Origin of the sequence: Porcibacter vitabionis (assembly GCF_046263795.1) — a bacterium.
Lineage (GTDB): Bacteria > Bacillota > Clostridia > Lachnospirales > Lachnospiraceae > Lachnocurva.
The window spans coordinates 1-57,671 of the sequence record NZ_JBJYZD010000004.1 but is presented as its reverse complement, the minus strand read 5'-3'; the positions used below and the strand labels follow the sequence as shown (position 1 = coordinate 57,671).

49 protein-coding genes (1 of these 49 running past the window's edge) are annotated in these 57,671 nt (G+C 46.4%); 31 read left to right on the top strand and 18 right to left on the bottom strand.

Annotation, left to right across the window (positions count from 1 at the left end):
* From pflB to eno, 3 genes are all read left to right on the top strand, one after another.
* Positions 1-1,748, top strand: the 3' portion of a protein-coding gene (gene pflB, locus ACKX2L_RS04555; RefSeq protein ID WP_497552717.1) for a formate C-acetyltransferase. The gene continues 526 nt to the left of window position 1, outside the view; only the last 1,748 of its 2,274 coding nucleotides appear in the window; its start codon lies beyond the left edge, outside the window; its stop codon occupies positions 1,746-1,748.
* Positions 1,749-1,752: 4 nt separating this feature from the next.
* On the top strand, positions 1,753-2,502 hold the full coding sequence (gene pflA / locus ACKX2L_RS04550) for a pyruvate formate-lyase-activating protein (protein ID WP_497552716.1): 750 nt from the start codon (positions 1,753-1,755) through the stop codon (positions 2,500-2,502).
* Between the two features lie 220 nt (positions 2,503-2,722).
* Positions 2,723-4,069 (top strand): phosphopyruvate hydratase, encoded by a 1,347-nt coding sequence (eno, locus tag ACKX2L_RS04545; protein WP_497552715.1) that lies wholly within the window; start codon positions 2,723-2,725, stop codon positions 4,067-4,069.
* Positions 4,070-4,246: 177 nt separating this feature from the next.
* Here eno and ACKX2L_RS04540 read toward each other — a convergent pair whose 3' ends face one another.
* Positions 4,247-5,131, bottom strand: a complete 885-nt coding sequence (locus tag ACKX2L_RS04540) for a YitT family protein (protein ID WP_497552714.1) — start codon at positions 5,129-5,131, stop codon at positions 4,247-4,249.
* A 294-nt stretch (positions 5,132-5,425) separates the two neighbouring features.
* Here ACKX2L_RS04540 and ACKX2L_RS04535 point away from each other — a divergent pair, with 294 nt between their 5' ends.
* Entirely contained in the window at positions 5,426-8,329 is a 2,904-nt protein-coding gene (locus ACKX2L_RS04535) for an FAD-dependent oxidoreductase (protein ID WP_497552713.1), read from the top strand.
* Positions 8,330-8,450: 121 nt separating this feature from the next.
* Here the strand turns inward: ACKX2L_RS04535 and ACKX2L_RS04530 are convergent, their stop codons facing one another.
* Positions 8,451-8,882 (bottom strand): Lrp/AsnC family transcriptional regulator, encoded by a 432-nt coding sequence (locus tag ACKX2L_RS04530; protein WP_497550565.1) that lies wholly within the window; start codon positions 8,880-8,882, stop codon positions 8,451-8,453.
* A 400-nt stretch (positions 8,883-9,282) separates the two neighbouring features.
* On the opposite strand from ACKX2L_RS04530, the gene ACKX2L_RS04525 reads away from it, so the two are divergent.
* Together ACKX2L_RS04525 and ACKX2L_RS04520 are read left to right on the top strand one after the other, a co-directional pair.
* Positions 9,283-10,695, top strand: coding sequence for an aspartate ammonia-lyase (locus ACKX2L_RS04525; RefSeq protein ID WP_497552712.1), 1,413 nt, complete (start codon positions 9,283-9,285; stop codon positions 10,693-10,695).
* Between the two features lie 106 nt (positions 10,696-10,801).
* On the top strand, positions 10,802-11,116 hold the full coding sequence (locus ACKX2L_RS04520; RefSeq protein ID WP_497550429.1) for a glutaredoxin domain-containing protein: 315 nt from the start codon (positions 10,802-10,804) through the stop codon (positions 11,114-11,116).
* A 123-nt stretch (positions 11,117-11,239) separates the two neighbouring features.
* Here the strand turns inward: ACKX2L_RS04520 and ACKX2L_RS04515 are convergent, their stop codons facing one another.
* Positions 11,240-12,193, bottom strand: a complete 954-nt coding sequence (locus ACKX2L_RS04515; RefSeq protein ID WP_497552711.1) for an L-lactate dehydrogenase — start codon at positions 12,191-12,193, stop codon at positions 11,240-11,242.
* A 93-nt stretch (positions 12,194-12,286) separates the two neighbouring features.
* On the opposite strand from ACKX2L_RS04515, the gene ACKX2L_RS04510 reads away from it, so the two are divergent.
* The gene (locus ACKX2L_RS04510) at positions 12,287-12,889 is read left to right on the top strand and encodes a TMEM175 family protein (protein WP_497552710.1); all 603 of its coding nucleotides are present in this window, start codon (positions 12,287-12,289) and stop codon (positions 12,887-12,889) included.
* A gap of 30 nt (positions 12,890-12,919) precedes the next feature.
* Here the strand turns inward: ACKX2L_RS04510 and ACKX2L_RS04505 are convergent, their stop codons facing one another.
* From ACKX2L_RS04505 to ACKX2L_RS04485, 5 genes are all read right to left on the bottom strand, one after another.
* Complete coding sequence (locus ACKX2L_RS04505) at positions 12,920-14,056, bottom strand: NAD(P)/FAD-dependent oxidoreductase (protein WP_497552709.1); 1,137 nt, start codon at positions 14,054-14,056, stop codon at positions 12,920-12,922.
* A complete protein-coding gene (locus ACKX2L_RS04500) occupies positions 14,053-14,385 on the bottom strand; it encodes a (2Fe-2S)-binding protein (protein ID WP_497552708.1) in 333 nt (110 codons plus the stop codon). Before ACKX2L_RS04500 ends, ACKX2L_RS04505 begins: the two co-directional genes overlap by 4 nt.
* Before the next feature lie 17 nt (positions 14,386-14,402).
* On the bottom strand, positions 14,403-15,989 hold the full coding sequence (locus ACKX2L_RS04495) for an FAD-dependent oxidoreductase (RefSeq protein WP_497552707.1): 1,587 nt from the start codon (positions 15,987-15,989) through the stop codon (positions 14,403-14,405).
* Positions 15,990-16,006: 17 nt separating this feature from the next.
* Positions 16,007-16,336 (bottom strand): (2Fe-2S)-binding protein, encoded by a 330-nt coding sequence (locus ACKX2L_RS04490; protein WP_497550423.1) that lies wholly within the window; start codon positions 16,334-16,336, stop codon positions 16,007-16,009.
* A gap of 193 nt (positions 16,337-16,529) precedes the next feature.
* Positions 16,530-17,384: a helix-turn-helix domain-containing protein gene (locus tag ACKX2L_RS04485; RefSeq protein ID WP_497550422.1), complete on the bottom strand. Its 855-nt coding sequence runs from the start codon at positions 17,382-17,384 to the stop codon at positions 16,530-16,532.
* Positions 17,385-17,715: 331 nt separating this feature from the next.
* Between ACKX2L_RS04485 and ACKX2L_RS04480 the strand changes: the two genes are divergently transcribed.
* The 3 genes from ACKX2L_RS04480 to ACKX2L_RS04470 all read left to right on the top strand — a co-directional run bounded on the left by ACKX2L_RS04480 (position 17,716) and on the right by ACKX2L_RS04470 (position 22,269).
* Positions 17,716-18,852, top strand: a complete 1,137-nt coding sequence (locus ACKX2L_RS04480; protein ID WP_497550421.1) for a tyramine oxidase subunit B — start codon at positions 17,716-17,718, stop codon at positions 18,850-18,852.
* A 138-nt stretch (positions 18,853-18,990) separates the two neighbouring features.
* Positions 18,991-19,590 (top strand): cytidylate kinase-like family protein, encoded by a 600-nt coding sequence (locus ACKX2L_RS04475; RefSeq protein WP_497550420.1) that lies wholly within the window; start codon positions 18,991-18,993, stop codon positions 19,588-19,590.
* A 3-nt stretch (positions 19,591-19,593) separates the two neighbouring features.
* Positions 19,594-22,269, top strand: coding sequence for a bifunctional amino acid transporter/iron-containing alcohol dehydrogenase (locus tag ACKX2L_RS04470; protein WP_497552706.1), 2,676 nt, complete (start codon positions 19,594-19,596; stop codon positions 22,267-22,269).
* A gap of 1 nt (position 22,270) precedes the next feature.
* Here ACKX2L_RS04470 and ACKX2L_RS04465 read toward each other — a convergent pair whose 3' ends face one another.
* Together ACKX2L_RS04465 and ACKX2L_RS04460 are read right to left on the bottom strand one after the other, a co-directional pair.
* On the bottom strand, positions 22,271-22,825 hold the full coding sequence (locus tag ACKX2L_RS04465; protein WP_497552705.1) for a hypothetical protein: 555 nt from the start codon (positions 22,823-22,825) through the stop codon (positions 22,271-22,273).
* Between the two features lie 355 nt (positions 22,826-23,180).
* Positions 23,181-24,668, bottom strand: a complete 1,488-nt coding sequence (locus ACKX2L_RS04460) for a C69 family dipeptidase (protein ID WP_497552704.1) — start codon at positions 24,666-24,668, stop codon at positions 23,181-23,183.
* Between the two features lie 313 nt (positions 24,669-24,981).
* Here ACKX2L_RS04460 and ACKX2L_RS04455 point away from each other — a divergent pair, with 313 nt between their 5' ends.
* Both ACKX2L_RS04455 and ACKX2L_RS04450 read left to right on the top strand, forming a co-directional pair.
* Positions 24,982-25,728: a hypothetical protein gene (locus ACKX2L_RS04455; protein ID WP_497552703.1), complete on the top strand. Its 747-nt coding sequence runs from the start codon at positions 24,982-24,984 to the stop codon at positions 25,726-25,728.
* 165 nt (positions 25,729-25,893) lie between these two features.
* The gene (locus ACKX2L_RS04450) at positions 25,894-26,904 is read left to right on the top strand and encodes a sugar kinase (protein ID WP_497550415.1); all 1,011 of its coding nucleotides are present in this window, start codon (positions 25,894-25,896) and stop codon (positions 26,902-26,904) included.
* Positions 26,905-27,015: 111 nt separating this feature from the next.
* Here the strand turns inward: ACKX2L_RS04450 and ACKX2L_RS04445 are convergent, their stop codons facing one another.
* Complete coding sequence (locus ACKX2L_RS04445; protein ID WP_497550414.1) at positions 27,016-27,876, bottom strand: AraC family transcriptional regulator; 861 nt, start codon at positions 27,874-27,876, stop codon at positions 27,016-27,018.
* A 257-nt stretch (positions 27,877-28,133) separates the two neighbouring features.
* On the opposite strand from ACKX2L_RS04445, the gene ACKX2L_RS04440 reads away from it, so the two are divergent.
* The 8 genes from ACKX2L_RS04440 to kduI all read left to right on the top strand — a co-directional run bounded on the left by ACKX2L_RS04440 (position 28,134) and on the right by kduI (position 36,716).
* Positions 28,134-29,474: an ABC transporter substrate-binding protein gene (locus tag ACKX2L_RS04440; protein WP_497550413.1), complete on the top strand. Its 1,341-nt coding sequence runs from the start codon at positions 28,134-28,136 to the stop codon at positions 29,472-29,474.
* A gap of 191 nt (positions 29,475-29,665) precedes the next feature.
* Positions 29,666-30,559, top strand: a complete 894-nt coding sequence (locus ACKX2L_RS04435) for a carbohydrate ABC transporter permease (protein WP_497550412.1) — start codon at positions 29,666-29,668, stop codon at positions 30,557-30,559.
* A gap of 6 nt (positions 30,560-30,565) precedes the next feature.
* Positions 30,566-31,489: a carbohydrate ABC transporter permease gene (locus tag ACKX2L_RS04430; RefSeq protein WP_497550411.1), complete on the top strand. Its 924-nt coding sequence runs from the start codon at positions 30,566-30,568 to the stop codon at positions 31,487-31,489.
* Positions 31,490-31,609: 120 nt separating this feature from the next.
* On the top strand, positions 31,610-32,263 hold the full coding sequence (locus ACKX2L_RS04425; protein ID WP_497550410.1) for a YesL family protein: 654 nt from the start codon (positions 31,610-31,612) through the stop codon (positions 32,261-32,263).
* Positions 32,264-32,268: 5 nt separating this feature from the next.
* Complete coding sequence (locus ACKX2L_RS04420) at positions 32,269-33,105, top strand: sugar phosphate isomerase/epimerase family protein (protein WP_497550409.1); 837 nt, start codon at positions 32,269-32,271, stop codon at positions 33,103-33,105.
* Between the two features lie 5 nt (positions 33,106-33,110).
* Complete coding sequence (locus ACKX2L_RS04415; RefSeq protein ID WP_497550564.1) at positions 33,111-34,256, top strand: glycoside hydrolase family 88/105 protein; 1,146 nt, start codon at positions 33,111-33,113, stop codon at positions 34,254-34,256.
* A 1-nt stretch (position 34,257) separates the two neighbouring features.
* On the top strand, positions 34,258-35,820 hold the full coding sequence (locus tag ACKX2L_RS04410) for a glycoside hydrolase family 28 protein (RefSeq protein ID WP_497552702.1): 1,563 nt from the start codon (positions 34,258-34,260) through the stop codon (positions 35,818-35,820).
* Between the two features lie 29 nt (positions 35,821-35,849).
* Positions 35,850-36,716, top strand: coding sequence for a 5-dehydro-4-deoxy-D-glucuronate isomerase (kduI, locus tag ACKX2L_RS04405; protein ID WP_497550407.1), 867 nt, complete (start codon positions 35,850-35,852; stop codon positions 36,714-36,716).
* Between the two features lie 172 nt (positions 36,717-36,888).
* Here the strand turns inward: kduI and ACKX2L_RS04400 are convergent, their stop codons facing one another.
* Both ACKX2L_RS04400 and ACKX2L_RS04395 read right to left on the bottom strand, forming a co-directional pair.
* On the bottom strand, positions 36,889-37,755 hold the full coding sequence (locus ACKX2L_RS04400; protein ID WP_497550406.1) for a gluconate 5-dehydrogenase: 867 nt from the start codon (positions 37,753-37,755) through the stop codon (positions 36,889-36,891).
* A 150-nt stretch (positions 37,756-37,905) separates the two neighbouring features.
* Positions 37,906-38,559: a bifunctional 4-hydroxy-2-oxoglutarate aldolase/2-dehydro-3-deoxy-phosphogluconate aldolase gene (locus ACKX2L_RS04395; protein WP_497550405.1), complete on the bottom strand. Its 654-nt coding sequence runs from the start codon at positions 38,557-38,559 to the stop codon at positions 37,906-37,908.
* A gap of 464 nt (positions 38,560-39,023) precedes the next feature.
* Here ACKX2L_RS04395 and ACKX2L_RS04390 point away from each other — a divergent pair, with 464 nt between their 5' ends.
* Positions 39,024-40,346 (top strand): MATE family efflux transporter, encoded by a 1,323-nt coding sequence (locus ACKX2L_RS04390; RefSeq protein ID WP_497550563.1) that lies wholly within the window; start codon positions 39,024-39,026, stop codon positions 40,344-40,346.
* Between the two features lie 271 nt (positions 40,347-40,617).
* Here the strand turns inward: ACKX2L_RS04390 and ACKX2L_RS04385 are convergent, their stop codons facing one another.
* The 4 genes from ACKX2L_RS04385 to ACKX2L_RS04370 form a co-directional block, all read right to left on the bottom strand.
* On the bottom strand, positions 40,618-42,114 hold the full coding sequence (locus ACKX2L_RS04385) for a UxaA family hydrolase (RefSeq protein WP_497552701.1): 1,497 nt from the start codon (positions 42,112-42,114) through the stop codon (positions 40,618-40,620).
* 111 nt (positions 42,115-42,225) lie between these two features.
* A complete protein-coding gene (locus ACKX2L_RS04380) occupies positions 42,226-43,728 on the bottom strand; it encodes a tagaturonate reductase (protein ID WP_497552700.1) in 1,503 nt (500 codons plus the stop codon).
* 78 nt (positions 43,729-43,806) lie between these two features.
* Complete coding sequence (uxaC, locus tag ACKX2L_RS04375; RefSeq protein ID WP_497552699.1) at positions 43,807-45,237, bottom strand: glucuronate isomerase; 1,431 nt, start codon at positions 45,235-45,237, stop codon at positions 43,807-43,809.
* Between the two features lie 679 nt (positions 45,238-45,916).
* Positions 45,917-46,924, bottom strand: coding sequence for a LacI family DNA-binding transcriptional regulator (locus ACKX2L_RS04370; protein ID WP_497552698.1), 1,008 nt, complete (start codon positions 46,922-46,924; stop codon positions 45,917-45,919).
* A gap of 126 nt (positions 46,925-47,050) precedes the next feature.
* On the opposite strand from ACKX2L_RS04370, the gene ACKX2L_RS04365 reads away from it, so the two are divergent.
* The 3 genes from ACKX2L_RS04365 to ACKX2L_RS04355 all read left to right on the top strand — a co-directional run bounded on the left by ACKX2L_RS04365 (position 47,051) and on the right by ACKX2L_RS04355 (position 49,854).
* Complete coding sequence (locus ACKX2L_RS04365; protein ID WP_497552697.1) at positions 47,051-47,827, top strand: pectinesterase family protein; 777 nt, start codon at positions 47,051-47,053, stop codon at positions 47,825-47,827.
* Positions 47,828-47,898: 71 nt separating this feature from the next.
* On the top strand, positions 47,899-48,300 hold the full coding sequence (gene tnpA, locus ACKX2L_RS04360; RefSeq protein WP_497552696.1) for an IS200/IS605 family transposase: 402 nt from the start codon (positions 47,899-47,901) through the stop codon (positions 48,298-48,300).
* 3 nt (positions 48,301-48,303) lie between these two features.
* The gene (locus ACKX2L_RS04355) at positions 48,304-49,854 is read left to right on the top strand and encodes a nuclease/transposase family protein (RefSeq protein ID WP_497552695.1); all 1,551 of its coding nucleotides are present in this window, start codon (positions 48,304-48,306) and stop codon (positions 49,852-49,854) included.
* A 139-nt stretch (positions 49,855-49,993) separates the two neighbouring features.
* Here ACKX2L_RS04355 and ACKX2L_RS04350 read toward each other — a convergent pair whose 3' ends face one another.
* Positions 49,994-50,266 carry a hypothetical protein gene (locus ACKX2L_RS04350; RefSeq protein WP_497552694.1) on the bottom strand — a complete coding sequence of 91 codons (273 nt, stop codon included), beginning with the start codon at positions 50,264-50,266 and terminating at the stop codon, positions 49,994-49,996.
* A gap of 144 nt (positions 50,267-50,410) precedes the next feature.
* Here ACKX2L_RS04350 and ACKX2L_RS04345 point away from each other — a divergent pair, with 144 nt between their 5' ends.
* The 7 genes from ACKX2L_RS04345 to ACKX2L_RS04315 all read left to right on the top strand — a co-directional run bounded on the left by ACKX2L_RS04345 (position 50,411) and on the right by ACKX2L_RS04315 (position 57,296).
* Positions 50,411-50,704, top strand: coding sequence for a type II toxin-antitoxin system RelB/DinJ family antitoxin (locus tag ACKX2L_RS04345; RefSeq protein WP_497550395.1), 294 nt, complete (start codon positions 50,411-50,413; stop codon positions 50,702-50,704).
* Positions 50,694-51,008 carry a type II toxin-antitoxin system RelE/ParE family toxin gene (locus ACKX2L_RS04340; RefSeq protein WP_497550394.1) on the top strand — a complete coding sequence of 105 codons (315 nt, stop codon included), beginning with the start codon at positions 50,694-50,696 and terminating at the stop codon, positions 51,006-51,008. The genes ACKX2L_RS04345 and ACKX2L_RS04340 overlap by 11 nt, the downstream gene beginning before the upstream one ends.
* Positions 51,009-51,752: 744 nt before the next feature.
* Positions 51,753-52,433 carry a helix-turn-helix domain-containing protein gene (locus ACKX2L_RS04335; protein ID WP_497552693.1) on the top strand — a complete coding sequence of 227 codons (681 nt, stop codon included), beginning with the start codon at positions 51,753-51,755 and terminating at the stop codon, positions 52,431-52,433.
* A 77-nt stretch (positions 52,434-52,510) separates the two neighbouring features.
* Positions 52,511-52,765 (top strand): HTH domain-containing protein, encoded by a 255-nt coding sequence (locus ACKX2L_RS04330; protein ID WP_497550392.1) that lies wholly within the window; start codon positions 52,511-52,513, stop codon positions 52,763-52,765.
* A gap of 407 nt (positions 52,766-53,172) precedes the next feature.
* Positions 53,173-54,111, top strand: a complete 939-nt coding sequence (locus ACKX2L_RS04325; protein ID WP_497550391.1) for a DUF6788 family protein — start codon at positions 53,173-53,175, stop codon at positions 54,109-54,111.
* 258 nt (positions 54,112-54,369) lie between these two features.
* Entirely contained in the window at positions 54,370-56,214 is a 1,845-nt protein-coding gene (locus ACKX2L_RS04320; RefSeq protein ID WP_497550390.1) for an RNA/DNA-binding domain-containing protein, read from the top strand.
* A 482-nt stretch (positions 56,215-56,696) separates the two neighbouring features.
* Positions 56,697-57,296, top strand: a complete 600-nt coding sequence (locus ACKX2L_RS04315; RefSeq protein WP_497550389.1) for a hypothetical protein — start codon at positions 56,697-56,699, stop codon at positions 57,294-57,296.
* The last annotated feature ends 375 nt before the right edge of the window (positions 57,297-57,671 follow it).

Genomic DNA, 57,671 nt, shown 5'->3' with positions numbered 1-57,671 from the left:
TCGTCGGCGACTACAGAAGAGTAGCTCTCTACGGTATTGATTATCTGATCGAGAAGAAGCAGGCCGACAAGGACGACATCGGACACAACGATATGATGACCGGTAAGGTTGTTCGTTTAAGAGAAGAAGTTGCCGAGCAGATCAAGGCTTTAAAGAAGATGAAGAAGCTGGCTGAGTCCTATGGCTACGATATCTCCAAGCCTGCAAAGACCGCCAGGGAAGCTGTTCAGTGGCTGTATTTCGGATATCTCTCCGCAATCAAGCAGCAGAACGGTGCAGCGATGTCCGTCGGACGTATCTCCACCTTCCTTGATATCTATATCAGCAGAGACTTAAAGAAGGGTCTGATCACAGAGAAGGAAGCTCAGGAGCTGATCGATCATCTTGTTATGAAGTTCCGTATGGTCAAGTTCGCACGTATTCCTTCCTATAACGAGCTCTTCTCCGGCGACCCGGTATGGGCAACCCTGGAAGTTGCAGGTATCGGTATGGACGGACGCAGCATGGTAACCAAGAACGATTACCGTTTCCTTCATACTCTTGAGAACATGGGACCTGCACCTGAGCCCAACCTGACCGTTCTCTTCAGCAGCGATCTTCCTGAGAACTTCAAGAAGTATGCGGCAAAGATCTCTGTAGATACTTCTTCCATCCAGTACGAGAACGATGATGTCATGAAGCCTGTATGGGGCGATGACTACAGCATCTGCTGCTGCGTATCCGCTACCCAGACCGGTAAGGAAATGCAGTTCTTCGGTGCCCGTGCCAACCTGGCAAAGGCTCTTCTCTACTCCCTGAACAGCGGTAAGGATGAGAAGTTCAGAGACAAAGAGGGTCATCATATGCAGGTAGGACCTGAACTCGCACCGATGACCTCCGATGTCCTTGACTATGATGAGGTTGTTCACAAGTATGATCTGACTCTGGACTGGCTGGCTGGATTATATGTCAATATCCTTGACCTGATCCACTATATGCATGACAAGTACTACTATGAGTCTGCAGAGATGTCTCTGATCGATACCGAGGTTCGCCGTACCTTCGCAACCGGTATCGCAGGATTCTCACATGTAGTAGATTCCCTGTCTGCAATCAAGTATGCCAAGGTAACCGCAATTCGTGATGAAGAGGGTGTTACCACAGATTTCAAGATCGAGGGAGATTTCCCCAAGTATGGAAATGACGACCCGCGCGCAGATGAGATCGCAGTGAACCTTCTGAAGACTTTCATGAGAAAGCTCAGAAAGTTCCATACCTACAGAGATTCCGATGCGACCACATCCATTCTTACCATTACCTCGAACGTTGTTTACGGTGAGGCTACCGGTGCTACTCCGGACGGACGTAAGGCATTCACTCCTTTCGCACCTGGTGCAAACCCTGCATACGGCGCTGAGCAGAACGGCCTTCTGGCATCTCTGAACTCCGTAGCAAAGCTTCCTTACGAGTATTCTCTGGATGGTATTTCCAATACGCAGACGATGACTCCGGATTCCCTTGGCCATGACGAGGAAGAGAGAACCGACAAGCTTGTCAACATCCTTGACGGTTACTTCGACCAGGGCGCTCATCATCTGAACGTCAATGTCTTCGGCAGAGAGAAGCTTGAGGACGCTATGGAGCATCCGGAAAAGCCTGAGTACGCAAACTTCACCATCCGTGTATCCGGATATGCAGTCAAGTTCATCGATCTGACGAGAAAGCAGCAGCTCGATGTCCTGAACCGTACCTTCCACAGCCATATGTAATCCGATGGGAGAAGTATTAGCACGCGTTCATTCGCTGGAAAGCTTTGGCTCCGTTGACGGACCAGGAATCCGATTTGTGCTCTTTCTTCAGGGCTGCAATTTCCGTTGCCGCTACTGCCACAATCCGGACACCTGGGATCCTGCCGGTACGAAAAAGACGAAGCCGACCTTGATGAGCGCAGACGAAGTCATAGAGAAAGCTCTCCGCTACAAGCCCTATTGGGGCAAAGACGGTGGTATTACCGTAAGCGGCGGAGAAGCTCTTCTCCAGATCGACTTTTTGATCGAATTATTCCGTAAATGCCACGAGAGGGGAATCAATACCTGCCTGGATACTTCAGCAGGACCCTTCACCAGACAGGAGCCTTTTTTCTCGAAATTCAACCAATTGATGGAAAATACAGACCTTGTCATGCTGGACATCAAACAGATTTTTGAGGAAGAGCACAAGAAACTGACCGGTCACAGCAATGCAAATATTCTGGACTGCGCGAACTATCTGTCTGACATTGGAATTCCCATGTGGATCCGTCATGTCCTGGTTCCGGGTATTACAACGGATGAAAAGGAGCTTAAGGCTCTTCGAAAGTTTATCGACGGCTTGAAAACAGTGGAAAGAGTGGAAGTGCTCCCCTATCATACCCTTGGAATTTTCAAGTATGAAGAGCTCGGGATTCCCTATACACTAAAAGATGTGAATCCGCCGACCGCGGAAGAGCTGAAAAAAGCAAAAGAAATTTTAGGCGCCTTTTAATGGCGAAGGAAAGAGCCTCTGGTAACCCGGGGGCTCTTTTTCCTTTTCAAAGATCAAAAATCTGTAGGAAATCCAACATTTTCCTTGAGAGCCGATATACAATACGGACAAAATGCGCATAGATAATATAACTTCGGTTTGATATACTTATCTTGTCAGGAGAAATGACAGAAAATATGAGTAAGAATTTGACAAAGCAATAGAAAAGGAGATTTTATCTATGAGAAGATACGATGATCCGATTGCAAGAGTATATGCACGCCAGGTCCTGGATTCCAGAGGAAATCCTACCGTAGAGTGTGAAGTTGAGACGGAGTCCGGATCCTATGGCAAAGCCATCGTTCCTTCGGGAGCATCTACCGGTGAGAGAGAGGCTCTGGAGCTTCGCGACGGCGATCAGAAAGTATATCATGGAACCGGCGTTTTAAAGGCAGTTGCCAATGTCAATGAGAAGATTGCTCCGGCAATCATCGGTATGGATGTCTTTAATCAGGCAGGCATTGACAAAGCCATGCTGGATCTGGATGGAACGGAGTTCAAGTCCAACCTCGGTGCCAATGCGACACTGGCAGTATCTCTTGCCGTAGCCCATGCTGCAGCAGATTCCGTCGGACTTCCTCTTTACAAATACCTGGGCGGCCCGAATGGCAAGGTCCTCCCGGTTCCCATGATGAATGTCTTAAATGGCGGAAAGCATGCAGATTCCTCTGCAGACTGCCAGGAATACATGATCATGCCGGTTGGCGCAGCCAATGTGCGAGAAGCCGTCCGCATCGGCTCCGAGGTTTTCCATACCTTAAAAAAGGTCCTTCAGAAGTATGGCTATAATACCGCAGTCGGTGATGAAGGCGGCTATGCTCCGTCCTGTATTCCGGGAGGCAAGGGACCCTTAGAGACGCTTGGAAATGAAGGCCCTCTGGAACTGATGCTCGAAGCCGTAAAAGAAGCAGGCTACGAGCCCGGTAAGGATGTAGCTTTTGCCATGGATGCAGCTTCTTCGGAATTCTATGATGCTGACAAGAACCGTTATATCCTGAAGCGGTCCGGTGAGGGCGAGAAGACTTCTGCCGAAATGATCGAACTCTATGAGAAATGGGTCGATAAGTACCCTCTGATTTCCCTGGAAGACGGTCTTGCTGAGAATGACTGGGACGGCTGGGTAGAACTGACCAAGCGCCTGGGTGACAAGATCCAGCTGGTCGGCGATGATCTCTTCGTTACCAATACCACCTTCATCCGTAAGGGCATAGAGCTTGGTGCTGCCAATGCCGTATTGATCAAGGTAAACCAGATCGGTACTCTGACCGAAACCTTCGATGCAATCGAGATGGCGAAGGAAGCGGGCTATACAGCTATTGTTTCCCACCGTTCCGGCGAGTCTGAGGATACGACCATTGCAGATCTGGTTGTTGCAACCAATGCAGGTCAGATCAAGACCGGTTCTATGAGCCGTACGGATCGTATTGCAAAGTACAATCAGCTGATGCGGATCGAAGAAGATCTGGGAGCAGTTGCACAGTATAAGGGCAAGAAGGCATTCTACAATGTCAAGGCTCTGCAGGGTTGAGCATTTCAGATGGACAAGCAAACTTCTCTTTCGATCTGACTCAGAAGAGAATCAGACTTCATGCAGACTGGAAGGCTAAGAAACACAAAAAGAGACTGGAGCGAGTGCTCCGGTCTCTTTTCAATTGTTTTTTCGGATCAAGAAAGACATTCCTGTCTTCCTTGAAATCACTCCGTATTAATTATCCAATCGTTTCTGATAGCCTCCGGTGACATTGGTACTGCCATGCTCGATGATAAAGGCTTTGGGGTCGATTTCCAGGATATCCCGCTTGACAAAATTAACTTCATTTTTGGCAAGAACAGTCACAAGGACATGGGTGTCCTTGTTGGTATAGGCGCCGACGCCCTTCCATTTGGTGACACCCCGCACATACTTTTTCAGGATAATATCTTCGACTTCCGGATGATGGGTGAAGATGACCAGTTCGATTTCAATATTCTGATAGTGAAAGCGGTCAATTGCCAGGGAGAAGCAGATGATATAGAGGATGGAATACAAGGCTGTCGGCACAGAGAAGAGAATGGCGCAGACCAGATAGAGGACGGCATTGAAGGCTGTCTCAAAAGTACCGACAGAGAACTTTCGGTTACGGGATGCGATAAAGACCCCAAGCAGATCCAGACCGCCGGCGCTTCCGCCATTGGACAGGATCATGCCGCAGCCGATGCCTCCGACCACACCGCTGATCACCAGGCCGGCAAGTTTGTCATCCAGGATTGGAGTCTTTGGTATCGGAACCAGGGACATGAGAATAGTCTGGACAAGAATGGAAAGGAAGGTTCCAATCAGCATCTTTTTCTTCATGGTTTTCCATGCCAGAATGAAGAGGGGAATGTTCAGACACAGATTGATCATACCGGCAAGGGTTTTTGACATGGATGGGAGAAAGAGGGTTCGGAAGAGATTCGACAGACCGACAATGCCTCCGGCATAGAGATCCAGCGGCTGGAGAAAGAGGTTGACAGACAGGGAAAAGAGCGTGGTCCCAAAGAGAATCATGCCGACATTTCGCATGGTTAAGGGTCTGGCTGGTACATATAATTCATCTTGCAGGTTCATGTGACACCTCGAATTCCTGACTTATTTCGCATCTTTTGTCCGAACAAAATCATAAAAAGGATCATTTACCGGAAGCAGTTTTTTATGCATCACCATATTATCATATCTAATGTAAGCTGTTACGGAGTCTGCTTTGTTAAATTCAACGTTTTTCTTGTATGGCTGGCGGATTTTCTTAGTGAAATTTGATAGACATTATGTTAAATTTATAACAGAATCAATTTATATCAATCGGATGAGCAATTTTCTTCAGAAATTGCTCTGATTTTCATCCGATGAAGAAAGGAATGAGCTATGCCAGAACAGTACAAGGCCGTGCGGTCTAAGTATCAGGGGGAAGCCGAGAAGGATCCAGAGATCGCAAAGCTTGCCAGGAAGATCACGGACTGTGTCCCTCATAAGATCAAAGGGATTACAACAGAAGATGCGGAATATTGGGGTCTGAAGGAAGTCATCAGCCATGAGATGGCCCTTGTCGCCAATAAGATGAAACTTCGGAAGTTCTATACCTTCGAAGAATTACAGAAAATGAATCCGGACTATAGTGAAAAAGATCTGAAGGATCTTCTCTACCAGATGAGTTATGTCGGTATTCTCGAATATGATTATTCGGACTGTTATGATCACAATGGCCCGATCGAAGGGAAACCGAGGATTCAGCGTTGGAGGATTCCTTATTTCGTACCCGGCGTGGGAGAACTCTTCAACTCTTCCAAAGACCGTGTCGATAAGAATCCGCCGGTGGCATCGGCTTTTGAACGGATGACCTTCGATCCTCTGGCTGGGATTACTCAGCTGGTGCCTCCAGGAGGGGATGGCATCGGCATGCATGTCATCCCGGTGGAGGAAGCTCTGGACGTATCTCAGGAATCGGTCGATCTCGAGCATATCTCCTATTGGCTGAATAAATATGATGGACATATTTCTGCCGGAATCTGCTCCTGCCGTTATTCCCGTGCGACACTTGGGGAAGGCTGTGCCGATGATTACAATGACTGGTGTATCCAGGTCGGCGATATGGCTGATTATACGGTCGAGACCAAGAGAGGCCACTATATCACCAAGGAAGAAGCCATCGAGATCTGTAAGAAGGCAGAGGAGAACGGTTTCGTTCATCAGATCACCAATATCGACGGGGAGAACCATATTTTTGATATCTGTAACTGTGATGTAAAGATCTGTAATGCCCTTCGGACCAGCATGCTTTTCAATACACCAAATCTTTCAAAGAGTGCTTATACCGCAAAGACCACGCCGGAAAACTGTGTTGCCTGCGGCCTCTGTGTGGAAGCCTGCCCGGCCGGCGCGGTAAAGCTCGGTCAGAAGCTTTGCAAAAAGGATGGAAGTCTGCCGGAATATCCAAAGTCCATTCTTCCCGATGCCATTCATTGGGGAAAATATGCCTGGGATGAGAACTACCGGGATACGGCAAGAATGTATAACAGCTGGCCGACCGGATCCTCTCCCTGTAAGGCAGCCTGCCCGGCGCATGTTCCGGTTCAGGGCTATCTCCAGAAGGCCAAGGAAGGCAAGTATGAAGAAGCGCTTGCATTGATTAAGACCATGAATCCCTTCCCGGCAGTCTGCGGAAGAGTCTGCAATAAGAGATGTGAGACAGCCTGCACCAGAGGAACGATCGATGAGGCGGTCTCCATTGACGCTGTAAAGAAATTCGTGGCAGATTATGATCTGGCTCTGGATACGCCCTACATTCCAAAGAAGGCGGTTGCATCCGTAACAGGAAAGTTCGATCAGAAGATCGCAATCATCGGCGCCGGCCCTGCAGGTCTGTCCTGTGCATATTATCTGGCCCTTATGGGCTATTCTCCGGTGGTCTTCGAGAAACACGAGAAGGCGGGCGGCATGATGACGTATGGAATTCCTTCTTACAAATTGGAGAAGGATGTCATTGCCAAAGAGATCGAGATCATTGAGAAACTGGGCGTGGAGATCCGCTGCGGCGTGGAAGTCGGTAAGGATATTACCCTGCAGGAATTGAAGGAGCAAGGCTTCCAGGCTTTCTATATCGCCATCGGCTGTCAGGGCGGACGTCGTCCCGGTGTTTCGAATGACGATGCTTTGGGTACAGATGTTGCGGTTCATTATCTGCAGAAATCTATGGCAGAGGGACATCCTGCAATCGAAGGCGATGTCGTTGTTGTCGGCGGTGGTAACGTAGCGGTTGACTGTGCCCGAAATGCAATCAAGCGCGGAGCAAGTCATGTCACCATGGTTTCTCTTGAGCAGAGAGATGAAATGCCGGCCAGCAAGGCAGAAATTCAGGAGACATTGGATGATCATATCGAGATCTTAAACGGATGGGGTCCGAAGGAAGTCCTTGTCGATGATAAGAAGCAGGTTTCCGGCATCGTATTCAAGATGTGTACAAGAACCATCGATCCTGAGACCGGTCGCTTCTCACCGCTTTACGATGAGAGCCGGACCAGTGAGATCTCCTGCCGTCATATCGTTTTTGCCATTGGACAGGCCATTGAGTGGGGCGGACTTCTCGATGGACGGACAGTCAGCTTCCATCATGGCAATTATCCGCAGGCGGATGAATTGACTTTCCAGACGACGGATCCGGATATTTTCGTCGGAGGAGACGTTTTGACAGGGCCTAAATTTGTCATCGATGCCATTGCAGAAGGCCATTATGCAGCAGATTCTCTCAACCGTTATGTGCAGTGGAATGCTTCCATGACCATTGGAAGAGACCGGCATCATTATCTGGAACTGGACAAGGAGGATCTCCTGATTGATTCCTATGATACGGCCGGCAGGCAGGAGGCCAAGGATGGCCCTGAGGGATCAGACCCCTTCCGGGATATGCATGGCACACTGACCGAGGAAGAGGTACATACGGAATGCAGCCGCTGTCTCGCCTGTGGTGCATCTGTTGTAGATCCGAATAAGTGCATTGGATGCGGTATCTGTACGACCCGCTGCAAATTCGATGCGATTCATCTCTACAGGGATCATCCGGAAAATACCGATATGCGCTTTGCAGAGGATAAGATCAAGGGTCTGGTGCCTTATGCCATGAAGAGAGCCTTCCGGATCCTGAAGAACTCCGGTTCCGAGGAAGCGAAGATCATGAGAGAGAAACGCCGCGAATTCAATAAGAACAAGGAATTCAACAAGGCACACCCCAACACGGGAAATGCAGTTCCTATGGAAGAAAATTGCAAACAGTAATATGTAAGAAGTAAGAAGTATGAAGAAAAGACCTCATTTGTCAGGCAGGATATGGCTGGCAGATGGGGTCTTTTTTGTGTTTTTTTCGGTTGATAAGTAAGTGAGCTCTGGAAAAGGACTTTCAGATTGGCACATCCCGGTGTTCTACTGAGGTCGAGAAGGCGATGAGTGTCTTGGTCTTCCCGAAATGCTGGAGTTCATTGATAAAGTGATCCAACTGTTCGGTCGACTGAAAGACGGTTTCTATTAACATGGAATAATCGCCGGTGACGCAGTTGCACTCAATGACGTTGTCAATTCCCTGAATATAGGGATAAAATTCCTGCTTCTGATCGGGAGCAACTTCGAGATTAATGAAGGCCTTGATGTGATATCCGAAATGCCGGTAGTCGACCTCGGCGTGAAATCCACGCAGGATACCGGCTTTCTCTAGCTTATCGATCCGGGCAGATACCGCCGGGGAGGAAAGGAAGACCTGTCCGGCGATTTCCTTGATGGGTGTTCGGGCGTTTTTTAAGAGGATACGAATGATTTTCCGGTCAATCGGATCCAGCTCTTTTTCATCCGGGTCTGTTTTTTTATCGGATTCCGGAGACGGCATCCGATCGGAAAAGGAATCTTTTGTACTGTCTTCTTTCTCTCTTGCCTTCTTTTCACTTCGCATTCTTAAATCCTCCTTTATTCATAAGCTGTACTTATAGCATAAATTACCAGGCAACTTCATAAAGATTAATATTATAAAGCAAAAGTGGTTTATATTTAAATATTATAAGAAAGAAAATAGAAAAATCAATAATTTTATCAGCATTCACTTAATAATATTTACAAACGAAAAAAAGAGGGGTATTCTTCCACCATAAAGCAAAGCGGTCGATAAGAAATCCTGATAAATCCGGTGAGAAAGATTTACAGTTGTACCGCAAATGATAGTTACTGGAAAGTGAGGACCCACAATGAGAACACGTTTGGAATCTGATTCAATTGGAACGAAAGCATTACCCGAAAGCGCCTACTATGGTGTCCAGTCCCTTAGAGCGCAGGAAAATTTTCAGATTACAGGTCATACAATGAATCCCACTTTCTTAAAGAATCTGGCCATGATCAAGAAAGCTGCTGCGATGACCAATAAGAGAGCCGGGGAATTGGATGCTGCGAAGGCGGATGCCATAATAACAGCCAGTGACGAAGTCATGGAGGGCAAGTTCCGGGAGGCCTTCCTTGTGGATGCGATCCAGGGCGGCGCCGGAACCAGTGCCAATATGAATATGAATGAGGTCATCGCAAACCGGGCCTGTGAACTCCTGGGAGCGAAAAAGGGGGACTATTCCATGGTTCATCCCAATGACCACGTGAACATGGCCCAGTCCACCAATGATGTCATCCCGACAGCCGGAAAGCTTACGGTTCTGGATCTCTTGAGACCGCTGGAATACGAACTGGTCCGTCTGGAAGATGCCCTCATGGACAAGGCAAAAGAATTCGATGATGTGATCAAGATGGGACGGACCCAGCTGCAGGATGCGGTTCCCATGCGACTGGGCCAGAGTTTTCATGCATGGGCTGTCATGGTTCGAAGGGATCATAAGAGACTGCATACAATAAGCCGTGAGATGCTGACCGTAAACCTCGGCGGAACGGCGATCGGAACGGCGATCAATACGTCAGACCGCTATCTGAATCATGTTGTTCCCTGTCTATCGGATCTGTCCGGCTATGCGCTTCGCCAGGCGGAAGACCTGTTCGATGCAACCGAAAATCTGGATGGCTTCGTGGCTGTTTCCGGTGCCCTGAAGACATGCGCCCTCGACCTCTCCAAGATGTGCAACGATCTCCGTCTCCTTTCCTCCGGTCCCAAGACCGGCCTGGCTGAGATCCACCTTCCTGCCAGACAGAACGGTTCATCCATCATGCCGGGCAAAGTGAATCCGGTCATTCCCGAGGTTGTAAACCAGGTAGCCTTCCTGGTTGCAGGGCATGACCTTACCATATCGATGGCAGCAGAGGCCGGACAGATGGAACTCAATGCCTTTGAACCGGTGGCCTTCTACAATCTCTTTGAATCCATGGAAGCCATGACCGGAGCGGTCCGAACCTTGACAGATCACTGCATCACGGGAATTACAGCTGACAAGGAGCGCTGCAGGACACTGATGGAAAGCAGCGCCGGTATTGCAACAGCACTGTCCCCTTATATCGGCTATAAGAAGTCAGCAGAGATCGCCAAGCAGTCGGTTCGTGAAGATCGATCCGTTCGAGAAATTGTCCTTTCGGAAGGCATCATGACGGAGAGTGAATTGGAAGGGATTCTGGATCCCTGGGCCCTGACCGGTATGAAAGATCCAAAAGCAGTCCGGAAGGCAGTCTGAAAAGTCTCTAAAAGTTTTATAAAATATAGACCGAAATCATCGATGATTCTTTTGGCCTGTGGTATGATTGGTTGAGAAATAAGTTTATTTCGAGAGGAAAAATAATATGATTACGATCTATGGATTAAAAACCTGTCCTTACTGTGACTATGTCAAGGAACAGATCAAGGGCAGAGAGGATGAGTTTCATTACATTGATATCGGAAGCCATGTAAAGTATATGCATGCCTTCATGGATCTAAGAGACAATCGGCCGGAATTCGACCATAGTAAGGAAATTGGAGATATCGGTATTCCAGCTTTTGTTCTGGAAGACGGCAGCATTACTCTGGATCCTGCCAAGGTCGGCTTGAAGGAATATGATCCGAATACGCCGTCCTGCTCCATTGCCGATCACAAGAATGGAAAACAGGGCTGTTAAAAAATCAGAAAAAATCAGATAAAACATCAGATAAAAAAGGATTCCTTCTTTTTTCATATTAGAAGGAATCCCTTTTTCTATATGTGGGTTATGTGAGTTATGTGAGTGCTGTGAGTCCCTTTTTTAGAGCCCCAGATCTCCATAGAAGGATTCAAGAAGCTCTGCCGACTTCTTCAAGGCCTTTTCTTCCTCTGCATCCAGGCGGATCTCTACGATTTCCCTGGCACCGGTCCGGTCAATAATCGTTGGAACAGAAAGCCAGGCCTTTTCGATTCCATATTGACCACTCAGACCGACTGTAACAGGATAGATATGGTTCTCATTGAAGAGAATGGACTTACAGATCGCAGCGGAAGAGGCGGCGATGCCATAACAGGTGTTGCCCTTACGGCTGAAGATCTCCCATCCTGCCTGAATGGTCTGCTTTTGCAGATCCTCACGGGTGATATTTCTGGTCCGGTCGGGATTGTCGGACATGACATTTTCTACGGACTTGCCTCCGATCACGGCAGAGTGCCAGGATACGATCTCGCTGTCGCCGTGTTCGCCGCACACATAGGCCGATACACTCTTCGAATCCAGACCATACATGTTGGCAAGCTCGAAGCAGAGACGGGCAGAATCCAATGTGGTGCCGGATCCGATGACCTGGTTCTTCGGCAGACCGGACATCTTGTAAACCAGATAGGTCATGATGTCTACCGGATTGGAAACGATGAGGAAGATTCCGTTAAAACCGTTTTCCATGACAGAGTTTACAATGCTCTTCATGATTTTAATACTGGGTGCCAGCATCTTCAGCCGGTTGTTGGAATCCTTCGGCATGGGAGCAGAAGCTGTGATGATGACGATATCCGCATCCTTGCAGTCTTTGTAATCTCCGGCATGAACATTGATATTCCGGTTCATAAAATAGATGGAATGCGCCATATCGAGCGCTTCTGCATAGGCTTTGTCCTGATTGACATCAATGAGGACGACTTCTTCTGCCAGACCCTGATTGATGATGGTATACGCGGTTGTGCTTCCGACATTGCCGCAGCCAACGATAACAACTTTTGATTCTTTAAAACTCATAGTTTCTTTCTTCCTTTCAAAACGGTTACTATTATAATACATTTATGGATGAAAGGGTGGACCTAATTTGAAAGGATCCTTTGGGTGTATGAGATGAAGAAACTGTTTTTTGATAAAGACCGATTGGGCGCCTTCATGGATGCCATTATTGCAATTATTATGACCATACTGATTCTGGAACTGGACCGGCCAAGCCAGCCTACGCTTCGGGCATTCTTAGGCCTCTGGCGGGGCTATTTGTCCTATGCCATCAGCTTCTTTTGGCTGGCTTCTATGTGGACGGCCCTTCATATTGCCTGGGATCGAATCGAGAAGGTGTCCCAGAGAACGGTCTGGATCTCGATTTTTCTTCTTTTCTGGGCTTCCTTTCTGCCTTATATGACAAGTCTATTGATCAAATGGAACGACAAACGGGTGGCTCAGGGTGCTTATGGCCTTGTGATCATTATTACCACATGGAACCTCTATTGGCTCTATGTCAGCCTGAATCATGACAATCAGGGCGGAAATGCCTGCAGTTATATCGCACTTGCCGAGAAGAGTCTTCGAATCGACCTGGGGATCAAGATCGCAGGCTTCGTCCTGGGTATGATCTTCTATCCGCAGCTGGTAGAAATCGGCATACTCTTAGCGGCAACATGGATGATCGCAGGCAGGATCTCCCTGAAGAAGAGGAGGAATGGGGGCCATTTGTAAGCCATTTTCCCAGGTCCTCTTCCGTTACCTTCACGCTGTTTTGATATCCTTGGCGTAGAACCTGTCATATTTCAGACCCGAGATGTCGCAGACCGGTTCTTCGCCGGAAACCAGCTGGGATACGACGGTGCCGACGCCCGGGGCAATGCCGAAGCCGTGTCCGGTGAAACCGCAGGCCAGGATCAGGCCGGGTACTTCGCTGACCGTATCAATGACCGGGACACCGTCCTTCATATTATCCGACCAGCCTGCCCAGGCCCGAACGATCTTGGCATCCTTCAATAATGGGATATAACGGATGATGCCCCGGCAGATACAGGGAACCGTGTCGCTGTAATTTACGGGCCTTCCGTTATCCTTCTTATAGAGCTCAAAACCGGTGGAACCGCCGATAACGAAAGAACCATGGTCGGTCTGATGGCCGTAGAAGTCGGCCTCTGCCGTGCCGAGCATCTGCTCGAACATCTTCGGCTCTGCCTCGGTGACCAGGCATTCAATCAGCTTTTGGACCATAGGAATGTCGATCCCGATCGTACCGGCGATAGCACGGGATGCCATACCTGCGGCGAGGACGATATGATCGCCTTCGTAAGTATCTGTCCGGGTAACGACTTGTCTGGCTCTGCCCCGGATCTTTCTGATCTCCTTTACATCTTCTCCTGTGATAAATGTAACCCCCAACCGTCTTGCCGCCATATAGTAGGCAAGTGTCGCCTTCAGAGGGTTGGCATGACCGTCGGTCGGACACCAGCTGGCTCCGATGACTTCTTCGGAAAGGTAGGGGTTGATCCTTCGGACTTCATCGCCGTCGATCATCCGAACGTCGAGTCCGCAGACACTGGCGCTGTCCGCCAGTTTTTTCAAGGTCTTCAAGTGTGCTTCTGTCTTTCCGAGACGGAGATTCCCCTTTTTGTGATATTCCACATCATATCCAAGTTCGTCGGAAAGTGTCGGCCAGAGATGCTCAATGCCATACATGGCAAGAGGAAGCTCTCTCGGATCACGGCCGGACTGACGGACGCCACCTCCATTTCTGCTGGATCCGCCATCTCCGATGATGTCAGACTTCTCAAGAACGATCACATGATATCCTCGTTTTGCCAGATAATAGGCACAGGCATTTCCAATGATACCGGCACCGATAATTATTACATCACTTGTCATCATAGATCCGTCTCCTCCGTCTCATCTGCGTAAACATGCATTTCTGTGGGTCTCATGGGAGCTCTGGAACTTGCCGGCTCCAGGAGGGCCGGAGAACATGTCAGTTCCCTTGCCACGATGCCCTTGACCAGTTTCGCACATGTCTGGCCCTGGCAAAGCCCCATGCCGCATCTTAAGTAGCGGCGGATCTCTGCAATGGTCCATAAGCCTTCATGTACGGCCTTTCGAATTTCTCCTTTGGTAACTTCTTCGCATCGGCAGACGATCATATCATCGTCAGGCATGGGAACGAAGTCACCGATATCTCTCGATCTGTTACTGAATTCACTCATCTTCTTTCCTCCTGACTTTATACTGCGGCTTGAAAGAATCTTGCCTTCATGGCAAATTCCTTCGGGACAGAGATGGTAAGCAGGGCGGTACTGTCATAAGCCTTGCCGGTACGAACCTTTTCCACTTCTGCATCACATACGACATGTCCGTCACGCCCCAAGGCTTTTCCCTTGCAGCCGACTGGCGGCAGAGGCATGAACTCGTAGGGAAGGGTGATGGTAGCTTTTCCGTCTCCGCTATCCTCATCGATCAAAAAAATCGCCTGGCCCGGGCAGGAAGCTACACAGAGACCGCAATTAATGCATTTCTTATCTGCCACTGAGATGGGAAGGGAGGTGATATTGTTGCCGATGGAAATGCAGCCCTGACTGCAGGCGTCCTGACATGGGTTACATGGGATGTTTTGTGTGCATTCCAGAACCGGATGGACACCGACCTTGTGGATCACGCCCGGAAAACGCTCGATTTCATCATCGGAAACATAACCCTTGCGTAAGAGACTTTGTGACAGATCAATCCCTTCTTCCGTTTTGGTGATCTCTTTGCCCCGGTTCTTTGGAGCAAACATCCCCTGACGGAGGGAATCCAGGGAAGATTCGAGTTTTTTAATTTCCGCTTCCTTTTCTTCTTTATCAATGAATCCCAGGTATTCAGCGGCTGCGATCCCGGACATCCGGCCTTCGATCATAGCAGAAGAGGCCTCTTCAATACCGGAAACATCACCTGCGGAATAGATACCGGGAACAGAAGTCTCCCCATAGTCTCCGATGATCGGCACCTGACCTCCGCGCCTGGGATCATCCTCCATCTTGCATCCGGCCATCTTCAAAAGCTGAGACATGGGAGAGAGACCGACGGCGACACAGACCGTATCGACATCGAAGTGCTTGTCTGTCCCCTCGATGAACTGGAACTTATCATCAATTTCTCCGATGGTAACGCCTGTGACATGGTCCTCACCCTCGACTTTTTTGATCGTGTGGGAGAGATAGAAGGGAACATTGGTGCGGGCAACCTTTGCCGCATGGACGCCGTACCCGCCGATCTTAGGAGCAGCATCGACCAGGGCTACGACATCACATCCGCACTGGATGAGCTGGAAAGAAACAACGAGGCCTACATTTCCGGTGCCAAGCATGAGGATCTTCTCGCCCGGCTTGACGCCGTAGAGGTTCAAAAGGGTCTGGGCAGCGCCTGCACCCATGACGCCCGGCAGATTCCAGCCATCGAAGAGGACCATGTTTTCGGCTGCTCCGGTTGCGATGATAATGGCGTCACCTTTGAAATGATGGACTTCATCTCCCATGCGGACAACAACTTCCCGATCCTGGTAGAGTCCGATGACGGTGGCATTGAGTTCGACTTTGACTCCGGCTTGGCTGGCTTCTTTGAGGAGTTGTTCGCCGATGTGGAAACCGCGGATCTTGGCCTTGTGTTCCTTGGATCCGAAGAATTTGTGGATCTGCTTGAAGAGCTGGCCGCCGGGGCGGGCGTTCTCATCGAAAACGACAACATTCATTCCGCGTTTTGCTGCTTCAATGGCAGCGGATAATCCGGAAGGACCGGCGCCGACGATAATGAGGTCAAATCTTTCTATTTTCATTTCTTACTCCTCCGGTTTTATTGCTGGTCAAAAGGTTTGTCACTGACTCCATATTGGGTTTTTACGTCCATTCCCGCTTTCAAAGGAGTCATACAGGTCCTGACATTGGGCTCGCCATCGACGACCATGACGCAGTCGGTACATCTGCCGATCGCACAGAAGATGCCTCTCGGCTTATGCTGTTTCATGGTATACCTGTGTACCATGACGCCGTTCGCTTTTAAGGCAGCTGCGATCGGTTCCCCCTCATATCCCTGCATTTCTTTCCCATCGTAGAGAAATGTCACGACTTTTTTGCCCTCATTCTGTTCGCCGAGAATGGGATGCACTGCAATCCTTCCTGCCATCTCTTACTCCTTTCCATACAAAAAAGGCGCCGCAAGATTTTCTCGCGACGCCTTTGTCAGTTGCATTTCTATTATCATATCACTTGCAGCAGGATCCTTATTGTCGATTCCCTGCTGCTTCTTGAATTAGCTGTATGCTAAAACGAAAGAGGATTCATTGATTGTATTTTTCGGAAGTGCTTTTTCAATTATCTTATGTGGGGAAACCCGGGTCGTGGGCGTAGGCGGCTCTCTTCTGATAATTGCCCTTTTTGACCAGTTTCTTATATTGGCCCGGCGTAAGGCCGAGATACTTCCGAAAGTCCCGGATACATTGGGCCTGGTCATAATAGCCGAGAGTGGCTGCCCAGTCACAAGCCTTCTCATCGAAGCCATAGTTTAAAAATTCAATCGCCCGCTGGAGACGGAGGATATTGCAGAAGATTTTGGGTGAAAAGCCCATTTCCTCCTGGAAGATTTTTCGGATATAGCGATCACTGTAGCCGGTTTTTTCGGCCAGATCAAAAATCCGGATCTGGCCGTCATTTTGATAGATCATATCGCAGACACATTCGAAGAGAGCCTCCTTGCCGAAGGGCTCCGGAGCTTTTTGATCCAGTTTCGAATATTCTTCCAGAAAGAAGTGCATCCGATCCAAAAACGCCTTTTTTTCTGCCAGACCTTGGAAATCAAAGCTTTTCGGGTAATATTCTTCCAGTGGGAAATGCAGACCGATCAGATCTTTCTGATGAAGAGCAAGTCCGGTGGGGTGGATGCCCGGCATGAAACGGACCCCGAAAACGTCCGTGGCATTTGTCAGACAGTCATCAATGGGCGAAAGAGGAGTACCGTTGACGAAAGATTTCATGCCATTTTCCCTATAAGAAAAGACAAAGTCGATCGATCCGTTCGGAATCATTCGAAGGGGAATGCCCTTTTTCTTTTTCATCATATAGAAATGAGAGATCCCGTCTTTTCGATAGGACTCCTGGATAAACTCCTCGCTGTTTAAGACAAAGAAGGGCTGGGTGGATCTTAATTTTTCTCTTTTCCAATTATGATTTTCCATTGCAAAATCCCTCCCGGACGGATGACGGATCCTATGAAAAAAACCTGCAGCCGGTCAAGAGGTCATCCTGCCTTTCGAAAGGAGTCTTTTGCCGGCACATGATACTGGCATTATCTTATGCTTTCACCATGCTGATTGCAATTCATAGTTGTTCCGAAAATTACAATCAATTTCATCCATTCAATGTGACAATACTTCGCAAGTAAAGAAGAAAGAGACAAAGACGTCTTGGTCGTCAGGTGTTGATTCGCCGGCGGCCGGGCGTCTTTTTTGATTTCTGACAGGAAAAAAAGGATGCGTGAATATCCGATGGAAAAGGAGGAAAGATGCGATGAGTGAATATCCGGCAGTTGACTTTCTGTTTTTAAATGAAGAGGACATGGTAAAGGCTGGTGTTACCGATATGCATGCCTGCGCCGATGCCATGGAAGAAGTTCTGAAACTTCTGGACATGGGGGACTTCATGATGGGTGGCGAAAACCATTATTCTCATGGAACCAAACTTGCCTTCCCGGAGGAATCTCCTTTTCCGGAAATGCCTTCCGGCAAGGGCGAAGATCGGAGATTCATGGCCATGCCTGCCTACATCGGCGGCCCTTTTGACAATGCCGGTGTGAAATGGTACGGCTCTAATATGGAGAATAAGAAGAAGGGCCTGCCCAGGTCTATCCTTATGTTTACCCTGACAGACAAGGATACCGGAGCGCCCAAGGCTTTCATGTCAGCCAACCTGATCAGCGCCTACCGGACCGGTGCTACTTCCGGTGCCGGTTTACGGCATCTGGCCAGAAAGGATTCCAGAATTGCCGGGATCTGCGGACCCGGTGTTATTGGTAGAACGACCTTCGAAGCAATTATGGACGCCTGCCCGGACATTGAACTTGTGAAGATCAAGGGAAGAAGTCAGAAAGGCATCGATGAATTCATGGAATTCGCCAAGGAGAAATATCCGGATCTTAAGGTTGAGAAGGTAGACAGCCTGGAGGCTTGTGTCAGAGATTCGGATGTCGTTGCCTTTGCAGCGACCAGTGGACATGACTTAAGCAAATATCCCAAGGTTGAAAAAGAATGGGTCAAGAAGGGATGTACGATCGCCTGTCCGGGCGGTGTCGAATTCGACAAGGATTTCCTGGTGAAGGATTGTACTTTGGCAGTAGATGCACTGGGCCTTTATAAGGCATGGGCCAGTGAATTCCCCTATCCTACTTATGGAAATGTCACTATGGTCGGAACAAAGTTCATGGATATGGAGCATGAAGGACTGATCACAGATGATGACATCAAGGATGTTGGAAAGATCTTGAATGGAAAACAGAAAGCCAGAGAGAGTGACGATGAGATCATTATCTATTCGGTTGGCGGTATGCCGGTCGAGGATGTTGCCTGGGCAAGCGTATGTTATAAGAAAGCTTTGAAAGAAGGGATCGGCACATCCCTTCATCTCTGGGACAAGCCTTTGATGGCATAAAGAGAGTTACTGCATGGCATGACTTGTGAAGCGGTGGAGCCACGCGTTATTTAAAAATAGACAGATCAGGCAAGGGAGCCGTCGAATGGACGTCATTCGGCGGCTCTTTCTTATTTAAATCAGGAAAGGAGAAGCGGTATGAAACACATCGTTATCACCATTGGATGCGAATACGGCGCAGGCGGACCCGAGATCGGACAGATGCTGGCAAAAGCACTTGGCATCGAATATTACGACAGGGATCTGGTGGATAAGGTGGTTCAGGAAATCGGCGTGGAAAAGGATCTGGTCGAGAAAGCAGACCGGGAGAAGGGAGTCCATTATTCCTTTGACACATCTCTCGGCCCACGCTATGCCAATCTGACAAACCGGGTTATTTCGGCCCAGTTTGAAGTGATCCACAAATTCGCTGAGAAATCTTCCTGTGTCATTATCGGACGAAGCAGCGATTACATCCTGAAAGACCGGGATGATGTGCTGAATATTTTTATTTATGCACCGGAAGATGTCCGGGTCCGTGCCGTCATGGATCTGAAGAAAGTCAATCAGGCAAAGGCCAAAGAACTGGTTTCTTATAACGATGAACAGAATCATGCCAGACATAAGTATATTACGGGAACCTATCGGGGCGACCGGAGAAACCGCCATATCCTGATTGACAGCAGCCTCCTTGGCTGGGAGAAGACGGCACAGTATCTCCTTATGTTAGTTGAAATGCTGGAAGAGAAAGGAGTATAAGCTATGCAGAATAAGAAGAAGTCAAATTTCGACCGGGTTTTCAGTTCCTGGGATATTCTTGTGATTGCTTTCGGCGCAATGATTGGCTGGGGCTGGGTCGTTCAGTCCGGGGACTGGATCGAGAAAGCCGGAGTTATCGGTGCCATGCTTGGATTTCTCCTGGGCGGTGTCATGATCTTCTTTATCGGTCTGACCTATGCAGAGCTGACACCGGCTATGCCGGAGTGCGGCGGTGAACATGTCTTTTCGATGAGAGCCATGGGGCCTTATGGTTCCTTTGTATGTACCTGGGCCATTATTCTCGGCTATGTCAGTGTTGTATGTTTTGAGGCCTGCGCTTTCCCGACCATCATAAGCTACCTCTGGCCCGGTTTTCTGAAGGGCTATATGTATACGGTGGCAGGTTTTGATATCTATGCTTCCTGGGTAGCCGTTGCTGTGATCTTTGCCTTCCTTATTACGATCATTAATCTGATGGGTGCGAAAACAGCGGCCATTCTGCAGACCATTCTTACTGTTGCCATCGGAGCTGCAGGCATTGCGCTTGTCGTTGCCTCCCTCTTTTCCGGCCAGCCCTCCAATCTGGACGGTCAGGTCTTCCATGGGGCATCTTCCGGCAGTATCTTCGGCAATATTGTAAGAGTAGCAGCAGTCAGTCCTTTCTTCTTCATCGGATTTGATGTCATTCCGCAGGCGGCAGAGGAGATCAATGTTCCTTTGAAAAAAATCGGAAAGATGCTTCTTCTCTCGATTGTGCTTGCGATTTCTTTCTATGCGCTTGTCATCTTTGCAGTCGGCTATGTCATGGATTCGAAGTCCATCGTTGATTCCTATGCAACGACCGGCCTGGTTACAGCAGATGCCATGGCAAAGGCTTTCCACAGTGAGGCCATGTCCAAAGTCATTATTATCGCTGGTATGTGTGGTATCGTAACAAGCTGGAACTCCTTTATGCTGGGCGGCAGCCGGGCAATTTTCTCCATGGCTGAGTCCTATATGGTTCCCCGGGTCTTTAAGAAATTAAGCCCAAAGCATAAGACACCGACGACAGCGATCTGGCTGATTGGCATCTTAAGCATGCTGGCTCCCTTTGCAGGAAGAAAGATGCTGGTCTGGGTTTCCGATGCAGGTAACTTCGGATGTGTCCTTGCTTACTTTATGGTCTCACTTTCCTTCCTGATCTTAAGAAAAAAGGAACCCACGATGCCAAGACCTTACAAGGTAAAATTTGGCAAAGCTGCAGGTGCTCTTGCCGTTCTGATGTCCGGTATCATGCTGATCCTCTATATCTACCCCGCTTCCGGAGCAGCCCTGGCACCGCAGGAATGGTTGATTGCCGGTCTCTGGTTTGTTCTCGGTATCTTCTTTATTATCGGATGCAAGATGAAGTACCAGGACAAGTTCGGCTATTATGCACCGCTGAATGAAATGTTGACCGACAGGGAAGCAAGTGCAGACATCGAAGGAGAAACGGGCGCAGTTGTCTGGAATGTAGAAGGGGCTATGGAACAGGCAGAATCGGAAACTGCCGAGATCCCTGTCATGGCAGAAAGCTTCCGTTATTTCCTTCCGGTCAATATTCATTTCGGAGCAGGTCAGGTGATGGAGACCGGAAAACTGGCCAGTGCTTATGGAAAGAAAGCCCTGATCGTCTGCGGAGGCTCCAGCGCGAAGAAATCCGGTCTTCTGGATAAGGTCAAAGGACTTCTGGAAGATTGTGGTATGACAACAGTGCTTTTTGATAAGGTCACACCGAATCCCCTGACGACGACTGCTTTGGAAGGCGCCAAAGTGGCAAAAGAAAATGGAAGCGAGGTCGTTGTTGCCGTCGGTGGCGGAAGTGTTATGGATTGTGCCAAAGCCATTGCCTTTATGGCTATGAATGGCGGAGACCTGTCGGATTATATCTTCGGCAGAAAAGAAGGAGATCGGGCTCTGCCCCTGATCTTAATTCCGACGACCTGTGGTACCGGTTCGGAAGCCAATGGTTTTGCGGTACTTACGGACCCGAAGACCGGCGATAAGAAGTCGCTTCGTACATCGGCGATTGTTGCCAAGGATTCCATTGTGGATCCGGACCTTATGAAGACTATGCCGAAGAGTGTCCTGGCTTCGGTTGGCTTTGATGCTCTGTGTCATTGCATGGAGGCCTATACAGCAAGACAGGCTCAGCCTCTGACGGATGCGCTCTGTCTCTATGCGATCCCTTTGATTTCGGAGAATTTGGTGAAACTCTACAAGGGTGAGGCAAGTGATGATGCATGGGCAGCACTGACGCTTGGGTCTACATTTGGAGGTATGGTCATCAATACTGCGGGCGTAAGCCTTGCCCATGGCATGGAGCATCCGGTCAGCGGCAAGACCAATGCGGTTCATGGAAAGGGACTGGCAGCTCTGGCTCCGGTGGTGATAGAAGCGGAATACCGGCATAACCGGGTGAAATTCGGCCGGCTGGCTCGAATTCTGGGTGGTTTTACGGCAGAGGATTGCCCGATGAAGATCCGGGCCCTGCTTCGGGAACTGGATCTTGATATGAGTCTGAAGGATCTGGGCATAAAGGAAGCGGACATCCCCTGGCTGACGGAAAACTGCCTGAAGGTGTCCGCTGGAAATATTATCAATACTCCGGGTAAATTCACGAAAGAAGATATCGCAGAGCTGTATCGGAAGGCAATGTGAATCAGGCTTCGGCAGAGAAGTGAGAACCTTGTGAGACCGCCTGTACATGTTTGTTCTGATCCTCGAAAGTCTTTGCCATCATGGACTGCATGACTTTCGAATAAAGAGCCGGATCCTTCTCCTTCAGAAGAGAAAGCTCGGAACTGGATAGATCGTCACCGCGGCTAACTTTATCAAGAATTGCATTCAGCTCGTTATTTTCCTTGGTCTCACTTAAACTGTCAGATTGATTTTTTTTCACACTCTTCAGTTCTTCTGCTTCAGAAAACTCTGTACCGGATCCGACCATCGCCTGTTCGGATTCCGCCTTCGAAGAATTCTTCTGCTGGGAGGAATCCCTGCCGGAACGAACGCCGGAAGATTTTCCGGAAGGCATGGAAACGGATTTTGCCGCTTCTGCTGTTGCCGGAGGAATAGAAGTCTGATGATTTGCCTGTGCCCGATTTGCATTCACAGCATCTGCATGCACCTTTACAGCTTCCCACTTGCTCTGCATATCACTTGTTTCAATATAATTGCCACCTTCAATGGATGCAATGGAACCTACATTCGCCATAATGACCTCCCATAATCATTGTTAAGATGATAGAAATCCTTTGTAAATACTCTTTAACAAGGGTCCACAAGAGGAATGGAATTGTCTAATGCTTATGACTCACGATTCTGATTCCACTCCTACTGCCATTATCGGCGGGAGGGTTTGGGGATATAAGTGAAAAAAGATATGAATGGATGAAAATGGAATGGAAAAAATTAAGGACCTGCCCGGATGGGCAGGTCCTTTCTTACTTACTTGAATCAATAAGCTCAGGCATTGCTGTATTCCCTGGCTTATGCATCTGACCGGGTATAGATCTATGATTCCCTTGGTTTATGCATCTGACCGGGCCTAGCTCTATGATTCCCGGAATTTACGCATCCGACCGGGCGTAGCTGTTCTTCATAGAATTACTGCTTTCGTAGAGGACATGGTTCAGGGTCTGGGTGGCTTCTTTTTGAATCATATCTGCGACTTCCTGGTTGACCTTTTCGAAGAAATCCTTACGGATGAGGGCAGGATCTTTTTGGATCTTAGCGTCGGCTCGGTTTAAGATTTCATGGGATTTCGCATTGACGGATTCGTTATAGCGTTCGATCCAGTTGATGTTGCCCTTATAATTTGCATCGGTCAGGGCGGCAATCAGCCGGCTGGTCCAGTAGAAACTCTCTGTAGAGACATCTCCTGTTGTGGAATTCAGATAAGCCGGGGTCTGGTCTACATTTATAAAAAATGGCACCATGGCATTGAAGGCGTTGGAAGCGAAAGCCAGCCATTCAATGGCACGGGAGCCGGCGGGCATATAGGGCCGGATTTGGACAAAGCCGAGGAAATCGTTGCGATTGATGCCAATCGACCGATAGGCACCGCGCATGGATGGATCACCGTAGCTCCCATAGGGATCGTAGGGGGTTCCCTGATAATGGGAGGAGAGAACGTACTTTACGTCTTCCGGTGTAATCAGATGCTCCGGCGTCATATTCCATGGGAGATGGTCGGATTCCGGTTTCATCTGGGCATTGGGTCCGTCAAAGGTAAATTGACTGCCGTTAAAGAAGCGAAGCATGAACCATGCTCGGGGCGTATTGTAGACGTGATCTGCATCGTCATGGCTCCCGAAGGCATTTCTTGCCTTGAAGTGACTCGGCTCGTCGTGGCTCAGATTCAAATGATTCTTCTCGATGAAGGCCCAGAGGTCTTTCGAGCAGAGGTTTTCTTTGCCTTCCTTCATGGCATCATCGATATCAAAGAGATCGATGCCCTGCTGATTGGGCATGACGACATAATCCGTATCGGGAACTCTTTTTGCGATCCAGTGATGACCGCCGATGGTTTCCAGCCACCAGATCTCGTCGGAATCCGAGAAAGCAATTCCGTTCATCTCATAGGTGCCGTACTTTTCCAAAAGATGTCCCAGGCGGAGGACACCTTCGCGAGCGCTGTGGATATAGGGAAGAACAAGGACAACGAGGTCTTCTTCACCAATGCCGCCGGCTTTTTCGGGCTGGTTTTTCGCAGCTTTCTCATAGACAACAAGAGGGTCTGCGCCGAGTACTCTGGCATTGCTGGTGATGGTCTCGGTTGCCGTCATGGCAACTTCTGCCTCATTGACACCACATGCGGCCCAGATGCCTTCGCCGTCAATTGCATTGGGAACGGCGGTATATGCCATGGGATCCTCAGGGAGAGGGATCTCTACGTGGGAGATCACAGAGCGGTAAAGCCTGGGCTGGTCTTCGGGCTTTACCATGACAAATTTCTTTGGCATAAATACGCCGGATGGGGAATCGTCATTTCTTGCGATCATGGTGGATCCGTCGTAAGATGCCTTTTTCCCGACTAGAATGGTTGTACAGGACATAGGATACCTCCTTTATTTTTTCTATCATATTTAGCAATCAATGGAAAATGCTTTGATTGCTGAGGCGATCATCTCTTCACGGATCATTCTAAGGGTTTGCCTGGGAAAGTACAACTATTATAGAAAAACAATAAAATGATGACTTTCGCTCTCCGGCATCTCATTCTAAGCGGATGGAAGCCGGTCAGGGCAGACATTCCAGGCCGGGCATTGATTTTCCACAGGAAATCAAGTAGGTTAGTAGGCAGAAACCATAAAAAACCAGAGCATAAAAAACCAGAGCATAAAAAACCAGAGCGAACAGGTAGAAAACATGATCAGTGATGAAATCAGAGAACAGCATAAGAAGTTGAAGAATGCGCCACTTCGGAAGAAACTTTCCTATTTCTTTCATTATTATTTTTTGTGGACAGTACTTATCATTGCGGTTGCAGTTTTCATAATCCTTTTGGCGAAAGCCTTTCTACAGCGTAAGACAAACGCTTTCTCAGCAGTCTTTCTGAATTCCGAAACGAATGATGCCAATCAGGGGGATACTCTGAAAAAGACTTTGAATAAGACCTGGGATTTGTCTTCCCGCGAGGCCATAGATCTGGATTTTACCAGTACTTTGACTCCGGGCGGAAGTCAGGACGAGACGGATATGGGGACGATCACAAAGCTTGCTGCCGCCGTCCGCGAGAAAAGTCTGGATGCTATGGTTTGTGATGCCTGGAATTTCAACCATCTTGCCGGTCAGTCCATGTTCTCTGATCTTAGAAAGCATTTGTCGGAGGAAGAACTCATTCATTTGCAGGGCAGGATTTACTATATCGACGGGGCGGCTTTAAATAAAACTTTAGATAAGAAGGAAGCCAAAACTTTCGAATCCCGCGAGGATTTTAAACTTCCTGATCCAACGAGTATGAAGGATCCGATTCCGGTTGGCGTGATCCTTTCTGACAGCTCCTACTTCAAAGACAACTCTCTCTATCAAAAGACCGTTCCGATCTTCGGCTTTACCAATACCGGAAAACATGGGAATCGTGCGAAGGATCTCTTGTCCATTCTTTTAAAATGATGATTACAGTGTCAAAAGTCTGCTCACAGGGCATGCTTGCATGCCCTTTCAATCAGCCGGTAGCGGAGGAAGCAACAGTTCCCCGGTTGACAAAGAAAGCTTTCCTTGCTATATTGTAGCTGTAAATGTAAGTGCTTACATCTTGCTTTGAGGAAGGGGTATTTGATGACAAACGGTGTGGTTGCTTTCGGGGAAATCCTTATGAGACTTAGCCCGGATGGCTATAGTAGATTTAAAACAGCTGACAGATATGATGTGTATTTTGGAGGAGCAGAAGCAAACTCCGCGGAAACGCTTTCACAACTTGGAATTGAATCCAGATTTGTGACCAAGCTTCCGGCCAATGCACTTGGTGATGGGGCAGTTACCTCTCTGAATCGTTTCGGTGTGGACACATCCTTTATTGTAAGAGGGGGAGATCGAATTGGTCTGTATTTCCTGGAAAGCGGGACCGCGCAGAGGCCGGCTATGACGATCTATGACAGAGCGGGTTCTGCCATGGCCGAGGCAGAGACATCTGATTTCAACTGGGATCAGATCTTTGAAGGCGCAGATTGGTTTCAGTTCTCTGGAATTACACCCGCTCTCTCGGATGAGATGGCAGAGTGTACGCTTCTGGCTTTGAAAAAAGCAAAGGAGAAGGGGCTTACAACATCCTGCGATCTGAACTATCGCTCCAAGATGTGGGCACCGGAAAAAGCCAGAGAGGTCATGGGAAAGCTCCTTCCTTTCGTGGATTATTTCATTGCAAATGACAAGGATGTTCTGGGAATCTATGATAATCATACCTGGACGGAGAGTGATCCGAAGAAACGGGCAGAAGAGATGGAGATCTGGCTGACCGAGCAATTCGGATTCAAGGCTGCGACCATAATTCTTGTGGTAAGTGATGAGCTGAAACGAAAGGGTACATGGGCTTCCCTCTATGAGAATGGAAAGTTCTATTCATCTCCCTTCTTTCTCGCAGACATGGTAGAATCGGTCGGAGCCGGCGACACCTATGCGGGAGCTTTTATTGCAGCCAGAAAAAAGGGCATGACGGATCAGGATGCGGTCAACTATTCCGCAGCCACATCTGCTTTGAAATTCTCTGTGCCAGGGGATGCCAACATTCTCAATGAGAAGGAAGTATTGGCATTGGTGAATCGGTCAGCAGATGATTGGATCAGCAGATGATTGGATCAGCAGATAAAGGGATCAGCAGATAAATGGATCAGCAGATGATCAGCAGATGGCCGAGCAGATTCGTTCTGAATCAGAAATGGGGTGGATTTTCCACCCCATTATTTAATAGCCCTTATAATTTTTGATATCGGTCTTTCCTCTCAGGTTTCGATAAGCCCGCGGGGAGAGGCCGTACATTTTTTTGAAGACATCTTTGAAGTAATTACTATCAGAGAAACCGCAGTTCATAGCCACGTCCGTAATGCTGTGCCTTGTGGAGCAAAGCTCGACAGAAGCAGCCTCCAATCTGACATAATTCAAGAATTCCTTCATCCCCATGCCGGTGACCTGGTTGAATTTCCTGGAAAAATAAGAAGGGGACAGTCCTGCCATGGCAGACATGGATGCCAGGGTGATCTTTTCAGAATAGTGCTCGCTGATGTAATGCGAAACTTTTATGATATCGCTGTCTCCAGATTTCGCGCTGGGCTCGTCCATATGGTCATAATGAAAAATTCCGAATCTGGAAAGGTTTAATAAAAACTGACGGAAGATGAGCTTCATCATTACCGGTGTGTTTTCATCGTCAATTTTCTCCTCCGACAGCATCTGGTCGATGGAGTGTTCCGCCAGATCCCGGTAAGAGGAGGGCAGGTGGATCTTCACAATGCGAAGCAGACGATTCTCCAGCTCCGGAAAAAACGGCTCTCCATTATCCATGAGATCAGAATCCCGAAAGTAGATATTGATCCGGACTGTCGTGGTCAGGTAATTGTTGAAATGGACATTTCCCGGAGGTATGATCAGCATTTCTCCGGGGGACAGGTCGCAGAGGTCTCCATTGATAAAGAAACGGCAGTTTCCCTGTCTGACATAGAAACATTCATAATAATGATGAAAATGGTTCTCTACCATGTGATAGGACGATGCCCTGGTCTGGCTGTTTATATAGATTCGATCAATACTTAAATCTGAGACCCTCATAATTCCTCACATTTCACAAATGAAAGCATTTACATTAATACCACACTTGTATTATATAACAATAAAAGATAAAAAATCAGTAGTTTTCTTGTAATTTTGTATAGAATAAGGTATTTTTTATAATAGTTTGAGGCTATCCTATATAGCGTAAGGGAAATGGAAAAGCCTTAAGTAAACGCTTACACCGGCCGGACAGTAGACCCGGTGAAGAAGACAGGCTTGTTCCGTGATACAGATCGTATATGGAGGGAATTTGTATGAAAAAGAGAGTACTGTCAATTTTCCTTGCTGCAACCATGGCAGCTGGAGTCCTTGCAGGCTGTGGAAGCACAGGAGCAAAGAAGCAGAAAACCGAGAAGACAGCAAAGACTGAGACGAAGAAGGACAACGGCAAGGGATACGAAGACTGCACCCTGAAGATGGACTGGTGGGGCGGCGACTCCAGACATGAGGCTACCCAGAACGCAGTCAAGGGCTTTATGCAGAAGTATCCGGGAATCAATGTAGAAGTCAATTTCGGCGCATGGTCAGACTGGGAGACAGCAAAGGCAGCTGAGTACACTTCCGGAACAAACCCCGATGTACAGCAGACCAACTTCGACTGGATCGGCAAGTATGACGCATCCGGTGATACCTATCTGGATCTGAATAAGGTAAAAGATGCTCTGGATCTGACCCAGTGGTCAAAATCCGATCTTGATATGACAAAGGATGTTAAGGGTGGAATTGCAGGTATCCCGGTAGCAATGACGGGACGTCTCTTCTATTGGAATAAGGCAACCTGGGACAAAGCAGGACTGCAACTTCCGAAGTCCTTGGATGATTTAAAGGCTGCAGGCCCTGTATTCAAGGAAAAGCTTGGCGACAATTATTATCCTCTGGTTGTTGGCGAATATGACCGTGCAATTCTCATGACCTACTATTTACAGAATGAGACCGGCAAGCCGATCATCAGCAAGGACAGCAAGCTGAATTACACTGAGAAGGATTTCCAGAAGGGAATCAAGTTCATCCAGGATCTGGAAGACCAGCACGTTATTCCTTCTGAGAAGTATATCCAGGGCGAAGGTGCTGACTCCATGGATAAGTCCGCAAGATTCATCAATGGTGAATATGCCGGTATCTTCGAATGGGATACTGCAGCAGCCAAATACGTAGCAGCTCTTGGCGATGCAGCTTCGAACTTTGTTGTAGGCGGCGAACTTTCCGGACTGAAGCCTTACAGTAAGGTTTCCCTGATGTTCTCCATTTCCGCAAAGACCAAGCACCCTCATGAGGCAGCTCTTCTTCTGAACTACCTTCTGAACGATGAGGAAGGCGTTAAGGCAATGGGAACCCAGCGTGGTATTCCTGAGTCCAAGGCAGCTTACAAGACTCTGGAAGCAGCAGGAACTCTGGATAAGATGTCTGTTGATGCTCATAAGGCAGTTACTGATTCCAAGCCGCTGTCCTGGAATCCTCTCTTCGATGATTCTACTCTGAAGGGTGATGCAGGAACTGCTTATACCGATGTATTTGATCAGCTTTCCTACAAGCAGATCGATACTGACAAGGCAGCAACCAACCTCTTTAATGCTTACAAGGCTATCTGCAAGTAAGGAATAGCTGTTACAGACCAAAGAGGTAATGTAACGGCGGGCCTGCCGCAGGTAAAACTACGGCAGGCTCTTTTTTTTCTGAAAAAGTCGTTTTTCTCTCAGCCGACAAGCCACAAGTCTTATCAAAAGATGAGAAAGACAGGCTGTCCGGCATCTCCGGAAAAAGATTTTCTTTCAGTGGAGGTACTATTTTGAGCAAGAGTAAAAAGTTTCTCAAAGAGAATAAAGGATTCTGGTTTGTTCTTCTCTGGTTCATCGGTTTCTGTGTTTTCAAAGCATATCCTTTTCTTTCATCGCTTTATTACAGTTTTACCGATTACAATCTGTTTAAGGGAATCACGAAATTCACACTGGAAAACTACAAGAATGTTTTTGCCAATCCGGCAGAACGACAGGCTTTACTGGTAACTTTTAAATACGCTTTTATGACTGTTCCTTTGAAATTGGTTGCAGCACTTTTTATTGCCTATATCCTGAACTTTAAGCTGAAGGGCGTAAATTTCTTCCGTACTGCATACTATATTCCTTCGATCCTCGGCGGATCGGTCGCCATTGCAGTCCTCTGGAAGGCCCTGTTCAATGATGAAGGCCTGATCCGTACTGCATTTGGAAAACTCGGACTCAGTGCACCGCATTTCTTCACGAATCCCAACTGGGCACTCTTCATGATCTGTCTGCTCCGTGTATGGCAGTTTGGTTCTGCTATGGTTATTTTCCTGGCAGCTTTGAAAGGTGTGCCGACCGATCTCTATGAGGCAGCGGAGCTGGATGGAGCCGGCAAGTGGAAGCAATTTTTCCATGTAACCGTTCCGATTATCACACCGGTTATCTTCTATAATCTTGTTACACAGCTCGTTCAGGCATTCCAGGAATTCAACGGACCTTACATCATTACAAAGGGCGGCCCTCTTGGCGGAACGACCCTGATGTCACTTTTGATCTACAACAACGCTTTTACTTCCTATAATATGGGTAAGGCTTGCGCAGAGGCGTGGGTACTGTTTATCATCCTTATGATCTTTACAGCAATTGCATTCTGGAGCCAGAAACACTGGGTATTCTACCAGGATGATGCAGGGAGGTAAAAAGCAATGGCAAAAGTTATTACAGCCGGAGATTCTCCGGAGGAAATCGCAAGAATTTCCGAACAACAGCTGAGAATTCTTCGCAGAAGAAGAACAATTTCTTTGGTGATCCGATATTTCGTCCTGATCCTGGTAGGAATCTTCATGGTTTATCCTTTGATCTGGATGGTCGGAGCAACCTTTAAAACCAACAATGAGATCTTTACAACGCTGAATCCGATTCCGGCAAAGCCGACCTTGCAAGGCTATGTCGATGCGATGAACAGTTACGGCGGAGATATCAACATTTGGAAGGCTATGCTGAATACCTATTCCTATGTTGTTCCGGAAGTGATTTTCACCGTTATCTCTTCCACACTGACGGCCTATGGTTTTGCAAGATTTAAATTCAAGGGACACGATATTCTCTTTACTTTAATGATGGCAATGCTTTTCTTGCCTCAGGTTGTTCTGAATGTACCCCAGTACCTTCTCTACAACAAGTTCGGATGGGTAGGTTCTCCTTTCTATCTGGCAATGATCGTGCCGACCGCATTCGCAACAGAGACCTATTTCATCTTTATGCTGATCCAGTTCCTTCGTAACATTCCAAAGGATCTGGAAGAGGCAGCGGCAATCGATGGATGTAACGCATTCCAGACTCTGATCAAGATCATTGTGCCGATGCTGATGCCGGCCATCGTTTCCTGCGCCCTCTTTAAATTCATGTGGAGTTCCAATGACTTCCTCGGACCCCTGCTTTATGTGAAGACCCCGGCAAAGTATCCGGCAACCATCTTCGTAAAGCTGTCTATGGATTCCGATTCCGGATTCAACTGGAACCGGGTACTGGCTGTATCACTGATCTCCATTATTCCGAACATCGCAGTATTCTTTGCTGCACAGAACCAGTTCGTTGAAGGAATCAGCGCAGGCGGTGTCAAGGGCTAAGGTAAAATGAAAGCTTAGTGAAAGGTTCTTTTAGAATGATATTCTCGGGGGAGAATTGAAATTAAGAATATAGTATAGATTTGGCACGGCAGCTGCCGTGCCTTTTTAGAAGAGGCAGAGATGAAAGGTATATTCAGCCCGGACAATCCGGTAGTTAGATTTTTTGTAAAGCTTGGTTATATCTGGTATCTGGATATTCTCTGGCTTGTGACGAGTCTTCCGATCTTTACAATCGGAGCATCCACAACGGCACTGCTTTACAGCTCGATGAAGCTTCAGAAGGAAGAAGGATATCCAACGAAGAATTTCTTCCATTCCTTTAAGGAAAATTTCAAACAGGCGACCGGAATCTGGATGATTTACCTCGGAGTTGGAGCGCTTCTGGCCTTAGATCTGATTTATTGGAACAAGAGGGGAGCCGGCTTCTCGAATTTGAACATGCCTTGGGCACTTTCGATTGCGGCCTGCATTCTGTATGGAATTTCGCTTTCTTATGTTTTCGCTATTCAGTCCAAATTCGTGAATACGGTAAGAAATACCATCCTCTATTCCATCTTACTTCCCTACCGGAATCTGAAGCAGACGATTTTGATTGCAATCGTTCTGATTGCGGTCATCTATTTCAATGTCACCACCGTCTTTGCGGTCAATTTCATGACTTTGAATTTCGGAGTCGGCCTGATTGCTTATCTTTTCGGCATCTTTTTCTCCGATGTCTTTGAGAAATATATACCCAAAGAGAAAGAGGACGGTGAGATCGAGGAGGAAACATAAAATCCATGCTTGAGACAGGACTCAGACTTCATGACAGTGAAGATTTGCCTTTTGAAGAAAGGCTGAAAACAGTAAAAAGACAGGGCTTTTCCTGTATCCATATGGCACTGACGAAGACAAAAGGGCTGCCTTCCAAGAAGGAAACTTTGACTCCGGGCTACGCTGCCTGGATGAGGAAACAGCTGAATGAGGCAGGACTGGATCTGGCAGTTCTCGGATGCTATTTAAATCTTGCAAATACCAATCGAGCGCAACTTACTGAGATACAGGATACCTATCGGGCTCACCTTCGTTTCGCATCCATGATCGGATGCGATGTGGTGGGAACAGAGACGGGTGCGCCGAATGAGACCTATACCTGTGATGAAAGCTGTCATACCCAGGCAGCACTCGACCTTTTTATCTCGAACTTACGGCCGGTTGTCCGGGATGCGGAGCATCTGGGACAGATCTTAGCGATCGAACCGGTAGCAAAACATATTGTAAGCACACCAAGAAAGGCACGGATCGTTCTCGACTCCATTGCATCCCCAAACCTCCAGATCATTTTCGATCCGGTCAATCTACTGGACATGCACAATATAGACCACGCAGAAGAAGTCTTTGAAGAAGCCATGGACCTATTGGGTCCGGATATCGCAGTGGTCCATCTCAAAGATTTTATTCGAAAAGACGGACAGCTTTTGGCAGTCGGATGTGGCCAGGGAGAAATGAATTACAGAGGGATCCTGAAATATCTGAAGGAAGAAAAGCCTTATATTCAAGCCACGCTTGAAAATACCAAGCCTGAAAATGCAGAGGAATGCAGAAAATTCATTGAGAGGGAGTATACTCTGGCGTGAATACTATGGTTACTGAAGGAAAAACAAACGATATCGACCGCTTTATAGACTATCTGATATCGAATTCTACAGCAGAGGCTCCTCTGTGGAATATGGAAATGATAAGGAGCCACAAGCCCAATCATTGGAATTACATTGACGGATGCATGATGACAGCGGAGATCTCTCTCTATGAGAGTACCGGTGATGAGAAGTATCTGAAAGCTTGCGATTCCTTTGTGGATTGGTTTGTTTTGGATGACGGTTCGATCCGGACCTATGATCCCGAGGAGAAAAATCTCGATAATATTAACATGGGCCGGTCTCTGTTTCCTCTCTATCGTTATACAGGCAAGGAAAAGTACAGAAAGGCCATGGATACGATCCGCTATCAACTGAAGATCCAGCCGAGGACGGCGTCCGGAAATTTCTGGCATAAGGAGATCTACCCCAATCAGGTCTGGCTGGATGGTTTATATATGGCCCAGCCCTTTTATATCGAGTATGAGAACCGCTTTGACAAGATGAGATTTTGTGTGGATTCTTTCCGCCAGTTTCAGAATGTCGAGAAGTATATGAAGGATCCGAAGACCGGTCTCTACTATCATGGCTTTGATGAATCGAGACAAATGTATTGGGCAGATCCCAAGACGGGCTGCAGCAGGAACTTCTGGCTTCGTTCTCTCGGCTGGTTTGTATGCGCGCTGACAGATGCAGCGGAGCTTTTTGACGAGCAGCTTTATTATGAAAAAAGATATCTGGGAACCATGCTGCAGAATCTTGTAGATTCGCTTGCCAAATGGCAGGACAAAGACGGACTCTTCTACCAGATCGTAAATCTTCCCGATCTGGAAGGAAATTATGAGGAGACGTCTGGCTCGGCTTTGATTGCTTATGGTGTTTTGAAGGCGGTTCGCCTTGGCATCCTGCCGGAACGCTATGCCGCAATCGGAGAGAAAGCCATGGAAGGCCTGATTCGAAAGAAGCTGATTAAAAATCCGGATCATACCATAGGACTTGATGGCATCTGTCTTGTTGCAGGTCTCGGAGGAAAGGATCACCGCGACGGATCCATTGCCTATTATCTCAGTGAACCGGTTGTAAAAAATGATGCAAAAGGAACGGCTCCCTTCCTTCTGGCCTATACGGAACTCCTGCGGAGGAAAAAATGATATGAGATATGAAATCAGTGCGGTTTTCCGACGCAGCGTAACAATCGAACTTCTGAACGAGGAAATTTTCAAACCGCCAAAGCCTGTGACAGTCGAATTAGACGGCCGGGAATGTATGAAGGCAGAGACAAATGTCTTTTCCATTTACGGCCTTCTTCCGGATCGGGAGTATACCCTTACCATTGACGGAGAATCGAAGACCTTTACCACAAAACCGGAGAGCTTTTTATTGGATGTCCGGGAATTCGGTGCCGTGGGAGATGGCGTAAAGGAGGATACCCCCTTCCTTCAGGCAGCCATTCTTTCCTGTCCTAAGGACGGTACGGTTTATATCCCGGCTGGGAAATATAGATCGGGCCCGCTTTTCTTGAAAAGCCATATGACGCTCTATCTTGAAAAAGGTGCTGAGCTTCTGGGACTTACAGACAGGAAGAAATATCCGATTCTGACCGGTATGACGTCATCCACAGATGAATCACAGGAAGTGAATTTCGGCTCCTGGGAGGGGAACCCCCTTTCCATGTTTGGATCTCTGATTACTGCGATTGATTGCGAAGACATAGATATCATAGGAGAAGGTACCATCAATGGCTGCGCCCAAAACGGTGATTGGTGGCAAAATCCTAAGGAAAAGGAAGGCGCCTGGCGACCCAATCTCGTATATTTCTGCCGATGCTCCAATATCCGTATGCAGGGCCTGACCTTAACCATGTCACCGAGCTGGACCCTTCATCCTTATTATTCGAATCATCTGGCTTTCTATAATTTGAAGATAAAGAATCCCTACCAGTCGCCCAATACAGACGGATTTGATCCGGAAAGCTGTGAGGATGTCCTGGTTCTCGGAACCGATATCTCTGTCGGAGATGACTGCATTGCCATTAAGAGCGGAAAACTCTATATGGCAAAGAATCATTTGAAACGAACAAAAAAGATCGAGATCCGAAACTGCCTTTTGGAGAACGGCCACGGCGCTGTCACGGTTGGTTCGGAGATCGCCGGCGGAGTTGTAGATGTCCATGTCAGTCGATGCATTTTCCAGGGAACGGATCGGGGAGTTCGCATCAAGTCCAGACGAGGCAGGGGAAAGGAATCACTGCTCGATGGCCTGTATTTCGAAAACATCCGGATGGATCAGGTTCATATGCCCTTAACCGTGAATATGTTCTATTGCTGTGATCCGGACGGGCATAGTGAATATGTCCAGTCTCTGGAGGAGTTCCCGGTTGATGAGGGAACGCCGGTCATCGGAAGGATCTGCCTGTCGAATATTGATTGTAAAGATGTCCATGGGAGTCTGGTGACAGCTGATGGGCTGCCGGAACAGAAAATTGCCTGTATTGATGTGAAAGGAATGCGGGCGTCTTTTGCACCGGCGTCCGAACGGCAGCCGGAGCAGGCTATTATGGCCGACCATGTGCCTTATATGAACGGGCGGAGCTTCGTCCTTCACAATATTGAGAAAGTTCGGCTTTTGGATATCACAGTGGAAGGATGCGATGACAAGGCGCCTGAAATGGTCGGAGTTATAGAGAAAGAGATCGAAAATCTGAGATATTTGTAACTTTTTAATATTCAAGTAAGGAGGATATTATGGAACTTAGAACAGCATGTTCACCAAAAGATGAGAAACATTATGATACAGACCGGCTGAGAGAAGAATTCCTGGTGGAGAAGATCTTTTTTGAGGATGAGATCAAGCTTGTATACAGTCATATCGATCGTATTATTTTCGGAGGCGCCTGCCCGGTGAAGAAGGCACTCCGGCTGGAAGCCGGAGATGAGCTTCGCGCTTCCTATTTCCTTGAGAGAAGGGAACTGGGGATCATCAATATCGGAGGCCCAGGAAAGATCACTGCTGACGGTACAGTATACGAGATCGGGTCCAGAGACGGCATGTATATCGGTCGTGGAACCAAGGATATCGTCTTTGAAAGCCTGGATGCAGCGGATCCGGCAAAGTTCTATATGTGCAGCGGTCCGGCTCACATGACCTATCCGACCAAGCGAATTCTGAAGGACAAGAAAGCAGAGCATGATTACGATGTCGAAATCAAGCCTGAGAATAAGAAAGAACTGGGCTGTCTGGAAGATTCCAACCATCGTACCATTAATAAGTATATTCTTCCCGGCCAGGTAGAGTCCTGCCAACTGGAAATGGGAATGACACATCTGGAGCCCGGTAGTGTCTGGAATACCATGCCGTGCCATACACATGACCGCCGCATGGAGGTCTATCTCTATTTTGATCTGCCGGAAGATGCCTTTGTTATGCATTATATGGGAGAGCCGACGGAGACCAGACATCTTGTGGTAAGAAATGAACAGGCTGTAATTTCTCCTTCCTGGTCCATTCATGCAGGAAGCGGAAGCCGGAATTATACCTTTATTTGGGGAATGGTCGGAGAGAATCAGGACTTCGATGATATGGATGAAGTCAGAATGCAAGACCTGAGATAAGAATATTGATATCGTACCTTACGATAAGTTTGTTTCTCTTGAATGAAGGGGCGTGTGAAGATTTTCACACGCCCCTTTGTTAAGTTAAGAGATCTTATGTTAAGTTAAGATTTTTTATGTTAAGTTAAGACCTCTTATGTTAAGTTAAGATATCTTGTGTTAAGTTAAGATCTTACTTGTCTAAAACCTTCACATCAGCTGTTTCCTCGACATCCTTGAACTTGGATTCATCCAGCTGAGAAGGATCCTGTCCGATATAAGCGAGGATTCCGCCGTCAATATACACGACCTGTCCGTTAATAAAATCAGAAGCAGGAGATGCAAGAAAGACTGCCAGGCCCTGGAGATCCTCAGTAGTGCCCCAACGCTGTGCAGGTGTCTTGGAGCGGATGAAGCGATCAAAAGGATGCATAGAGCCATCTGCCTGCTTCTCACGAAGAGGAGCTGTCTGCGGAGTAGCAATATAGCCCGGTCCGATCGCGTTGCACTGAATATTATACTGACCGTATTCGGAGCAGATGTTCTTGGTCAGCATCTTCAGGCCGCCCTTGGCTGCGGCATATGCACTGACAGTCTCACGTCCGAGCTCCGACATCATGGAGCAGGCATTGATGATCTTGCCGGACTTCTGCTTGATCATGTAAGGAAGAACGGCCTTGGAGCAGATGAAAGGTCCTGTCAGATCAACATTGATGACCTGATCCCACTGTGCTACGGTCATGTCAACCATAGGAATTCTCTTGATAATTCCTGCATTGTTCACCAGGATATCAATGTGTCCGAACTTGTCGATGACATCCTTCACAAAGGCATCGACCTGATCTTCCTTGGTGACATCGCAAACCTTACCATAGGCATCGATGCCCTTTTTCTTGTATTCCGAAAGGCCGCGATTGACCAGATCCTCGTTGATATCGTTGAATACGATCTTTGCACCGACCTCAGCCATCGCCTCAGCATAGGCAAGTCCGAGTCCGTAGGATGCACCCGTGATCCAAGCTACTTTTCCGTCCAGTCTGAATTTGTCAATAATTCCCATGTTCCCCTCCTGTTTTCATATTGTGAATAAAAAACTTAATATTTCAATCGAACAGCAAGATCTTGAACCTGTGATATCGCATGTCTTCCTGCTGCTTCGATTTGATTGAATTGAGTGAAATATAAACCAATCCTTTCAACGGTTTATATTTTATCCTCTGACTTCTTTGACAATGGCTGCCGCTTCCTTGACAAGGGCAGTGATCTTGTCCCAGTCATGCGCCTTGATGAGGTCGCCCTTGACCATCCAGGAGCCACCGGCACAGAAGATCTTCTCGCATTGCAGATAATCTCTGACGTTGGATGGATTGATGCCGCCGGTTGGCATGATGCGAAGATCAACCAGGGCAGAAGTGATGGCCTTGATCATGGGAAGTCCGCCGGACGGCTCTGCCGGGAAGAACTTCACGTGGTCGAGCCCCATTTTCATGGCTGCTATCATCTCGGAAGGAGATTGCGTTCCCGGGCAAACGGGAATATCATGATCTAAGCAGTAGGAAACGACTTCCGGGTCAAATCCGGGAGAAACGATGAACCGGGCTCCTGCATTGATGGCCCTCTTGGCCTGATCGACTGAGAGAACGGTGCCGGCACCGACCAGAAGATCCGGATAGGTCTCGGACATGATGCGGATGGATTCTTCGGCTGCAGCGGTCCGGAATGTGACTTCTGCTGCCGGAAGCCCCTGCATCAGGCATTTTCCAAGCTCCACTGCATCAGATGCATCATTCAGTACGACGACCGGTATGATGCCGATTTTGGCAAACTGTTCAAAGACAGCCTGCTGTTTTGGTGAATTAGACATAGAAACAACCTTTCTGAAACGCACAACTCACAAGTTGACTACAGTGTCAAATGTGCCATTGGCACTGTAAGTATCATATTGAAAGCGTTTACATTTTCTTTCTAATTCATATTTTACTATGAAATGCCGAATTGTCAACTGAATTTCGCAGGGAACAGATTTGCAATTGAAATTGCTTAATGATAAAATGTAAGTGTTTACAAACATGCCGGGGAATAGGAGTGAGGAAGAATTGAAGGGATGATCATAGTGGGGAGCAGCGATGCCAGGAACCACTCATATCCAGGAATGAGAAAAGAAGAGGGGCAGCGATGCCGGGAACCACTCATATCCAGGAATGAGAACAGAAGAAATAGAAATCAGGAATTGCAATGACAGGTAAGAAGAAAAAAATACCCGGGGGAATCTTTGTTAAGTTATATGCCCGATCCTTCGATCGGGATCAAATTGACTGGGATCACCTTATGTTTACGGGAAGTAAGCTATGGAAACTTCTGATTCCTCTCATGGTGGAGCAGCTTCTTGCTTCTTTGATGGGTATGGCAGACACCATGATGGTGTCGAGGCTGGGTTCTGCAGAAGTATCTGCAGTTTCTCTTTCAGATTCCATCAACAATCTGGTCATCCAGGCCTTTGCCGCACTTGCGACCGGCGGAACCATCATCTGCTCTCAATATATCGGAAGGAAGGACCGAAAAGATGCAAACCGTGCCGCAGAACAGGTGATGTTCTCCTGCTTTGCCCTGTCTTTTGCCATAGGACTGGTTTGCTTTCTTTTGAGGAAACCAATACTTTCGCTTGTCTTCGGAAGTGTCGAAGATGATGTCATGTATTACGCCTTGGTCTACTTTGCTTATACAAGCATTTCATTTCCTTTTATAGCCCTCTATCAGTCGGGCAGTGCTTTTTTTCGGGCCGGTGGCAACAGCAGATTTCCGATGACGGTTTCCGTAATCTCAAATGGGTTGAATATCATCGGAAATGCCTTCTTCATGTTCGTTCTGCATATGGGCGTGGCAGGAGCTGCACTTTCAACGCTTTTGTCCCGTATCTTCTGTGCACTGGTCATTTTCGCTTTTCTCCGTCTGCCAAGGCAGGAGATCGTGATTCGTCGTTATCTGGTGAAACCGGACTGGAAGATGATCAGAAAGATCCTGTCGATCGGCATTCCATCCGGTGTTGAAAACAGTATGTTTCAGTTCGGAAAGCTGGCCATTCAGTCGAGTGTGTCGACGCTTGGAACGGCATCCATTGCAGCCCAGGCCATGACCAATATTATGGAAAGTGTAAACGGCGTCGGCGCGATCGGTGTCGGGATCGGGCTGATGACCGTCGTCGGTCAGTCTCTTGGAGCCGGAAAGAAAGAAGAGGCGAAGTATTATGTCCTCCGCCTCATGGATATCTCTGAATATGTGATCATCGTCTCCTGCCTTCTGATTTTTGCCATGGCAAAGCCTGTCATCTGGCTGGGCGGAATGGAGCCTTTCTCCGGAAGACTGTGTTTCTACATGGTTACCTGGATCACCATTGTGAAACCTCTGATCTGGACACCGGCCTTCATTATCGCCTATGGAATGCGGGCAGCCGGAGATGTGAAGTTCTCAATGATTGTATCTTCCTGCACCATGTGGATGTGCCGTGTGATTCTGGCAACCGTTTTGATCCGGGTCTTTGGCATGGGACCTATGGCAGTCTGGATCGGAATGTTCTCCGATTGGTTTGTGAGAGGAATCATCTATCAATGGAGATTCAAGTCCATGCGCTGGCTCAGGCATGAGGTGATTTAACTCAGTCGGAGTACAAGCTCCGACTGAGTTAAACGCTCCGCGAGGATGCGCACGGATTCGGACAGGAATTTGTCTGCTGAAGCAGACCCGAATCCGGCGCGCAAGACTCGCGAGCGAGTCTTGACAAAAAAAGAAACAGAAAAATCCGATCGTGGAAAAACTTTCACGATCGGATTTTTTGATTTCATCTGTATTACGATCACCCGTAAAAAGCAAACCGAGACGATCAGATTTTATTCATTTGATCTGTATTATGCTTATGATCATTTGCCTACAGCACTACCCCATCCTTAAAGATGGAGATCTCCCGGCAGCCGTGCTTTTCTGCCAGCGTTTCTTCTCCGGATGCCACACGAAGGACGTAGGAGAGAAGCCTCTGTCCGGCTTCGTCAATGGATTCCTCCCCGTCTGCCACCGTTCCGGCATTGAAATCGATCCAATCCTGCTTTTTCTTGAAAAGTGCAGTATTGGTCGATATTTTAACCGTTGGCGCAGGGGCACCGAAAGGAGTTCCGCGGCCGGTCGTAAAGAGGATCAGATGGGCGCCTGCCGCTGTCAGGTCGGTTGCGCTGACGAGGTCGTTTCCGGGACCGGACAGGAGGTTTAAGCCCTTCTTTGTAACCGTCTCCGCATAATGAAGAACATCGACGATCTGGGCACTTCCGCCCTTCTGGACACAACCGCAGGACTTGTCTTCCAGCGTTGTGATGCCGCCCTTTTTGTTGCCCGGCGAAGGATTCTCGTATACGACCTGGCCGTGGCTGGTGAAATACTTCTTGAAGTCATTGACCATCTCGACCGCCCGGTCGAAGGTCTCTTTGTCCTTGCAGCGGGAGAAAAGAATATTTTCCGCGCCGAACATCTCGGGTACTTCCGTCAGAACCGTCGAACCGCCAAGGGAGATCAGTCGGTCAGAGAAACGGCCGACAACAGGATTGGCTGTGATGCCGGACAGACCGTCCGAACCGCCGCATTTCATACCGACAACAAGTTCCGATGCAGGAAGCGTCTCCCGATGGAACTTAGAAGCATAAGAAGCCAGCTCCCGTAACAGCCGGGTGCCTTCTTTCAATTCATCCTCGACATCCTGACAGATCAGGAATTTCACCCGGTCGGGGTCATATTCCCCAAGCTCTTCTTTGAACATATCAAGCTGCAGATTCTCGCAGCCAAGCCCCAGGCAGAGCACACCGCCGGCATTGGGATGGCGGACGAGCGCCGTCAGAAGTTTTTTCGTCTGGGCCAGGTCATCTCCAAGCTGTGAGCAGCCGAAGGGATGTGGGTAGCAATATAGACCGTCCACAGGATCTTTGACCAGATCCTGATTGTTCTCCACCAGTTGTTTGGCAATTCCGTTGACACAGCCTACTATTGGGATGATCCATAGTTCATTCCGAATGCCGACACGGCCGTCTTTCCGCCGGTAGCCCCGGAAGGTCAGCTTTTCCCTTTCTTCTTCGGAATAGACAGGCAGATCATAGACCTTGTGGTCATAGACATAGTCCGCTTCTTCGGAGAGACCGGTGTGTGCATTCCTTGTATGAACCCAGCTGCCCTTTAAAATATCGCAAGATGCAAGGGCGATAGGATTCCCGTACTTGATGACAGGACTGTCTTTTTTTATTTCCGTCAGCGCAATCTTATGACCGCGCGGGATGGGTTCGAGCACCTTGACGGAAAAACCATCAATGCTTAGTTCTTCCCCTTCTTTGATGTCCTCCAAGGCAACGGCAACATTGTCATGGGGATGGATGTGTATGAGTTTCATAGTGATTTCCTCGTTTTGTACAAGACAGGCATATGCTTCTTTTGCATTTTCAAAATAGAAGCATATGCCTGATCTGTTTTTAGAACCTTTCCTCTGATTTCATTGAATTCCTTATTTTAAAATAGAAGCATAAGCTGCCTTGGCCCCGTCTTTTCTTATGATGGAAAGGTCAGAAAGAACCTTGTCTTCCAGTCCCGGAACCTGTGTCAGATCCTGATCCCACATCTTCTGATTGGTGAGAACGTCATGAACCAGGGTCTTGTCGTCGGCGTCTTTGTGCTCCCAGTAGAAATCCAGAGCCCAATCGTCATCCTGAATCTTATATTCATTTCCTGCGGGCCGCTTTGCAATCAGACCATCTTCTTCCCGACGGAGGAGATTGGTGGAATAGAAAGCAATGTAGGCTGCAAATCCCATGCAGAGTGCTTCAGGAAGTTTGCCGAATTTATCGACATATTCCAGAAGAGAGGGCAGGTCTCTGGCCTTCCATTTTGATGTAGAATTCAGAGAGATGCTCATCAACTGGTGATCTACAAAAGGATTGTTGAAGCGGTCAGTCACAGCTGAAGCGAATTCTTCGCAGTCTTTCTTGTCCAAAGGAAGAATCGGAATGACCTCATCAAAAAGCAGCTGATTCATGAAAGCATGTACGGTCTCATCGTGCATGCAGTCACGAACGATGTCAAAACCGGCCAGATAAGCGCCAAGGACAAAACCGGTATGCGCACCATTTAAGATTCTGACCTTACGTTTCTTATAAGGAGCAACTTCCGGAACCACATGAACATTGAGTCCGGATCTCTTGAAAGGCAGGCGATCTTCCAATTCCTTCGGCCCTTCGATATACCAGACGCCGAATACTTCGCCGACATCCTTCAGACAGTCCTCATAACCGTTTGCTGCATCCAATGCAGCATTTTCTTTTTCATCGCGAATGCGGCCGGGAACGATCCGGTCTACCAGGGTAGAGCAGAACAGGTTGTCATTTTGAATATAGGCCAGGAAATCATCTCCGAGATCCCAGTCTTTGGCATGCTGCAGGACGCACTTTTTTAACTCTCTGCCGTTATTGTCGATCAATTCGCAGGAAAGGATGGTGACACCCTTCTGACCTGCCTTGAAACGCTCATAGAGAAGGCTGGTCAGCTTTCCGGGGAAGGAATTCTGCGGCTCATCATCCTTCTTGACGGAAGGATCATAGACAATGCCGGCCTCTGTTGTGTTGGAAGCGATGTATTCGAGCTCCGGGCTCTTGGCAATTTCCTTGACCTTTTCCCAGTCAGCACTTTCATAAGGATTGTAGCAGCGGTCAACCACAGAGATGACACGCTTTCGATCGACCTTCTCACCATTTTCCGAACCGCGGAGATAGAGGGTATAGAGTCCTTCCTGGCTGTTGATAATGGAGGTCAGCCCATTGGCAATCGGCTGCACCAGAGCTACTTTGCCGTTCCAGCCGGCTTTTTCATTGGACATATCAAACCAGTAATCCACAAAGGCACGAAGGAAGTTTCCCTCACCGAACTGCAGAACCTTGACCGGCGCCGAATCTTTCGGAAGGATGTATCCCTTGTAACCGGACTTTTCCAAAACACGATAATTTAACTGTTCCATTTCTCCTCCTTGATATTCCCTTTTCTTTCTTCTTAAAATCAATTCTTTCTTCAGGGTCGCTCTACATTTGTAAAAGGATCAGAGATTAAAATATCTCTTGGCATTGTAGTAGCTGATGCCTTCCACGATCTTCTTCAGTGACTCTTCGTTATTCGGATATTCGCCGTCTTCGACCCATTTGCCGATCAGATTGCACATGATCCTACGGAAGTAGTCATGTCTGGTATAGGACAGGAAGGATCTGGAGTCTGTGAGCATTCCTGTAAAGGTGCCGAGCAGGCCGAGGCGGGCGAGCGATTTCATCTGCGCTTCCATGCCATCTCTGGTGTCAAGGAACCACCATGCGGCGCCGAGCTGCATTTTTCCGGGGATCTCTTCTGACTGGAAGCAGCCAAGACAGGTCGTGATCTGGTTAAAGTCCGCTTCGTCCAGAGAGAAGACAATGGTCTTCGGAAGTTCCTGCGTTTGATCGAGTTCGGAGAAGAACTGAGCAAGCTGGTTGTAGCACTGGGACTTGGCAATCATATCAAAGCCGGTATCCGGACCTTCCAGTTCGTACATTCTCTGGTTGTTATCTCTTGTGCAGGAGTAATGGATCTCCATGACAATGTTTTCCTTATGATATTTTCTGGCAAGAGAGAGAAGAACGGTGGTCTGATACTCGTCGATTTCCTTCTTTGTGAGAGCTTCGCCCTGCATTGCCTTTTCGAAAACGCGATTGGCTTCTTCCATGCTGCATTTTTCAAAAGGTACATAGTCAAGGCCATGATCGCTTGCCCGGCAGCCATGTTTCTTAAAGAAATCGATCCGGTTATTCAGGGCCTTGCAGACATCGGCTGCGGTCTTGATTTCAATGCCGGAAGCCTTGGAAAGTTTTTCCATGTATTCAGGGAAGCCCTTCTTCTGGATATTCACGGCCTTGTCGGGACGGAAGGAAGGGCAGACCAGAAAACCGAGATCCTTCTCGGCAGCCAGCTTCTCATGCCATTCCAGAGAATCGGCAGGATCATCGGTAGTGCCGACATATTTAACATTGGACTTCTTAATGATGCCGCGGACGGACAGGTCGGGGTCCTTCTGGAGCATCTCACTGGTCTTATCCCAGATTTCCCGGGCATTCTCGGGAGTCAGGGGTTCGTTGATGCCGAAATAAGTCTTCAACTCGAGGTTGCTCCAATGGTACATAGGATTTCCGATGGCCATTTCCAGAGTTTTTGCAAATGCAAGGAACTTGTCATATGGATCGGCATCTCCCGTTACAAGATTTTCCGGGACTCCGTTGGACCGCATGAGTCTCCATTTGTAATGGTCGCCGAAATAGCTTCCGTCCGGATTCTTTCCGCCGAGCCAGACCTCAGCGATATTGTTGTAGCGCCGGTCCTCATAGATCTCTCTCGGAGAAATATGGCAGTGATAATCGATGATTGGCAGCTGCTCTGAATAATCGTGGAAAAGATGCTTTGCAGTCTCTGTCGTGAGCATGAAATCCTTGTCCATAAATTGCTTCATGTAAAAAACCTCCTGATAACTACCTGTGACTACTTATGATGATGTAATGCTTGTGTAACAACATATGACTTTGTGACTGATTACATGTGATTATGTGACTTGTTTCTCCTCGCTTCTTGCCTGGATATATAAAAGCCCATATAATGTAACCGCTTACAATAGAAATAATAGCACTTTAGTCTGGCAAGTCAATAGAAAAATGAAAGCACTTACACATTTTAGCTATATTATTGTATGGAATGGGTGGGGTGGGGACGGATCTGCTAAGGGTATCTGTGAAGGGTATCTGCGAAGGGGATCTGCTGAGGGGATCTGCTAAGGGAATCTGCTAAGGGCATTTGCTAAGGGTATCTGCTCAGGGGATCAGCTGAGGGCATCTGCTAAGGGTTTGGGGTATCCAACGGAGCCGGGCATGGTTCAAATATCGTAATACAGATAGAATTTTAAAATCCCGATAGTGAGAGAGTGATTTTACCCGGTTTTCGTCACTATTTATCGTAATATGAAGTGACTAAAAAATTACGATAGTGAAATCAGGAGATCACTATCGTAATTTTGAAAAGCAAGTGATATTAAGATAATGGCACCGGTCTGCCTTGGTTTCATAGAAGTCCACTATCGTAATTTTGAAAAGTAAGTGATATTAAGATAATGGCAAAGCCTGCCCCTGGTTTCGCCATCAAAAGTTCGTTGTATTCCTCTTGATCAGCCGGCTGGGCACGGATAGAAGCTCCGGGATCTCGGACTTTCCGTTCAATAAGTTGATCAGATTGAGGACGGTGTCGTGACAAAGTTGTTCACTTCTTCCATCAATGCTGGTAATTTCCGGCTCGCAAGTCACGGCAAGGGAAGAATTGTTATAACCTATGATCGCGATATCCTCCGGAATGGAGAGAGAGCGGACATTGGCATATTTGACTGCACCGACAGCAATACTGTCATTGGTTGTAATAACGGCATCAAAGGTAAGTTTGCTGTACTGGAGCAGAATATCACGGACATAGTGGGGTTCAGCCGAACGGAGCTTGATCTTCAAATCGCCGGAAACCGGGAGTCCGTGCGAAGACAGGGCATCTTCATAACCTTTTTGCTTTTCCGAAGCACTGTAAGACGATGATTCAGTGAGAAAGAGAATTTTCTTTCTTCCGGCCTTGATCAGAAGGGATGTGGCATCACGAACTGCAACCCGGTCCTCGGAGACCGAAGAATAGACATTCTCACCGTGCACCTTTCCGTTAATAATGAACACAGGAACCTGCTCTGCAGCTTCTCGGATATAATCGGTTTCATGGTCATCGATGCCATGACCGGCATAAGTGGAACCAACAAGGATCAGACCATCGATATGCTTTGACAAAAGCATACGGACATGGGCTTCCTTTGCCTCTTGATCGAAAGTCGAGCAGGAGAGGATACAGTCATAATCGTATTCCGAGAGATATTTTTCCAGAATGGAAACGGCGTTCGACATATAGATATCCGCAATATCCGGGACCAGGATCCCGATGGTATGCATGGTGTTCAAACCTAGACCTTGCGCGAAGACATTGGGTGTATAATCTGCTTTTTCAATCACAGAAAGTACCTTTCGCCTCGTTCGCTCGCTTACCTTGCTGCTGCCATTAATGACTCTCGATACTGTGGCAATCGAGACGCCGGAAAGTTTTGCAATATCATAGATATTCATGTTTGGCCTCGCCTTATATTTTTTAGCATTGAATGAAAGCGCTTACAAAACTATAATACAATATTATTATATACATCATGTAAAAGCAAGGGAAAATGTATTTTTCAGAAAATCAAGGGGTGTTCTATGGATATCACAACAGGGGGATTTCAATACAGGCAAACTTTTGAAGCTGGAAAAGAATCGGTGGTTTTGTCTGAAGATGGCAAGGTATATGAAAACTGCCGTTTTACCGGCCATTTATCCGCCAGAGTCATGCATGAGGACGGGCGGCCGTATCACACTTTCCGGACGGCTTCGCTTCTGGTGCAGGGGAATCATATCACTTTTCGAAACTGTCTTTTTGAAAATACAGCGGGGCCGGGCAAAGAAGTCGGGCAGGCTATCGCTCTTTATCTGGATGGGGAGGATATCAGGCTGGAGAATTGCATCATAAGAGGGCATCAGGACACACTTTTTTTAGCGCCACTTCCGGAGAAAGAACGGGAAAAGGACGGTTTTATCGGACCAGGCCAATTTCTGCCACGAACCAATCGGACCTTTTCCTTCAATAACTGCTTGATTGAGGGCGGTGTTGATTTCATCTTTGGGGGAGCAAGTGCAAGGTTTACAAATTGCGAGTTTCGGAGTGTGGAGCCAGGGTTTATATTTGCCCCGTCTACTCCGGAACATGTGGAATGCGGTTTCCTTGCGGAAAACTGTCGTTTTACTGCAGTCGAGGGGCTGCCGGACGGGTCCTGCTATATCGCAAGGCCCTGGAGGGAATATGGCATGGTTCGAATCAGCCATTGTGAGCTGGGGCCGCATATCCATCCGGACCTTTGGTGTGACTGGGCCGATGCCATGAAAGAAGGTAAGGCCCGGTTTACAGAACATTTAGGGCGGGAAAGCCCACGGTTTTAACCGTGGGATGATAGCCCTTTTTTCCTTTTTGCCCTTGACTTTGTGTATAAAAGAATGCATAATATACACATATGGAAAATCAATATAAAAGAACAGCTACAACAGTATCGTTTATAAACTACCATCTCGTATTCTGTCCAAGATACCGCAGAAAGATATTTAACATACCAGGTGTCGAGGACAGGTTTAAAGAACTCACACGGCAGGAGTGCAAACGCAGGAACATCGACATCATCACTATGGAATGTCATGTTGATCACGTCCACATGTTTGTAAGTGTCTATCCCCAGATACCCATACCGGATATCCTGAAATACATAAAAGGCGCGACTTCCCATGCACTAAGGGATGAGTTTCCCCAGCTTAAGAAGATGCCTTCCCTGTGGACAAGATCGTACTTTGTCAGTACGGCAGGCAATGTAAGTTCTGAAACCATCAAATGGTACGTGGAGACACAGAAAACGAGGTCATAGTCTATGACGGGAACGAAAACATCAAAACCTATGCATACCGTATGCTTAAGACTTGATACATCTGCATACGAAGGTTATCTCATAGACCAAAGCTTCCATGCCCTGTCGCATATCCATAACGTACTGGTAAAGCATGCTCAAAAACTCCTCATACGTCTGAAGTATGATAAAGACTACCAGCAGCTAAGAACAGAATACATCGCATTTCTAAAAAAACACAAGGTCAAACAGAAACTTTCCAAGGCAGAAACGGCCTATAAGAAAAACCTGTCAGACAGGATGAAGAACATCCGGCAGGATATGGGGCTTTCTGAATACAGTTTCCAGTCATATATCAAAAAATGTGCGAAACAGTATCATAAGCTCCTGTCGTCACAGCAGGTTCAAAAGGAAGCCACCCGTGTATGGCAGTCGGCAGAGAAGTATCTTTTCGGTGACGGAAAGGCAGTACACTTCAAAAAATACAGGGACTTTGATACCATAGGCGGGAAATCCACGAAAAACGGTATGCGGTTTGATACGAAGACCTTTTCCGCCGTATGGATGGGCCACACGTATAAGGTGAAACGCCCTAAAAAGTCATCCATGGACTACGTGTATGAAGCACTCTCTTCTGATATAAGCTACTGCGATGTCAAACGCCGGATGTTCCCGAACGGCTGGCACTACTATATTGTAGTCGTCCTGAAAGGACCGGCTCCCAAGAAACTGACCGCCGGAAATAAGGCCTGCGGTATCGACCCGGGGGTATCCACCATGGCGGCAGTATCAGATGAAGACGTATATCTTGAAGAGTTGGCTCCTGATATTGGTAAGTATAACAAAGAGATCGTAGATACCCAGTATCATATGGATCTTTCAAAAAGATCCTCGAACCCGGATAAATACAATCCTGACGGTACGATAGACAAAAGCAATCCTGACAGATGGAAGTCCTCAAAGACTTATATCAGACGGAGGAACAGGCTCAAATATCTGTACCGTGTACGGTCGGATTATATAAAGCAGTCACACAACAGGCTGGTCAATAAACTTCTAAAAGATGCCAGAGACTTTTATATCGAAGATATGGATTATAAGACTCTGGCAAAGAGGTCAAAGAACACTGAGCACTCAGACAGAATCTCTGAAGTAAAAACGAAAGACGGTTCTGTAAGGCATGTACATAAATACAAGCGCAAAAAACGATACGGTCGATCCTTAAACAACAGGGCACCGGCACTATTTATACATCTGCTGGAACAGAAAGCCTCACTTTATGGCGGGTCAGTAACAAAGATAGCGACGAAAGACTATAAAGCGAGCCAGTATGACCATAGTACGGATACCTGTACTAAAGCCCCACTATCGCAGAGAACCAAGATCATAGATGGACGTACCGTACAGAGAGACCTTTATAGTGCGTTCCTGATACTTAATACAGACGATACATTCACACATCCCGACAGGGATAAATGCATGAGTACCTTTGACAGTTTTGTCAGACGGCAAGATAAACTTATATCGGAAATGAAGAAAAGCAATAGATCCATGAAGCAGTGTTTTGGCTTTTAAGATCCATAGAGCATACAAAAGGTTCAGACATCAGCCTTCCGCCTTGGAGATTAGATACTCTGTATCGAAATCCGCATAGACGGTAAAACCTGAAAACGGTCATCTATATCTTATTCTATAAGGATAAGTGATGTTGACTTTATCTTAAGGAATCCCACGACTTGAGTCGTGGGAGGATGTCAACGGGATTGTATGCGGCGTACTGGCCGACCCCAGGCCAGAGCTTGCGGCACTCGTAAAGGGTACCATTGCCGCTGCCGCCGTCATCAATGAAATCATCGCCGTCCTCGCTGCCCGGGAAGGATTCCAGCTCGCCGGAGAAATCGGATCCGGATTGCCGTATCAAAAAACGCATGGATAAACATCGGCGTATGCCTGCCGGCACCAGGCTCCAGGAAGAGGCTCTGCTCAATCTTATGTGTTAAAACGTGATACTGTGTTTGTGGGCGTAATAAAATCTATACATTCTATACAACATAAAAACCGCATGCTAAATCATTGCGTTTGTATTGAAGTAGCAGTATAATACAAGTGGTAATCAACGAGGAGGTGCGATATGTCAAGTACAATACAGATACGTGTTGATGATGAGCTCAAAACAAAATCCGACACCCTGTTCAGGGAGTTAGGAACAGATACGACTTCCGCTATCAGGATGTTTCTTACCCAGGCCGTTGCAAATAACGGATTTCCTTTTGAATTAAAGAAAAAGACGGTAAATCCATATGTGACATTGACAGAGGATGAGGTACTTAAAAAACTTGAAGTATCAAGACAGCATGCGGCAGAGGGTATGGTACGAGATGCGGATGATGTGATATCCGATATGAGACAGAAATATGGAATATAAGGTTGTTATTACATCCGATGCCGAAGCGGATTTGGATGGGTTTATCAGATATCTTTTACTTGAGAAGAAAAGCGATCAGGCGGCTTCCAATGTACTGAATGACTTTGAAGCTACAAAGATCGGTCTCTCCAGAGTGGCCGGGAGCTTAAAACTGTGTGATAATCCGCGGCTTAGAGAGCTTGGTTACCGGAGAATGAATTTCCTATCTCATGACTACTTTTTGCTATACAGAATTGAGGGAGATACTGTCATTGTGGACAACATATTCCATGAACTGCAGGACTACGAGAATAAGATATTTTAAGTACAGAAGAATGATGTCCAGTCCTTCGGGGCTGGATTTCTTTATGCCGGGATGTACTACTTGGCTACGGGCTGTCTATAGGAGCAGAAAGCGAAAACACCGAAGATTACAGGGGTTGAATTACGACACTTAAAAATATCCTGATTCTAAAATAAGAGGCGGGTTCATTCCTTTTTATCCAGGAGGTAAGAAATAACAAATATCTGGTGACAGGCACCAACGTATCGATGACAAGATCGAACAGCAGAAGCTGGTCGTTTCCAAAGCCAAGGATAAGTACGAAGCTGAACTCGAGCAGCTCAATCAGCTGATGAAAAAACGCGATGAGTTACACAACAAGGAACTGCTTCAGGCAATCGAGCATAGCAACCGATCATTTGAGGAGATCATGGATTTTCTCACCGCCGATGACTCTCAGGAATAAACCAGGGAGCTGTCGAGAGTTAATTTTTCAGGAAGTTCACAATTAACCAATAGCTCGAAATCCTTTGTTTTCAAGCATTTGACGTAAGAAAGGAATTTACAACTGGTTTATAACTTTTAAAATTGCTGCGATACGAATTAAAAAAATGCACTTTGAATTTAAGTATAAGCGACGATGATAAATTATAATTTTCGGTTCATTTTACATTATTATTTGTCGTGTTACGGAAAGTAACAATGAGTGTTACAGTCTGTGTATGGTGTAACGTCCCCAATTTATCATAAAATGATTTGGAAAAATATTAGAGGAGGTCATCTTACATGACATTTGGAGAAAAACTAAAAGCGGCAATGAACATTTCGGGTTTGTCACAGGAACAATTTGCGGAAGCTCTTAACATTTCAAGATCAGCTGTAGCAAAGTGGGAGAACAACATAGGAATCCCAGATGTTTCAAATTTAAAAGGTATTTCCAAACTATTAAACATAAGTATAGATAGTCTTCTTGATGAAAACGATAATATAGAAAACAAGGATATTAGTCTTGGCATTGTTTCGGATGACAATCAGATGCAGGGCGAAAGTATTTTGCCATGTCCAGAGTATGAAGGATACAATTGTACAATTGAGCTTAATGGATGGAATGATGGCGTTTATGATGTGATAATAATAGGACAAGATAGCAATTTCTTGTATTATCAAAAGCAAGAAAAAAATAAGTTAGTTACCGGAATGATAGGAAAAAATTATATTGTTTCAGTCGCAAAAACAAAAGAGATAAATACTAAGTCTGAAACAAAAGATATAAGTAAATTATATTTTATTGATAAACATGTAATACTTGAAGTTGCACATAAGGAAGGTACACTAAAAGGCTTTTTTGACTTTACTAATGATGACTATTTGGATGTTGTAATTAAAAAGTTTAATGAAAAGGATTTGGAATTGATGTTTGGTCACACAATAGATATCAATAAAATAACAAGAATCGAGGAATTGTAGGGGAGAACATACAATCTTACTAGGGTGAGCATCATGAATTGCATAACCGGGAGATGCATATTAGTGGAAAATTTTTATTGGGTCAAGATGAACCGATAAATGACCCAATAAATGACCCAATAAATGACCCAATAAAATTAGACGGACGTGAAAAGCAGATTGTTAAATTGTTGAGAGAAGAGGCTGCTCTTACAAGAAAAGAGATGGCTGAAAGACTTGGCTGTTCTGATTCAACAGTCAAGAGAACTTTACAGTCAATGGTAAAAAAGGGCGCAATCAAGAGAATTGAATCAAATAAGAAGGGTGAATGGATTCTATTGGAGGGAAGGTAATGCCATTTTTTAACAAATATCTGGTGACAGGCACCAACGTATCGATGACAAGATCGAACAGCAGAAGCTGATCGTTTCCAAAGCCAAGGATAAGTACGAAGCTGAACTCGAGCAGCTCAATCAGCTGGTGAAAAAACGCGATGAGTTACACAACAAGGGACTGCTTCAGGCAATCGAGCATAGCAACCGATCATTTGAGGAGATCATGGATTTTCTCACCGCCGATGACTCTCAGGAATAACCCAGGGAGCCGTCGAGAGTTAATTTTTCAGGAAGTTCACATTTTATATGTTTTGGGGAACTTTTGCGCTGATTTAATATTAGAAAGTTCCCTAAAATTAATTGCGTTTTAGGGAACTTTCTAATATTATCTTGTTAGAAAAGTTCCCTAAAGGAGGCAACTATAAATGGATGGTAATTTTAATGTGATTCAACAGCTACTACAAGAAAGAGCTGATTATCAGGCTCGTTTGAATCTAATTCCCTACGATGGTTCCCCGGAAGTGAAGGAAAATAGTAGTGGAAGGTATTTATATATTCGAAAAAGAGTGAATGGCAGATTGACATCCACTTACGTTGATGTGTATTCAGACGAGTTATACCAGATGCTTTTAAGAAGCACAAAGGAAGCTAGAAGCTTAAAAAAGCAAATCCGCAGAGTTGACAAAGAACTTGCAGATAATGGTTATACTCAGAGTGAACTATCATCTGAAGTGATTCGAAATCTTGATTTCGCTAGAGCAAATATGAAGGCTAATATCTACGATCAGGCGGTTTTAGAGGGAGTTGCCACGACATTTCCACAGACTGAGGAAATAATCGAAAATGGAACGGTTAATGGTATGACTGCCGATGATGTGCAGAAGATTCTCAATTTAAAGCACGCATGGGAATTCATTCTCGATAATGATGTTATACAGGCCGATAGTAATTATTATTTATTGTGTTATATTGCAAAACTTGTTAATGAAGGATTTTCCTATGATGGAGGTAGAATACGCGGGGTTCCGGTTTCAATCGGAGGCACGAAGTATGTCCCGCCACTGCCTATTGAATCTCAGGTGATAGAAAGCATTAATGATATTTTAAGAAGCGACAAGGACAAAGTAGATATTGCTATTGAATTATGTATGTATTGTATGAGAACACAAGTGTTCTTAGATGGCAATAAACGCGCTTCTGTAATTTTTGCAAATCATTTCATGATTAGTCATGGTCTTGGATTAATAGTGATTCCAGAGAATCATGTTCCGGAGTTCAAAAAGAAACTTGTTCATTATTATGAAAGTGCAGATATTGCAGATATCAGTGAATTCCTAAAAACAAACTGTTGGAAAAAGATGTAGATTTGAATTTAAGTTAAAGTGAACCCCTTTGTCAAGACAATTTTTTCAAATAATTAATTTTTTAGGTGGATTTGTAACCCACTTTTAACCCTGGCAGTTTTTGCTCAAATGTGACAAGGCAGCAAAATTACAGTGATTTTGGAGATGTGACATAAAATTACATATGGCGAAGCACATTTAATCTTAAGTTATATGTCAGGGCCGTCAGGGCTGATTTCGGAACTGATACAGAGTAGTGTGGGTGCAGAAAGGATTTGTATGGATATATCAGATGTAAAAGAACTCCTTAATAAAGGTGAAAAGGTGGATGTTGAGTGTAAGGAGTCTGACAGTAAGCTTTCTAAGTCCATATGGGATACATATTCATCATTTGCCAATACAAATGGTGGCTATATATTTCTTGGCGTTAAGGAAGATAAGAAAAAGAATTTGCCTGAGGAACGGTTCCAGATACAAGGTATAAAGAATTATGAGGTTCAGGTTAAAAACTTCTGGGATACAATTAATAGTGAAAAGGTGAATAAGAATATTCTGACGGATGAGGATCTTCAGATTGTCATGATCCCCTCAACAGAGTTGGCTGTTATTTCTATTCATGTGCCGCGAGCAGATTATAATAATAGACCAGTTTTTATAAATGGGAATCCATACAAAGGAACATTTAAAAGAAACCACGAGGGTGACTATCATGCCTCTGAAGATGAAGTAAATGCCATGTTACGTGATCAGAAATCCGAGGGGAATGATGGCATAGTATTGGAACATTATGACATGGAAGATGTTGATCCTGAAACGTTGAGCCGCTATAGAACCATGTTTCAGAATAACAATCCGGATCACGTCTGGAACCAGGAAGATAATAAACAATTCCTTACAATGCTTGGAGGGTATAAGAAGGATCGTAGTAAAGAGATTGAGGGACTTACTATAGCTGGTCTACTCATGTTTGGCAAGGGCGTTTCGATTAGGGAAAGATTCTCTAATCTTATGATGGATTATAGAGATGAAAGTAATGCTACGGACGATATGCGCTGGGGAGATCGGGTAACATACGACGGCACGTGGGAGAATAATCTTTTTAATTTCTTTATGAAAGTTTCTCCAAAATTAACGGCTGACCTGAAAAAACCGTTTGTTCTCGATAATCAGCAGCGTGTTGACGATACACCGATACATAAGGCAATCAGGGAAGCGTTCGTTAATATGATCATTCATTCTGATTATTTGTTGGATGCGGGGACGCTTAAGATAATTAAGAAACAGGATGAGTTCATATTTACAAATCCCGGAAGCCTTAAACTTTCTGTTGAAGAGATATTTAAGGGTGGAAACTCGAAGTCAAGAAATCCCAATATGCAGTTAATGCTGCGTATGATCGGGTTTGGTGACAATATTGGTTCGGGTATTCCAACAATACTTAGTGCGTGGAAACAGGAAGACTGGGTTGAACCGAACTTGTATGAAGATACACATTTAAATCAAGTTACGCTTACACTGAAGACATTGGCTACATGGACAGAGTCAGTTGACGAATTACAGGATAGTATCGTGTGTCTGCCGAGTGTGTCTGAAAAAAGTCTAACGGCAATGAGAAATGTTTTATCGATCTATAATCTTGGAATATCGCCGGAGGCACGTGCAAATATGACGGAAGTTGCTAGTGCTATTTCTAATGCAATGAAGACTGTTAATCAATTGGATTTGTCAGGATTGTACGAGGCGGTTTCACGAATCGCTGAAATGAGCAAAATGGTACAACCTGCCAGTGAGAATGCAAGGAAACTCGCTGCATTAATATCTGAGGATTTGAAAATAAGTATCAAATCAGCGAATAAATCAGCGAATTCGGATAAAAAATCAGCGAATAAATCAGCGGATTCGGATAAAAAATCAGCGAATAGTATGAGCAAACTTACCGAGCGACAGAAACAAATTCTGGCCATAATGGAAGATGGAGGGGAGTATACTACGGAGACTATTGCCAGGGCGATTGGATTAAAAGGCCCAAGAACCAGACAAATATTGAATGAACTTGTTGAACTTGGGGAGATAGTGAGCCTTGGTACAACAAAAGACCGTAGATATCGAATAGAAAATGCTTGAAGGCTTTATGACAGCAGAACAGTTAAAAAAACTCCATCTTGCAGATGGCTGTACAGGGAAAACTTGTGCCACAAGACCCTAATGATGAGCCTGTAAGTGAGCTTATAAAAAGAATAAGAGAAGGAACAACTCATTAAAGATGGCAAAATCAAGAAGGAAAAGAATCCTTCTTACATCTTTCGTGGTGAAGATAATATTCCTTATGAGAAGGTGGGTAAAAATGAGCCGGTTTCCATTGCTGATGAAGTATCGTTTGAGATACCTGATAGCTGGGAGTGGGTCAGATTAAAAAATATAGCGAATGTGGTATCTGCAAAACGTGTACATAAATCTGACTGGCAATCCCCTGGTATTCCGTTTTATAGAGCTAGAGAAATAGGAAAACTATCAGAACAAATAATACGGAGTATCATGAGGATATGTCAGACGACAGCTGGAAGCCATTAGAGGATGTGCGCTAAAATGTACAAGGGGGGATTATAATGATTAGTAAAAAACAATATGAGTTAATGAAAGCGGAGTTTGGAACTGTCTCAAGTTGGGCTGTTTGGGCACCTCAGATTGATACGGTAAAGTCTGGAACGGGTGATATTTCTTTTTTTGAAAAGGATGACATAGTAGATGTGTTGAATCCGAACTATGTTTTTGTGGGATTGAACGCATCTAGCACGCACGTTCAGAAAACGGGTGTTGCGAATATTCGTGTGTGGGGGAATTTTCATAGCACGGATAATAGAAGACAACATGATTACAAACTAAGATATGCACTTCAAGAAACACCTTATTGGGGCGGATATATAACTGATATTATAAAGTATCATGCCGAGGTGGATTCAAATAAGGTGTCGCGCTTTTTAAGGGAGCATCCGGAGGTTGTAAGAGAAAATATTGCATTATTTAATCGTGAAATAGAGATCCTTGGTACAAAACCAGTCTTGATTGCGTTAGGTGATAAGGTCTATGAGATACTAACAACTTATCTGCGTGGACAATATACAATTGTGAAGGTAAAGCATTATTCATTTAGAATAGGAAAAGAGGATTATCGTAGAGAAATGCTTGAGGTGTTGAAAGGGTTGTAAGTCTGGATATATTCGCATTTTAAAAATGATTTCAGGTGCAAAGTATCGTGAAAGGTGGTATAGGATTTTTGAAAAAGTCACTAGTGGCCTGATTACAGGTGACTTTTTTGTTTGTTAACTTGTGCTCCAGTGGAGCACAAGTAGAAAAGGATTAGTGTAGATTGTCAAGTAAAAAATGTGTGATTTACGTAATTTTGCAAAGCTTTTTCCACCAATTACGAGCAAACCAGATATTATGTGAATCATTTTCAAAGTAAGCGATTTATCTAAGGGCGGATTTACCGCCAACAGAAAGCCTCCTAAAATGTGAGATTGTAAGCATTTTACTCTATTCACTTGTGAGGAGGCTGACAATGAGTTCCAGAGCCCAAATCA

Coding starts and splice junctions, on each gene's coding strand:
- pflA (WP_497552716.1), top strand. CDS start 1,753: ATGGGAGAAGTATTAGCACGCGTTCATTCGCTGGAAAGCTTTGGCTCC.
- eno (WP_497552715.1), top strand. CDS start 2,723: ATGAGAAGATACGATGATCCGATTGCAAGAGTATATGCACGCCAGGTC.
- ACKX2L_RS04540 (WP_497552714.1), bottom strand. CDS start 5,131: ATGAACCTGCAAGATGAATTATATGTACCAGCCAGACCCTTAACCATG.
- ACKX2L_RS04535 (WP_497552713.1), top strand. CDS start 5,426: ATGCCAGAACAGTACAAGGCCGTGCGGTCTAAGTATCAGGGGGAAGCC.
- ACKX2L_RS04525 (WP_497552712.1), top strand. CDS start 9,283: ATGAGAACACGTTTGGAATCTGATTCAATTGGAACGAAAGCATTACCC.
- ACKX2L_RS04520 (WP_497550429.1), top strand. CDS start 10,802: ATGATTACGATCTATGGATTAAAAACCTGTCCTTACTGTGACTATGTC.
- ACKX2L_RS04515 (WP_497552711.1), bottom strand. CDS start 12,193: ATGAGTTTTAAAGAATCAAAAGTTGTTATCGTTGGCTGCGGCAATGTC.
- ACKX2L_RS04510 (WP_497552710.1), top strand. CDS start 12,287: ATGAAGAAACTGTTTTTTGATAAAGACCGATTGGGCGCCTTCATGGAT.
- ACKX2L_RS04505 (WP_497552709.1), bottom strand. CDS start 14,056: ATGATGACAAGTGATGTAATAATTATCGGTGCCGGTATCATTGGAAAT.
- ACKX2L_RS04500 (WP_497552708.1), bottom strand. CDS start 14,385: ATGAGTGAATTCAGTAACAGATCGAGAGATATCGGTGACTTCGTTCCC.
- ACKX2L_RS04495 (WP_497552707.1), bottom strand. CDS start 15,989: ATGAAAATAGAAAGATTTGACCTCATTATCGTCGGCGCCGGTCCTTCC.
- ACKX2L_RS04490 (WP_497550423.1), bottom strand. CDS start 16,336: ATGGCAGGAAGGATTGCAGTGCATCCCATTCTCGGCGAACAGAATGAG.
- ACKX2L_RS04485 (WP_497550422.1), bottom strand. CDS start 17,384: ATGGAAAATCATAATTGGAAAAGAGAAAAATTAAGATCCACCCAGCCC.
- ACKX2L_RS04480 (WP_497550421.1), top strand. CDS start 17,716: ATGAGTGAATATCCGGCAGTTGACTTTCTGTTTTTAAATGAAGAGGAC.
- ACKX2L_RS04475 (WP_497550420.1), top strand. CDS start 18,991: ATGAAACACATCGTTATCACCATTGGATGCGAATACGGCGCAGGCGGA.
- ACKX2L_RS04470 (WP_497552706.1), top strand. CDS start 19,594: ATGCAGAATAAGAAGAAGTCAAATTTCGACCGGGTTTTCAGTTCCTGG.
- ACKX2L_RS04465 (WP_497552705.1), bottom strand. CDS start 22,825: ATGGCGAATGTAGGTTCCATTGCATCCATTGAAGGTGGCAATTATATT.
- ACKX2L_RS04460 (WP_497552704.1), bottom strand. CDS start 24,668: ATGTCCTGTACAACCATTCTAGTCGGGAAAAAGGCATCTTACGACGGA.
- ACKX2L_RS04455 (WP_497552703.1), top strand. CDS start 24,982: ATGATCAGTGATGAAATCAGAGAACAGCATAAGAAGTTGAAGAATGCG.
- ACKX2L_RS04450 (WP_497550415.1), top strand. CDS start 25,894: ATGACAAACGGTGTGGTTGCTTTCGGGGAAATCCTTATGAGACTTAGC.
- ACKX2L_RS04445 (WP_497550414.1), bottom strand. CDS start 27,876: ATGAGGGTCTCAGATTTAAGTATTGATCGAATCTATATAAACAGCCAG.
- ACKX2L_RS04440 (WP_497550413.1), top strand. CDS start 28,134: ATGAAAAAGAGAGTACTGTCAATTTTCCTTGCTGCAACCATGGCAGCT.
- ACKX2L_RS04430 (WP_497550411.1), top strand. CDS start 30,566: ATGGCAAAAGTTATTACAGCCGGAGATTCTCCGGAGGAAATCGCAAGA.
- ACKX2L_RS04425 (WP_497550410.1), top strand. CDS start 31,610: ATGAAAGGTATATTCAGCCCGGACAATCCGGTAGTTAGATTTTTTGTA.
- ACKX2L_RS04420 (WP_497550409.1), top strand. CDS start 32,269: ATGCTTGAGACAGGACTCAGACTTCATGACAGTGAAGATTTGCCTTTT.
- ACKX2L_RS04415 (WP_497550564.1), top strand. CDS start 33,111: ATGGTTACTGAAGGAAAAACAAACGATATCGACCGCTTTATAGACTAT.
- ACKX2L_RS04410 (WP_497552702.1), top strand. CDS start 34,258: ATGAGATATGAAATCAGTGCGGTTTTCCGACGCAGCGTAACAATCGAA.
- kduI (WP_497550407.1), top strand. CDS start 35,850: ATGGAACTTAGAACAGCATGTTCACCAAAAGATGAGAAACATTATGAT.
- ACKX2L_RS04400 (WP_497550406.1), bottom strand. CDS start 37,755: ATGGGAATTATTGACAAATTCAGACTGGACGGAAAAGTAGCTTGGATC.
- ACKX2L_RS04395 (WP_497550405.1), bottom strand. CDS start 38,559: ATGTCTAATTCACCAAAACAGCAGGCTGTCTTTGAACAGTTTGCCAAA.
- ACKX2L_RS04390 (WP_497550563.1), top strand. CDS start 39,024: ATGTTTACGGGAAGTAAGCTATGGAAACTTCTGATTCCTCTCATGGTG.
- ACKX2L_RS04385 (WP_497552701.1), bottom strand. CDS start 42,114: ATGAAACTCATACACATCCATCCCCATGACAATGTTGCCGTTGCCTTG.
- ACKX2L_RS04380 (WP_497552700.1), bottom strand. CDS start 43,728: ATGGAACAGTTAAATTATCGTGTTTTGGAAAAGTCCGGTTACAAGGGA.
- uxaC (WP_497552699.1), bottom strand. CDS start 45,237: ATGAAGCAATTTATGGACAAGGATTTCATGCTCACGACAGAGACTGCA.
- ACKX2L_RS04370 (WP_497552698.1), bottom strand. CDS start 46,924: ATGAATATCTATGATATTGCAAAACTTTCCGGCGTCTCGATTGCCACA.
- ACKX2L_RS04365 (WP_497552697.1), top strand. CDS start 47,051: ATGGATATCACAACAGGGGGATTTCAATACAGGCAAACTTTTGAAGCT.
- tnpA (WP_497552696.1), top strand. CDS start 47,899: ATGGAAAATCAATATAAAAGAACAGCTACAACAGTATCGTTTATAAAC.
- ACKX2L_RS04355 (WP_497552695.1), top strand. CDS start 48,304: ATGACGGGAACGAAAACATCAAAACCTATGCATACCGTATGCTTAAGA.
- ACKX2L_RS04345 (WP_497550395.1), top strand. CDS start 50,411: ATGTCAAGTACAATACAGATACGTGTTGATGATGAGCTCAAAACAAAA.
- ACKX2L_RS04340 (WP_497550394.1), top strand. CDS start 50,694: ATGGAATATAAGGTTGTTATTACATCCGATGCCGAAGCGGATTTGGAT.
- ACKX2L_RS04335 (WP_497552693.1), top strand. CDS start 51,753: ATGACATTTGGAGAAAAACTAAAAGCGGCAATGAACATTTCGGGTTTG.
- ACKX2L_RS04325 (WP_497550391.1), top strand. CDS start 53,173: ATGGATGGTAATTTTAATGTGATTCAACAGCTACTACAAGAAAGAGCT.
- ACKX2L_RS04320 (WP_497550390.1), top strand. CDS start 54,370: ATGGATATATCAGATGTAAAAGAACTCCTTAATAAAGGTGAAAAGGTG.
- ACKX2L_RS04315 (WP_497550389.1), top strand. CDS start 56,697: ATGATTAGTAAAAAACAATATGAGTTAATGAAAGCGGAGTTTGGAACT.